51 protein-coding genes are annotated in these 57,671 nt (G+C 63.2%); 24 read left to right on the top strand and 27 right to left on the bottom strand.

Features of this window, described 5'->3' with window-relative positions:
• Positions 1–67: 67 nt before the first annotated feature.
• Positions 68–1,972 (bottom strand): heparinase II/III family protein, encoded by a 1,905-nt coding sequence (locus tag AC0L17_RS09085; protein ID WP_473515565.1) that lies wholly within the window; start codon positions 1,970–1,972, stop codon positions 68–70.
• 117 nt (positions 1,973–2,089) lie between these two features.
• On the opposite strand from AC0L17_RS09085, the gene AC0L17_RS09080 reads away from it, so the two are divergent.
• Positions 2,090–3,334: a glycoside hydrolase family 5 protein gene (locus AC0L17_RS09080; protein WP_473515564.1), complete on the top strand. Its 1,245-nt coding sequence runs from the start codon at positions 2,090–2,092 to the stop codon at positions 3,332–3,334.
• Here the strand turns inward: AC0L17_RS09080 and AC0L17_RS09075 are convergent.
• Together AC0L17_RS09075 and AC0L17_RS09070 are read right to left on the bottom strand one after the other, a co-directional pair.
• Positions 3,328–4,746, bottom strand: coding sequence for a phenylacetate--CoA ligase family protein (locus tag AC0L17_RS09075; RefSeq protein ID WP_473515563.1), 1,419 nt, complete (start codon positions 4,744–4,746; stop codon positions 3,328–3,330). The genes AC0L17_RS09080 and AC0L17_RS09075 overlap by 7 nt on opposite strands.
• On the bottom strand, positions 4,733–5,860 hold the full coding sequence (locus AC0L17_RS09070) for a glycosyltransferase family 4 protein (protein WP_473515562.1): 1,128 nt from the start codon (positions 5,858–5,860) through the stop codon (positions 4,733–4,735). The genes AC0L17_RS09075 and AC0L17_RS09070 overlap by 14 nt, the downstream gene beginning before the upstream one ends.
• A 166-nt stretch (positions 5,861–6,026) precedes the next feature.
• Here AC0L17_RS09070 and AC0L17_RS09065 point away from each other — a divergent pair, with 166 nt between their 5' ends.
• Positions 6,027–7,466: a lipopolysaccharide biosynthesis protein gene (locus AC0L17_RS09065; RefSeq protein ID WP_473515561.1), complete on the top strand. Its 1,440-nt coding sequence runs from the start codon at positions 6,027–6,029 to the stop codon at positions 7,464–7,466.
• 103 nt (positions 7,467–7,569) lie between these two features.
• On the opposite strand, the gene AC0L17_RS09060 is transcribed toward AC0L17_RS09065, so the two are convergent.
• Genes AC0L17_RS09060 through wecB form a run of 3 tightly spaced genes read right to left on the bottom strand, consistent with a single transcriptional unit; the run spans position 7,570 to position 10,848 of the window.
• Entirely contained in the window at positions 7,570–8,373 is an 804-nt protein-coding gene (locus AC0L17_RS09060) for a WecB/TagA/CpsF family glycosyltransferase (protein ID WP_473515560.1), read from the bottom strand.
• Positions 8,370–9,701, bottom strand: a complete 1,332-nt coding sequence (wecC, locus tag AC0L17_RS09055) for a UDP-N-acetyl-D-mannosamine dehydrogenase (protein ID WP_473515559.1) — start codon at positions 9,699–9,701, stop codon at positions 8,370–8,372. The genes AC0L17_RS09060 and wecC overlap by 4 nt, the downstream gene beginning before the upstream one ends.
• Positions 9,694–10,848, bottom strand: coding sequence for a non-hydrolyzing UDP-N-acetylglucosamine 2-epimerase (gene wecB, locus AC0L17_RS09050; RefSeq protein WP_473515558.1), 1,155 nt, complete (start codon positions 10,846–10,848; stop codon positions 9,694–9,696). The genes wecC and wecB overlap by 8 nt, the downstream gene beginning before the upstream one ends.
• 261 nt (positions 10,849–11,109) lie before the next feature.
• Here wecB and AC0L17_RS09045 point away from each other — a divergent pair, with 261 nt between their 5' ends.
• Positions 11,110–12,489, top strand: a complete 1,380-nt coding sequence (locus AC0L17_RS09045; RefSeq protein WP_473515557.1) for a glucosamine inositolphosphorylceramide transferase family protein — start codon at positions 11,110–11,112, stop codon at positions 12,487–12,489.
• Between the two features lie 17 nt (positions 12,490–12,506).
• Here the strand turns inward: AC0L17_RS09045 and AC0L17_RS09040 are convergent, their stop codons facing one another.
• Both AC0L17_RS09040 and AC0L17_RS09035 read right to left on the bottom strand, forming a co-directional pair.
• The gene (locus AC0L17_RS09040) at positions 12,507–13,814 is read right to left on the bottom strand and encodes a VpsF family polysaccharide biosynthesis protein (RefSeq protein WP_473515556.1); all 1,308 of its coding nucleotides are present in this window, start codon (positions 13,812–13,814) and stop codon (positions 12,507–12,509) included.
• Positions 13,811–14,107 carry a hypothetical protein gene (locus AC0L17_RS09035; protein ID WP_473515555.1) on the bottom strand — a complete coding sequence of 99 codons (297 nt, stop codon included), beginning with the start codon at positions 14,105–14,107 and terminating at the stop codon, positions 13,811–13,813. Before AC0L17_RS09035 ends, AC0L17_RS09040 begins: the two co-directional genes overlap by 4 nt.
• Between AC0L17_RS09035 and AC0L17_RS09030 the strand changes: the two genes are divergently transcribed.
• The 6 genes from AC0L17_RS09030 to AC0L17_RS09005 all read left to right on the top strand — a co-directional run bounded on the left by AC0L17_RS09030 (position 14,106) and on the right by AC0L17_RS09005 (position 21,283).
• A complete protein-coding gene (locus tag AC0L17_RS09030; protein ID WP_473515554.1) occupies positions 14,106–15,551 on the top strand; it encodes a GumC family protein in 1,446 nt (481 codons plus the stop codon). The two genes, AC0L17_RS09035 and AC0L17_RS09030, sit on opposite strands and share 2 nt — an antisense overlap.
• 9 nt (positions 15,552–15,560) lie before the next feature.
• On the top strand, positions 15,561–16,667 hold the full coding sequence (locus AC0L17_RS09025; RefSeq protein WP_473515553.1) for a glycosyltransferase: 1,107 nt from the start codon (positions 15,561–15,563) through the stop codon (positions 16,665–16,667).
• 71 nt (positions 16,668–16,738) lie between these two features.
• Positions 16,739–17,971 carry a mannonate dehydratase gene (gene uxuA / locus AC0L17_RS09020; RefSeq protein ID WP_473515552.1) on the top strand — a complete coding sequence of 411 codons (1,233 nt, stop codon included), beginning with the start codon at positions 16,739–16,741 and terminating at the stop codon, positions 17,969–17,971.
• 259 nt (positions 17,972–18,230) lie between these two features.
• The gene (locus AC0L17_RS09015; RefSeq protein WP_473515551.1) at positions 18,231–19,202 is read left to right on the top strand and encodes a tripartite tricarboxylate transporter substrate-binding protein; all 972 of its coding nucleotides are present in this window, start codon (positions 18,231–18,233) and stop codon (positions 19,200–19,202) included.
• Positions 19,203–19,302: 100 nt separating this feature from the next.
• Complete coding sequence (locus AC0L17_RS09010; protein ID WP_023797766.1) at positions 19,303–19,764, top strand: tripartite tricarboxylate transporter TctB family protein; 462 nt, start codon at positions 19,303–19,305, stop codon at positions 19,762–19,764.
• Positions 19,765–19,774: 10 nt separating this feature from the next.
• Positions 19,775–21,283: a tripartite tricarboxylate transporter permease gene (locus AC0L17_RS09005; RefSeq protein ID WP_027151366.1), complete on the top strand. Its 1,509-nt coding sequence runs from the start codon at positions 19,775–19,777 to the stop codon at positions 21,281–21,283.
• Between the two features lie 102 nt (positions 21,284–21,385).
• On the opposite strand, the gene AC0L17_RS09000 is transcribed toward AC0L17_RS09005, so the two are convergent.
• The 6 genes from AC0L17_RS09000 to AC0L17_RS08975 all read right to left on the bottom strand — a co-directional run bounded on the left by AC0L17_RS09000 (position 21,386) and on the right by AC0L17_RS08975 (position 27,651).
• Positions 21,386–22,462, bottom strand: coding sequence for an ABC transporter ATP-binding protein (locus AC0L17_RS09000; protein ID WP_473515550.1), 1,077 nt, complete (start codon positions 22,460–22,462; stop codon positions 21,386–21,388).
• 5 nt (positions 22,463–22,467) lie between these two features.
• Positions 22,468–23,514, bottom strand: a complete 1,047-nt coding sequence (locus AC0L17_RS08995; protein WP_473515549.1) for a carbohydrate ABC transporter permease — start codon at positions 23,512–23,514, stop codon at positions 22,468–22,470.
• A complete protein-coding gene (locus AC0L17_RS08990) occupies positions 23,511–24,647 on the bottom strand; it encodes a carbohydrate ABC transporter permease (protein ID WP_473490764.1) in 1,137 nt (378 codons plus the stop codon). Before AC0L17_RS08990 ends, AC0L17_RS08995 begins: the two co-directional genes overlap by 4 nt.
• 73 nt (positions 24,648–24,720) lie before the next feature.
• Positions 24,721–26,193 (bottom strand): ABC transporter substrate-binding protein, encoded by a 1,473-nt coding sequence (locus tag AC0L17_RS08985; RefSeq protein ID WP_473515548.1) that lies wholly within the window; start codon positions 26,191–26,193, stop codon positions 24,721–24,723.
• A 307-nt stretch (positions 26,194–26,500) separates the two neighbouring features.
• Positions 26,501–27,049: an SIS domain-containing protein gene (locus AC0L17_RS08980; RefSeq protein WP_473515547.1), complete on the bottom strand. Its 549-nt coding sequence runs from the start codon at positions 27,047–27,049 to the stop codon at positions 26,501–26,503.
• Positions 26,992–27,651 (bottom strand): orotidine 5'-phosphate decarboxylase / HUMPS family protein, encoded by a 660-nt coding sequence (locus AC0L17_RS08975; RefSeq protein ID WP_473515546.1) that lies wholly within the window; start codon positions 27,649–27,651, stop codon positions 26,992–26,994. The genes AC0L17_RS08980 and AC0L17_RS08975 overlap by 58 nt, the downstream gene beginning before the upstream one ends.
• A 218-nt stretch (positions 27,652–27,869) precedes the next feature.
• Here AC0L17_RS08975 and AC0L17_RS08970 point away from each other — a divergent pair, with 218 nt between their 5' ends.
• From AC0L17_RS08970 to AC0L17_RS08960, 3 genes are all read left to right on the top strand, one after another.
• On the top strand, positions 27,870–28,511 hold the full coding sequence (locus AC0L17_RS08970; protein WP_473515545.1) for a glucose-6-phosphate isomerase: 642 nt from the start codon (positions 27,870–27,872) through the stop codon (positions 28,509–28,511).
• Between the two features lie 73 nt (positions 28,512–28,584).
• Positions 28,585–29,553, top strand: a complete 969-nt coding sequence (locus AC0L17_RS08965; protein WP_473515544.1) for a shikimate dehydrogenase — start codon at positions 28,585–28,587, stop codon at positions 29,551–29,553.
• 81 nt (positions 29,554–29,634) lie between these two features.
• A complete protein-coding gene (locus tag AC0L17_RS08960; RefSeq protein ID WP_473515543.1) occupies positions 29,635–31,158 on the top strand; it encodes a xylulokinase in 1,524 nt (507 codons plus the stop codon).
• 154 nt (positions 31,159–31,312) lie between these two features.
• On the opposite strand, the gene AC0L17_RS08955 is transcribed toward AC0L17_RS08960, so the two are convergent.
• From AC0L17_RS08955 to AC0L17_RS08925, 7 genes are all read right to left on the bottom strand, one after another.
• A complete protein-coding gene (locus AC0L17_RS08955) occupies positions 31,313–33,775 on the bottom strand; it encodes an arsenate reductase (azurin) large subunit (protein ID WP_473515542.1) in 2,463 nt (820 codons plus the stop codon).
• Positions 33,776–33,789: 14 nt separating this feature from the next.
• Positions 33,790–34,317 (bottom strand): arsenate reductase (azurin) small subunit, encoded by a 528-nt coding sequence (locus AC0L17_RS08950; protein ID WP_473515541.1) that lies wholly within the window; start codon positions 34,315–34,317, stop codon positions 33,790–33,792.
• A gap of 254 nt (positions 34,318–34,571) precedes the next feature.
• Positions 34,572–35,915 (bottom strand): sigma-54-dependent transcriptional regulator, encoded by a 1,344-nt coding sequence (locus AC0L17_RS08945; RefSeq protein ID WP_473515540.1) that lies wholly within the window; start codon positions 35,913–35,915, stop codon positions 34,572–34,574.
• Entirely contained in the window at positions 35,905–37,362 is a 1,458-nt protein-coding gene (locus tag AC0L17_RS08940; protein WP_473515539.1) for a sensor histidine kinase, read from the bottom strand. The genes AC0L17_RS08945 and AC0L17_RS08940 overlap by 11 nt, the downstream gene beginning before the upstream one ends.
• Positions 37,359–38,255: a substrate-binding domain-containing protein gene (locus AC0L17_RS08935; RefSeq protein ID WP_473515538.1), complete on the bottom strand. Its 897-nt coding sequence runs from the start codon at positions 38,253–38,255 to the stop codon at positions 37,359–37,361. The genes AC0L17_RS08940 and AC0L17_RS08935 overlap by 4 nt, the downstream gene beginning before the upstream one ends.
• Positions 38,256–38,547: 292 nt before the next feature.
• A complete protein-coding gene (locus AC0L17_RS08930) occupies positions 38,548–39,141 on the bottom strand; it encodes a DJ-1/PfpI family protein (RefSeq protein ID WP_023797753.1) in 594 nt (197 codons plus the stop codon).
• Positions 39,142–39,204: 63 nt separating this feature from the next.
• Positions 39,205–39,906, bottom strand: coding sequence for a GntR family transcriptional regulator (locus AC0L17_RS08925; RefSeq protein WP_473515537.1), 702 nt, complete (start codon positions 39,904–39,906; stop codon positions 39,205–39,207).
• A gap of 142 nt (positions 39,907–40,048) precedes the next feature.
• Between AC0L17_RS08925 and AC0L17_RS08920 the strand changes: the two genes are divergently transcribed.
• Genes AC0L17_RS08920 through AC0L17_RS08910 form a run of 3 tightly spaced genes read left to right on the top strand, consistent with a single transcriptional unit; the run spans position 40,049 to position 43,617 of the window.
• On the top strand, positions 40,049–41,275 hold the full coding sequence (locus AC0L17_RS08920; protein WP_473515536.1) for an iron-containing alcohol dehydrogenase: 1,227 nt from the start codon (positions 40,049–40,051) through the stop codon (positions 41,273–41,275).
• Between the two features lie 18 nt (positions 41,276–41,293).
• A complete protein-coding gene (locus tag AC0L17_RS08915; RefSeq protein WP_473515535.1) occupies positions 41,294–42,781 on the top strand; it encodes an NAD-dependent succinate-semialdehyde dehydrogenase in 1,488 nt (495 codons plus the stop codon).
• A gap of 11 nt (positions 42,782–42,792) precedes the next feature.
• Positions 42,793–43,617, top strand: a complete 825-nt coding sequence (locus AC0L17_RS08910; protein WP_473515534.1) for an alpha/beta hydrolase — start codon at positions 42,793–42,795, stop codon at positions 43,615–43,617.
• A gap of 50 nt (positions 43,618–43,667) precedes the next feature.
• On the opposite strand, the gene AC0L17_RS08905 is transcribed toward AC0L17_RS08910, so the two are convergent.
• The 5 genes from AC0L17_RS08905 to AC0L17_RS08885 form a co-directional block, all read right to left on the bottom strand.
• Complete coding sequence (locus AC0L17_RS08905) at positions 43,668–44,477, bottom strand: formylmethanofuran dehydrogenase subunit C (RefSeq protein ID WP_473515533.1); 810 nt, start codon at positions 44,475–44,477, stop codon at positions 43,668–43,670.
• Positions 44,474–45,382, bottom strand: a complete 909-nt coding sequence (gene fhcD, locus AC0L17_RS08900) for a formylmethanofuran--tetrahydromethanopterin N-formyltransferase (RefSeq protein WP_029350418.1) — start codon at positions 45,380–45,382, stop codon at positions 44,474–44,476. Before fhcD ends, AC0L17_RS08905 begins: the two co-directional genes overlap by 4 nt.
• Positions 45,370–47,001 (bottom strand): formylmethanofuran dehydrogenase subunit A, encoded by a 1,632-nt coding sequence (locus AC0L17_RS08895; RefSeq protein WP_473515532.1) that lies wholly within the window; start codon positions 46,999–47,001, stop codon positions 45,370–45,372. The genes fhcD and AC0L17_RS08895 overlap by 13 nt, the downstream gene beginning before the upstream one ends.
• Positions 46,995–48,101: a tungsten formylmethanofuran dehydrogenase gene (locus AC0L17_RS08890; RefSeq protein ID WP_473515531.1), complete on the bottom strand. Its 1,107-nt coding sequence runs from the start codon at positions 48,099–48,101 to the stop codon at positions 46,995–46,997. Before AC0L17_RS08890 ends, AC0L17_RS08895 begins: the two co-directional genes overlap by 7 nt.
• A 118-nt stretch (positions 48,102–48,219) precedes the next feature.
• Positions 48,220–48,600, bottom strand: coding sequence for a 4a-hydroxytetrahydrobiopterin dehydratase (locus tag AC0L17_RS08885; protein ID WP_128173311.1), 381 nt, complete (start codon positions 48,598–48,600; stop codon positions 48,220–48,222).
• A 161-nt stretch (positions 48,601–48,761) separates the two neighbouring features.
• On the opposite strand from AC0L17_RS08885, the gene AC0L17_RS08880 reads away from it, so the two are divergent.
• The 7 genes from AC0L17_RS08880 (at position 48,762) to fae (ending at position 55,355) form a co-directional block, all read left to right on the top strand.
• Positions 48,762–49,730, top strand: a complete 969-nt coding sequence (locus AC0L17_RS08880; protein WP_473515530.1) for a beta-ribofuranosylaminobenzene 5'-phosphate synthase family protein — start codon at positions 48,762–48,764, stop codon at positions 49,728–49,730.
• 41 nt (positions 49,731–49,771) lie between these two features.
• On the top strand, positions 49,772–50,665 hold the full coding sequence (locus tag AC0L17_RS08875) for an NAD(P)-dependent methylenetetrahydromethanopterin dehydrogenase (RefSeq protein ID WP_473515529.1): 894 nt from the start codon (positions 49,772–49,774) through the stop codon (positions 50,663–50,665).
• A complete protein-coding gene (locus AC0L17_RS08870) occupies positions 50,655–51,791 on the top strand; it encodes an ATP-grasp domain-containing protein (RefSeq protein WP_473515528.1) in 1,137 nt (378 codons plus the stop codon). Before AC0L17_RS08875 ends, AC0L17_RS08870 begins: the two co-directional genes overlap by 11 nt.
• Positions 51,788–52,744: a methenyltetrahydromethanopterin cyclohydrolase gene (gene mch / locus AC0L17_RS08865; RefSeq protein WP_473515527.1), complete on the top strand. Its 957-nt coding sequence runs from the start codon at positions 51,788–51,790 to the stop codon at positions 52,742–52,744. Before AC0L17_RS08870 ends, mch begins: the two co-directional genes overlap by 4 nt.
• Before the next feature lie 86 nt (positions 52,745–52,830).
• Positions 52,831–53,799, top strand: coding sequence for an ATP-grasp domain-containing protein (locus AC0L17_RS08860; protein ID WP_473515675.1), 969 nt, complete (start codon positions 52,831–52,833; stop codon positions 53,797–53,799).
• Positions 53,800–53,858: 59 nt separating this feature from the next.
• Entirely contained in the window at positions 53,859–54,680 is an 822-nt protein-coding gene (locus tag AC0L17_RS08855) for a triphosphoribosyl-dephospho-CoA synthase (RefSeq protein ID WP_473515526.1), read from the top strand.
• Positions 54,681–54,848: 168 nt separating this feature from the next.
• On the top strand, positions 54,849–55,355 hold the full coding sequence (fae, locus tag AC0L17_RS08850; RefSeq protein ID WP_023797737.1) for a formaldehyde-activating enzyme: 507 nt from the start codon (positions 54,849–54,851) through the stop codon (positions 55,353–55,355).
• Positions 55,356–55,611: 256 nt separating this feature from the next.
• On the opposite strand, the gene AC0L17_RS08845 is transcribed toward fae, so the two are convergent.
• The gene (locus AC0L17_RS08845) at positions 55,612–56,310 is read right to left on the bottom strand and encodes a HisA/HisF-related TIM barrel protein (protein ID WP_473515525.1); all 699 of its coding nucleotides are present in this window, start codon (positions 56,308–56,310) and stop codon (positions 55,612–55,614) included.
• 56 nt (positions 56,311–56,366) lie between these two features.
• Between AC0L17_RS08845 and AC0L17_RS08840 the strand changes: the two genes are divergently transcribed.
• Both AC0L17_RS08840 and AC0L17_RS08835 read left to right on the top strand, forming a co-directional pair.
• Positions 56,367–56,633 (top strand): hypothetical protein, encoded by a 267-nt coding sequence (locus AC0L17_RS08840; protein ID WP_473515524.1) that lies wholly within the window; start codon positions 56,367–56,369, stop codon positions 56,631–56,633.
• A 6-nt stretch (positions 56,634–56,639) separates the two neighbouring features.
• Entirely contained in the window at positions 56,640–57,416 is a 777-nt protein-coding gene (locus AC0L17_RS08835) for a hydantoinase/oxoprolinase family protein (protein ID WP_473515523.1), read from the top strand.
• The last annotated feature ends 255 nt before the right edge of the window (positions 57,417–57,671 follow it).

The following is a 57,671-nucleotide window of genomic DNA, read 5'->3' as shown; positions in this document are numbered from 1 at the left end:
GAACGCAATTAGTCTCGTACATGGGCGGAACACCGGAGAGGCCGCTCTGCTGCAGCGCCGGTCGCTATCATAGCGGCCGGCGGATTGCCGCGATGTGTATCTCAATTCCGTCTTCGCCCACTTCGCCACGCCAGGCGATGCGTTCGGCCGGCTGCCTGACGCCAAAACGCGGTGAAACCCAGCCGCCCTGCCCCGGTGCGTCGCCGCCGGCACGGATGTCGACCGCAGCGTCCGGAAAGCGCATGGCTATCAGCGGCTCATCGCCGCGCAGTACCGTGACCGTGTTTTCGTCCCGGTCGGTGCCGAGGCCGGCTGCGAGTTGAAAGACGACCTCGGCCACACGCCTGCCGCCGAGCAGTTGGTCGCTCACGACGATGCCGTCGGCCTGGTGCGTCACGGTGCGCTGATGCACGACGCCGAAGCGGCTTTTATAGCCGTCATGGCGGGCGCGCAGCTTCCAGTGCGTTCCCGGCTCGCTCTCCACCAACTCCGCAATCGCCTTGTGCGACCAGTTGAACATCCCGGCGATGATACTTTGGCTTTTGCCCTCGATATTCAGCGTGTTATGCGCCGGTGTCGAGCGAAACCAGTTGCGCCAGACGCCTCCCGAACCGTAGAGCCAGGTGCCGGGATCGACCAGCACCGGCTCGCCATCGATGCACAAGGTGAGCGACAGCGCGTCGGCATGGCCGTGAGCCGCTATCGAGAGATAGCCGAGCGGGCCGTGGTCGAATGTCAGATCGATGCTGCGGCCGTTCATCTCGCCGCGCCAGACCGAGAGCCCGCCCTGCGTGAACGTTTGCAGCCCACGCGACACCGGTGCCGGCTCCAACGGCGTGCCAAAGACAAGCGCCCGAAAATCGTCGGGTCCCGCTGCCTTGCCCGGCATCTGTAGAAAGCCATGGATGGCGGCGGCGACGGATCGGACATAGTCCGGCTCGTCCCCGAGCGTCAGCACGCGACCTTCGTCATTGTCGCCAAAGCCGGCGGCTTGTGGCAGCCAGGCGACAAAATTGGCAAAAGCGGCCAGGCGCGCTTCAACGGGCGAGGCAAACGGCGTTCCGGCCTGGCGTGCCGCAGCGGCGCACAGCAAGATGAGTTCGGCGGTGAAGGCCGCGTATGTCGGGGTCTGCTCGGCACCGGCGCCATCGGCGAGAATCTGCTTGCGCGTCTCAGCCAGGAGGGCGCCGCGTGCAGCGTCGGGTGCGGCCCCCAACGCCAGGCCGACCAGATACTCGCCAGCCAGTTCAGCGACGAGATGATTGTTGGCGGAGGAAAACCGGGAGGGGAACCGCGGCAGCCAATAGGCGCTTGCCGCCAGTATTTCGCCCACTTGCTGCCGTGTCGCCGCACCCAGTTGGTCGCCGACGAGGTCCATGGTGACAATCAGGCTGATGGCGCGCAGCGCGACTTCGATGCCGGAGGCCCAGCCAACCCCCCGAAACGGCGGGTTGGCCGAATGCCAGCTGTCGATCGCCGCCTCTACGGCCCTCCGGGACTGGTCGTCGCCGGCGAGAAGCAGGTGGGCGGCCAGTGGCGGCAACTGCTGCAGCCGGTTGATCTCCCACACATATTTTACATCGCCGCGGCCGCCGCTGTGGCGAAAATCGATATCGAAAGTATGGGCCTCGGCACCCGGCCAAAGCCTGCCGGTCACCGGATCAAGGCGCCAAAGCTCGGGAGGAAACAGCCAATCGGGATCGCGCCGTGGCCATGTCCGCCCAAGTGCGGAAAACTCGCCGCCAAGCGCCTTTTGCGCCGCCGCCGCTATGGCTTGCCGTTGTGCCGGTGTCGCAGCCAGCACAGCATCGCGCAATCCGCGCAGCACCGGCTGCAACCGGGGCGAAGCATAACGCTGCCAACCGCCGTCGCGGCGGCGCGAAGCGATCCTTCGACGCTGCTCGCCCAGCCGGTGCAACACCTCAGCCGGCTCCATGCTGCGCAACCGGTTGATGTACCAGCCGATTCTCATACCGCCCCGCCAGGGTTTCGATTCTTGTATACCATGCTGTCGAAAAGCCGAGCGACCGCAATCCTCTTTTCCGATCCTGCGGTTAATATCTCCAACCATGAAACGGAAAGAGTGGCGATGAGAAGGACGGCGTTTGTTGCAGCGTGGATGCTCGGCATGGCGATAGCCGCCAGCGCTGCGCCGATCCCGCTGCAGCGCGGCGTTGGCGTGCATGAATGGCTCAACTGGTCGCCGGTGGAGGAGGATGGATCCTACCGTTGGCCGCCCTATCGCAGCGAGCAGGAGTGGCGCGCTGGACATAGGCCGCTCACCGATTGGCCCGGCGACGCGTTTACGCACATTCGGTCGATGGGCTTCGACTTCGTCCGGCTGAGCGTCGACCCCGGCCCTCTGCTTGCCAGCCGGGGCGCCAAACGCCAGCAGGCGCTCGACATACTTGCCGCCGCGGTCGAGCGGGTCACGTCGGCCGGCCTCAAGGTGGTTTTCGACCTGCACGGCGTCACCCAGGTTCCGGCCTACAGCATGGAGATGATCTATGACGGTGCCGACAGCGAAGGCGTCGCCAGCTATCGCGAAATGGTTGTGGCGGTCGCCGCCATGCTGGCCAGGGTTGGCACCGACAAGGTAGCCCTCGAGCCTTACAACGAGCCGGCATACTACCCCTGTGATTCGAGCGGCAGCGATGACTGGCAACGGATCATGGCAGACACGGTCCGCGATATTCGCGCAGTCAGCAGTGAACTCACCATCGTCGCAACAGGCGCCTGTGGCGGCAGCATTGCCGGACTGGTCAATCTCGCCCCCGGCTTTGACGATCCGAATGTCTACTACAGCTTCCATATGTACGAGCCGCACAGTTTCACGCACCAGCGGTCTGACGGGACAGGCGCTTTCGCCTCGGGGCTGCCCTGGCCGGCCGACAGCAGCACGCCCGAAAAGGTGACCGAAACCGTTAAGGCCCGGGTGGACGCCGCCGGCTTGAGCCCGGTCGAGCAGGTGATGAACATGGTCGCGGCGCGTCAAGCAATCGCCCGGTATTTCGAGCAGAATTGGGGGCCGAGCCAACTCGAGGCGAGCTTCCGTCAGGCGGTCGACTGGGCCGAGGCGCATGGCATTCCAGGCCGGCGACTGTTCATGGGCGAATTCGGCGTCATCCTCATGTCTGCGGACGGCCGCATGGGCGCGTTCGACGCTGACCGTCTGCGCTATCTCGAGGCGGTGCGCCAGCAGGCGGAACGCTTCGCGATACCCTGGTCTGTCTGGGAATTCGCCAATCCGCATGGGATGTCGCTGATCCTCCCCGATGGACCGCCCATAGCCGATGCTGGACTGGTGCGAGCGCTGGGTCTTGCGTCTCAGTAACGCGATATGTCGAGTTGCTGGTTGATGAGCGCCCGCTTGCCGCCCCGCCCGGCTGCAATGCGGTCCACGGCTTTCAGGCAAAACCGGATACGACCGTTTGTGCGGTTGACCAACGTCTCGACGAGTCGCGCGGCGCAGGCAGGTGCCGCCCCGGCGGTCGGGATATAGCGAATCAATGCCTCGCCGGGCTGGTCCTGGTAGAATTGCAGTTCCTCTATGCCGTCGAAGAATGCGGGGCCGTCGGGCACCAGGTGCGTCGTCACCACCCGGCCGCCGTCGGCGGTCACCAGATAGTCGACGTTTCGGCGCGGCATGACAGCCTCGACTCTAAGCCGCTGGCCGTTTGCCTCATTCGGCAATTCCACCAACCGGGCAGAGTCGCCGGTATCGTAGCGGATGAAAGGCATGCCGGTCGACAGGAAGCCAGTGCCGACGAGCCTTCCCTCCTTGCCTGTCTCCGTTACCGGCTCGCCTGCCGCATCGACCAATTCGGCGAGGCCGTAGAGAGGATTGAACTCGTAGCTGCCGGGGGTTCCGGGCGTTTCTTCGGCGAACAGCACCTTTTCGCTGAGTCCATAGAAGCAGGACAGCGGTACGTCGCCAAGAACGTTTCGGATGATCTCCCGTTGATGGGGATGGACTGGCTCCGAGATCATCATCATGCCCTTGACGGGCCGTTTTGGTACTCGATCAAGCACGCGCATATGCCGGCAAAACAGCTCTATGGCCGAGGGATAGCCATAAAAATACGTGATGCCCCGCGCGTCGATCAGGTCGAGATAGGCATCGGCGTCGTCGATGGTCATTGGAAAGACAGCGAGCCTCAGTTCACGGAGTGCCGGGTCCCATTCATGCCGTCGCTTGCCGGTGGCATCGAGGCTGAAGCCGCGGAAGCAGACGCGCGCCGTGCCTTCATCAAAACCGATCCGCGACCAGACGTGGTAGACGAACGCCATCTCGCGGGCGCTCCGATCCTTATCGAGATAGAAGCGAAATGGCTTGTCGGTGCTGGAGCCGTTGCCGAAGGCCTCATCCAGTTGGGCAATCGGCACCGCCAACGCTGCAGTTCCAGCCTTTCGCAGGATGTCCTTGGACAGAACCGGGAGGCGGCGCAGGTCGGCAAGTCCCAGCGTCGACAGATCGAAGCCAGGACCGAGGGCTTGGTCGATCGACTCGCGATAGAACGGACTGCCGGCATGGGCTTTCCGCAACAGCGCGCGCAGCGCGGCCAGATGAAATTGCCCGGCATAGACAGGATCCTCGGCGGCCATGGCGATCCGGCCCCGCCACGACCGATAGGTCGCACCAAATTTTACCCGAGTTGGCGCCAGCGCCAGCATGGGCGCCAGCAGCCGCCTGACCGCTGTCGGGCTTCGCACATAGGCACCGCGCGCTACGTCAAGAAAATTCATGGTTTTGCACCGGCCTGCCGTTTGCCGCCTCATGCCACACACGGCATATCGATGCCGCGAACGAAGAAAGCTCCAGCCGTTCCCGGTGCACCGCCATGGCAGCCGAGCCAAGACGGGCGCGCAACGCCGTGTCGTCAACCAGTTCTGTCAGTGCCTCGGTCAGCGCCGCCACATCGCCGGGCGGCACCAGCAACCCGGTTTTCCTGTCGATGATGATGTCCTCTACCGCGCCGACAGGCGTGGTGACCACCGCGAGGCCGGAGGCCATTCCCTCGATGACCGAGACCGGGAGGTTTTCGGCGAATGAGGGGAGCGCCAGAATGTCGGCCGAAGCGATCAGCGATGCAACCTCTTTTGGACCCACCCAGCCTGGAAAGGCGATACTTCCGGCAAGCCCCAGCCCGGCCGATCTTGCCCGTACGGCCTCGACGTCACCATCGCCGGCGATCGTGGCGCGCCACTGCCTGACAGGCTTCATGCGATGCAGTGCGTCCAACAATTGCGGCACGCCCTTGCGGTCGCCGATACGGCCCAGGAACAGGATGTGAACGCTGTCTCCACCACCGACATGGGCCAGGGACGGGACCTCGGTGGCATTGGGCACAATCACTATGTTCGCGGCCGCGCCTGGCGCCCGTGCAGTGACGAAGTCGCGCCAGATACGGCCCAGAACCACGATCCGATCGGCATGCTCGAACATATGCCGGATGCGGCGGCTCATGAAGCTGCGTTTTTCCTTCCAGAACGTCTGGTATTGAGCTCCATGCAAATGCAGCACATAGGGGATGCCGAGCAATCGCGCGCACCTCGCGATGACCATCTTGCGGTAGGTACTGCCAAAGCTCGATACGTTGATGTGAACGACGTCGGCACGGCCGGCAATACGCGCGACCAACATCCGAAGGCAAAAGCCAATCATGTAGAAGACCGACAGCGCGACCGAGCCCGAACCGCGACTGGGAAGGAAGCGCGCCTCGATCTTTCCGTCTCCCTGCCGTTGGAGTTCGCGGTCGAGCGCCGCCATGATGCGGTCGATGCCCCCCTGCCCCGACACACCCGACGGGGTCGCGACCAGGACATGTATTTTTCGATCGGGTAAGAGACTCTGCAGCATGGTATTCTCGATAGCACGGACCGCGTAACCACAAAGCAAACGTTCCCGGTAAGTTTACGGCAAATCTTTTAGTTCAAACTGAATCTGTTTCACCCTTCGCCGCTGTCGCGCTGGATTTTCCGCCGGTCGACGGTTAGTCGAGGGGGAATTTTCCGGGGACAACCTTTTGCTGCTGCGCTCCACGCTCATCTATGCCCCGGCGATCCTGCTGACGCGGATTTCCGCGCTGCTCCTGCTGGTCATCGTGACGCGGTTGATCGACCAGACCGAGTATGGGCTGCTGACCCTGGTGGTGACCGTCGGCGAAATGACCGACATTGCGGTCACCAACTGGCTGCGCATCGCTTTGCTCAGGCTTGGCGGCAAAGGCGACGTCAGCCGCGGCAGCCTGATGCTGGCCGGGCGGGTGTTGCTTGCCAGCACGGCGCTGGCGCTGATCATATCCGTGATCGCCTCTGCAGTGATCGTGCCGGAGCGCTGGGTCGAGTTCGCGATCGCCGTCTGCAGCTACCTGATCGCCGGTTCCATCGGCCGCTACGCGTTGACGGTGCTGCAGATGCAGCAGCGTCATTCGGTCTATTCGATGCTCGAGTTCCTGCGCGCCGTGCTGCAGCTGGCGCTGCCGATCGGCGCCATCGTCATGTTTCAAGATTCCTTTCTGACGGTATCGCTCGGCTCGAGCCTCGGTGTACTGATCGCCGGCATCGTGGCGGGCGTCATGGCATCCCGACGCGTCGTTGCCGGTCCGCCACGCTTCACCCAAAAGGAGTTCTTCGTCCTCGGCGTGCCCCTGGTCATCATGGCGCTGGTGGGCTTCGGCCTGCACAGCGCCGAGCGTGTGTTCCTCAAGATCTATTACGATGCCGGCGCAGTGGCGATCTTCGCTGCAGCCTATGCACTGGCCCGCCAGCCGATCGATATGGTCGCCAATTCCATCAACATGGGCGCCTTTCCCGAGGTGGTCAGCCGGTTCGACGACGACGGGCCCGCGGCATCGGGCCGGCTGCTGTCGCAATTGATGGCCTTGATGATGCGCCTTTGCCTGCCGGTTGCAGCGATGCTGGTCGCACTCAGCAGCGATATCACGCAGCTCCTGCTGCCCGCCGAGTATCACGGCCGTTTCGGCCTGCTCTTTCCGATCATCGCCTTCAGTGTGCTGTGTGCCAATCTCGCCAGCTTCGTCTATGGCACCGTGGTGCACGCACACAAGCGGCCGTGGCTGCTAATCATCGCCAATTCCTTCGGCTCGGTGGCGACAATCGCATTGTCCGTGCTGTTGATCCCGCCGATGGCGGAGGTCGGCGCTGCTTTGGCGCTGGCGGGCGGATCGCTGTCAGGCCTTTTAGCCTGCATCATCATCAGCGAACGGCTGACGCCGGTGCCGGTGCCATGGCGCGACATCGGCATGTCGGTCGTCATCTCGCTCAGCACCGGGCTGGCCGCCAGCCTTGCCAGCGCTCTGCTCGGCAATATGCCGGCCATCTTCTCGCTCATTGCCGGCGGTGCCGCTGGCGCAGTGGTTTTCTTCGGGCTGACCTGGCTGTTTTATCCCGCCGCCGCGATGCAATTCGTAGCCAAGCTGAGGGCGCGGCTGCGGCTCGCATAGGCCGCAACGGCATTTGCCGAATTGTCGTTCCATAGTCCTGGAAAAAGCGGCTCCGACTTCGGACTGATGCAGCAGCCCAGGGTCGTCGGTCTGGTAAAGCTATTTATGGATCGACCTTCCGGCGTCCCCGACGGCCCCACAACTCCCGGCACAGCAGCGCCGCGTAGGCGGTGTTGGTGTCATAGTAGCGGCGCCACAAGCGTTGCGGTTCCTGTGCCACGCGAAACAGCCATTCCAGACCGGCCGCTTGAACTAGTTTTGGCGCCCGGGCAACCTTGCCGCCATAGACATCGAAACTGCCGCCCACGCCCATGACGAAACTCGGGGTGAGTTCGTCACGATAGCGCTTGATAAAACGCTCCTTGCGCGGCGTCGGCATCGCCACCAACAGGCAGTTGGCCCCCGAGGCGTTGATCGCCTCGACGATGCCGGCCTCGTCTTCCGGCTTGAAATAGCCATTGCGCATGCCGGCGACAACGAGACCCGGATGATCCCTGGCAAGTCGCATTCCAACGGCATCAAGAACGGATTGTTCGGCGCCCAGGAGGAAGGGCCTGAAGCCACGCTTCGCGCAGAGGCTCAGCAGATTGATCATGATGTCGACGCCGGCCACCCGCTCCGGCAGTGCGACGCCGCAAAGACGCGCCCCCCAAAGCACGCCGATGCCGTCGACGTTGATCACATCCGCCGTCGCCACATCCTCCCGCAACTCGCTATTGTTGCGCATGTTCACAAGCTTGGCGACATTCACCACCACATGATGCAGCGGCCGCCGCAGGGTCATCGCCTCATCGGCGATGGCCAGCGTCTCGGCCATGGTCAGCGCATGGATCGGTGCGCCAAGGAATTCCCGGCGCCGCGACGCCAACAGGCGATGCTGCGCCCATGCCGGGTCGTGCGCGTTCATGCGGCCTCCTCTGCACTTGCAGGAAGCGCCTCGAGCGCTGATTTCTTGCCTTCGATGCGGGCGTCGGGCTTGCGTGCCTTGCGCCAGGTCCACAAACCCCTGGTGTCGATGAGCTTCTTGTCCTTGAGCGCTTCGGGATCGACCAGATTGAACTGGCGATGGTCGACCAGCAGAACGACGATATCGCACTGGTCGATCGCGGAAAGCGCATCGGTGAAGACGATGCCCTTGCCCTCGAGCTCATGTGGCAGCCTGTGTGCGTTGGGTTCAGCCGCAATGATCTTCAGGTTGGGAATATCCGACAAAAGCTTCACCACCTCGACGGCCGGACTCTCGCGCATATCGTCGATATTGGGTTTGAAGCTGAGGCCAAGACAAGCGATCGTCTGCTTACGGGACGGGTCGAGCAAGGCTTGTATATCCCTGACCACCGACAACGGACGCTCGGAATTGATCCGGCGTGCCGAAGCCATCAGCCGCGTGCTGTTGGGCGCGGCATCGATGATAAAGTACGGATCGACCGCAATGCAGTGGCCGCCGACCCCCGGGCTCGGCTGCAGGATGTTCACGCGGGGGTGCCGGTTGGCGAGATCGATCACCTCCCAGACGTTGAGCGACAGATCCTGGCACACTGCCGCAAGCTCGTTGGCAAAGGCGATGTTGACGTCGCGGAACGCGTTCTCGGTCAGCTTCACCAGTTCCGCGCTTTCGGCCTGGGTCGTGAACAGGTCGCCGGCAACAAAGGTTGAATAGAGTGCTGCGGTGCGTTCCGACGACTTGCGCGACAGTCCGCCGATCGAGCGATCGTTGTTGATCAACTCGGTAAGGACCTTTCCCGGCAACACCCGCTCGGGCGAATAGGCGACCAGGACATCGGCCTGTTCGCCATGCACGAGAGGAAATTTGAGGTCGGGCCGCAACTCGGCAAGCAGTCCGGTCATGATGCGCGTCGTGCCGACCGGCGATGTCGATTCCAGCACCACAAGGTCTCCCCGCTTCAGCACCGAGGCAATGCTGCGTGCCGCCGCGAGCACATAGCTCACGTCAGGCTTGTGGTCCTCGGTCATCGGGGTCGGCACGGCGATGACAAAGGCGTCCGCCGGCTGCGGCGTGCTGAAAGCCCTGAGCTTGCCGTTGGCGACAACCTTCTGGATCAGACCATCGAGGTCCGGCTCGACGATGTGGATCTCGCCGCGATTGACCTTCTCGACCACCGCTTCGTTGACGTCGACGCCGATGACGTCGAGCCCGCGACTGGCGAAGATGGCACAGGTCGGCAGGCCGATATAGCCCATGCCGATAACGGAAACGGTCTTGATCTCAGCCATGATGTAGCAGTTCCTCAACGATCCGGTTACTGGCCCGGCCATCGCCATATGGGTTGTGTCGTTCCGCCATGCCGCGATAGGCCGCCTGGTCGTCGAGCAGGCTGTTGGCATTCAACAGGATCTTTTGGATATCGGTGCCGACGAGACGGGCGGTGCCCGCCGCGATCCCCTCGGGCCGCTCGGTATTCTCACGCATCACCAGCACCGGCTTGCCGAGCGAAGGCGCTTCTTCCTGCACGCCGCCGCTATCGGTCAGCACCAGATAGCTCTGCTTCTGCAGGAACAGGAACGGCAGATAGTCCTGCGGGTCGACCAGATGAATGTTCGACACGCCGCCCAGTTCTGCGTTGACCACCGAACGAACATTGGGGTTGGGATGGACCGGATAGACGATCTGCACGTCCTCGCGCATTGCCAGCCCCTTCAGCGCCGTGCAGATACGATGGATGCCGCCGTCGAAATTCTCACGGCGATGACCGGTGACGAGGATCATTTTCTTGGCGGGATCGAGGAATGGGAAGCTGGCGGCGAGTTTTGCGCTCATCTGCCTGTCGGCGTCGATCGCGCCGGAAAAATGCAACAGCGTGTCGATCACCGTGTTGCCGGTCACGAAGATGGTGCTCGCAGCCTTTCCTTCGGCGATGAGATTGTCGCGCGCCTGGATGGTCGGCGCGAAGTGCCAGGTCGCGATATCGCCGGCAATCTTGCGGTTCAGTTCCTCTGGAAACGGAGAGTTGATGTCGTGGCTGCGCAATCCTGCCTCGATATGGGCGACCGGGATGCGCTTGTAGAAGGCAGCCAGAGCCGCAGTCATCGCCGTGGTCGTGTCGCCTTGCACGAGGACGATATCGGGCTTCGCCTGCTCCAGCACTTCGGCCATGCCCAGCAGCACGCGCGAGGTCACGTCGAACAATGTCTGGCCGGGCTGCATGATGTTGAGATCGTGATGCACCGGCAGGCCGGTCAGTTCGATGACCTGGTCGACCATCTCGCGATGCTGGCCGGTGATGCATGTCTCGGTGATGAAACCTGGATGGGCAAGCGCGGCACGCACCACCGGAAAGCATTTGAGCGCCTCAGGCCTGGTGCCGAACACGATCAGCAGTTTTTGCCTGGACGGCAGTTTTGGATGTGAAAGGATGTTCATTGCTGATCCTGGTCGCCAGAAGGCGTCGCGACCTGCCGATTATTCGCCACGAGCTATAATAGCGGCAGAAGCCGCCTCCGTGACCTTAAATCTTAATATATGATTAACAGCCAAGCCCACGTTCGCCCCGGTAACTCTTATGAAAGCCTGAACGGATAGGTATCCTGGCAGAGTAGTCTTGAAAAAGAATATATTCGATTGACTAATATTTTAATTATCGGCCACACGGTCGGATCTCGGCGCTGGGAAAATGAGCTGCTGGTGCGGTTGAGCGCAGCTGGTCACGTGGTTTCGAGCGGCCGCGCGCCGACGCCTGCGCCGATTGCACGCGGCCTGGATGTTGTGCTGGCGATCGAGAGCCGGCGCTTCGGTCCCTCATTGGCAAGCCGCTGCGAACCGTTGTCATCTGGCGGTTCTGGTCCGGCCGACCTCATAATCGATCTCACCGGCACTGCCGCACGACGTGGCACGCCGGTTCTGACGCTCGAATTTTGCGGCCGCAGCACGTTCCCCGCCGGTGTGGCCGAGATGCTGGCGAGCGGGCGATTGCCCGAACTTGCCGTTCGCCTCGACGGCGTCACAGTTGCCCGGGGCCGACCGATGCTCGGCGACCGGCTCTGGCTGTCTCGCAGCTGCAACGACCTGCTCGCTGGGACCATCTCGCTGGTCGCGCAAAGCGTCGCCCGTTTTGCCGCGGGCGAACTTGCGCCGATAGCCGATAGCCCGGCGCCGATCCCGAGGAACGGCAGATTTGTCCGGCACTATCTGCCTTTTTTCTGCAAGGGGTTGGTCGATCGCGCCGTGCAAAAACTCAGGCTTGGACGGCGTCCCTTCTATTGGCAGGTTGCCTATCGGCTGATCGACGGGCCAGGTGTCGCCGAAACCGGGCAGCTCGACGGTAAGCCGTTCACCGTCCTGCCGGACGATGGCCAGCGATTCTATGCCGATCCGTTCGTCCTCGAGCGGGATGGCCGCCACTATCTGTTTGTCGAGGAATTTCCCTACGCTACGGGTCGCGGCGTGATTTCTGTCGCCGAACTGGGTGACGACGGCAGCTTCGGCGTGCCGAGGGTGGTGCTGGAGGAAAAGCACCACCTGTCGTATCCGCAAGTGTTCGCACAGGCCGGCGAGATTTTCATGATTCCTGAAAGTGCGGCGGCGCGCGAGCTTGTGCTCTACCGCGCCGCGCAGTTTCCAGATCGCTGGGTACGCGATACCGTGCTGTTGACGGACAAGGATTTCAATGATGCCACGCTGCTCGAATCGGGCGGCCGCTTCTGGCTGTTGGGGACGGAGCGGTTCGGTTATGGCAGCGCGTCGGACACGATGGCGGTCTATTCCGCACCCTCGCTGCGCGGGCCGTGGGTTGCGCACGCGCTCAATCCCATCGCCGTCGATCACTCGGCCGCTCGCCCCGGCGGCGCCTTTATCGGCCACGGTGACGCCCTGGTGCTGCCGGTGCAAAACGGGTCGAGAGCCTATGGCGGCGGTCTCGGGTTGATGCGTCTGGAACGGCTTGACGATTTCGATGTCGGTTTTGCGCCGCCCCGCCCGATCGGCCCGGGGCCGGCATGGGCCCGCACGGGCATTCACACGCTCAACCGCGCAGGCAATGTCGAGGTTGTGGATAGCGCCGGCTGACGCGTCTGGAGCCTGCGCTATCCAGGCCGATTCAGTATTGGCTTGGAAGCAGCCGCGGCCGACAGTATGCTCGCCGGCCCGCTTCGAAACGAAGCGTTTCTATAGGCAAGCAGCAGCACCACGATAATGGTGATCTCCGGCGACTTTGACGAGAGCGCGTTGTTCGACAGCGCAGCAAGCAGGAACGTCATGGTGCCGATCCATGCCGGCAGCGGCGCCCCGCGCAGCAACCGGAAAATGAACCAGAATACCAGCACGATAAAGAGCGCGGCTATGGGCAAGCCGAAGAGCATGATGATGACCACCGGCGCGCTCTCGATGTAGGGCAGATGCAACTTCTCGTTGACGATTGCCAAGAGGTCGTCGACGTTCATGCCGAACAGGATGTCTTTCCAGCTGACAAGTCCGAACACCTGGTAGATCGTCACCCGCGCCATGAAGTTTTCGTCAAAGATCGTGTTGCCGAATCGGTTCAGCAGCCCGCCCGAAAACAGTATGGCCACCAGCACTGCGCCGCCCGCCACGGCGAACAGCAGCACGACAGACTTGGCCTGCCGCTGATGCTTGAGCGACAGGCGCGGCCAGGGCACGAACATCAGCAGGATGAGGGTTTCTGCGGCAGCGAGCAACAGGGCGGCGCGGGCGCCTGATGCAGCACAGCCGACGAGCAATACGAAGATCGCCAGCACCCGCACCCATATGCGCCAGTTCGTCAGCGGTACGAACCCGATGACTGTGGCGCAGAGCGCGCCCAGAGCCAGCGGGTGCGCCGATAGGCCGATCGGCCTGAACTGCAGTTCGTTGAGACCGTAGGGCAGAAATCGATGTTGAGTCACCGCTTCGATCGTGCCCATCACAGCGCTGAGGACCACCATCCCAAGCACGAGGTCGCCCAAGGCACGCCGCACTTGCGCGTTCAGGGCCAGCATCAACAGGCCTGCGGCGCCCGCCACCAGATAGGTATCGATGATAAACCCGGAGGAGCCGGCACGGCCGGTGATGAACAGATACGGCACCAGCGCGAAAATCACCGCAGAATAGAGCAGCAAAGCCTTGAAGATTCCAATTTCGTCGCCCTGCAGCAGAAACGGTCGGCTGAAAAGGACGACAGGAAGCAGCAGGAAGATAGCATAGGTGCCGACATGCAGTTTCTCGTAGAACGAACCGCCGTCGGCGGTATAGTCGACGACCATGTTCATGATCTGCGGTGAGACCGTGAAGCGGAGCAAGAACGCCAACGCAGCGCACAGGAAAAACAGAAGCGACAGCGCGTTCTGACGGCGCGCCTGGCTGGATCGTTCCGATACGGCAGCTGGATAGCTCATGGCCGATCCAAGTGAAGGTATTCAAACGCCATGCTGGCCAACGAGATCCATTCAAGGGACCGCTGAACGGACGCGGTGCGTGACTCGGCAAAATATGCCAACTTGGAAAATGACATGTTAACGATCTTTCTGTAGTGCTGGTCCGCGTAGCGAATAACCAGAGTTAGCACCATGTCCGCCGCTTCCGGCACAACCCCTCCCTCTGCAGCGGGTTCCGACGTCAGCGCGTTCGAGCGGATCGCCAATGCGCGGCGCGCCAGCAGGGCAAGGCTGCAACAGGATGCTCCGGTCATGGCACGCCCCCCTGCCCCTGTCACTCCGCCCACGCCCGAGCCTGTCCCAACGGTGACGCTCGACAAAATCGGCGATTTCCTCGAGCTCGATTTTCGACGCTTGTTTGTCTGGCTGCGTGCCGGGCTCGTCTGGGCACTGATGCTGGCAGTAGCCGGCGGCGTCATCGGCGCCGCCTACGGGTTGCTGAGCAAACAGCGTTACACCGTCACGACGGAAATCCTCATCAATCCCGCCAATTTGCAGGTAGTGGAAAACGATGTCTACTCGCAACCGGGCCAGGTCGACAGCCAAATACTGAACGCGCGCAGCAAGCAGCGCATCTTGACCTCCGGCAACGTGCTTGCACGTGTGGTGGACGAACTCGGTCTCGCCAACGATCCGGAGTTTTTCGATCCGGACCAGACCGCTTCCACCTCTGGTGCTGCAGCGAGTGGCGGCAAGTCCGATCCGAAGCTTATCGCCCAGAAAAGCCTGGCGCAGCGGGTCAGCGTCGCTGCAGATGAAACCTCGTTCGTCACAACCCTCGCGGTATCGGCAGAAACCACCGGCAAGGCGATCCTGATCTCGCAAGCCATGGTGAAGGCTTTCCAGGAAGAACTGGCCAAGTCCGAAGCTGCTGGCGCCGGCCGTGCCGCAGCTGCTCTTGAGGGCCGGCTCGGCCAACTCAAGCGCGACGTGCAGGCAGCCGAAGAGAAGGTCGAGAGCTACAGGCGCAGCCACAATTTGTCGGCCAGCAATGGCCAGCTTGTCAGTTCGCAGACGATGACGCAGCTCAATAGCGAAATTGGCGAGGCGCAATCGCGCGTCATCGCGGCGCAGGCAAGTTACGACGCCTTGGTTGCTTCCGGTGTCAATGGGGCCAATCCTGACCCCGCGGTTTCGGCAGCACTCTCAGTGTTGCGCGACAAGGCGAATGGCTTGCGGCAGCAGATCGATTCTCAGTCCATGACCTATGGTCCGCGCCACCCGACGATCGTCCGGCTCAGGACAGAATTCGAAACCGTCAGTTCTCAACTCAGGGCGGAGTTCTCGCGCACGGTCGGCACGGCAAAAGCCAACCTGGACAAGGCCAACGCCTCGTTGGCTTCTCTCACCGCCAGGATGAACGATCTGAAGAACAACGTTTTCACCGACAGCGAGTCCCAGGTCGCCCTGCGTGAGCTTGAACGCGACGCCGCCTCGAGAAGGGCGGTTTATGAAAGCTTCCTGTCTCGCGCGCGCCAAATCACCGAGCGCGAGCAGATCGACACCACAAATGTGCAGGTGATTTCCACCGCGGTGCCGCCACCGGGGCGCTCGTGGCCGCCCCGCACCCCTGTGACGGCAGGCCTGGGAGCTTTCGCCGGCTTTGCTCTGGGCATGCTGCTGGCCATTGCCATGGGTATCGTTCGCGACATGCGCCAGCCGCCGAACCGATCAGGCATCGGCGTCAGCCGAGCCTGAAATCCAGGCATGGCGAACCGCATTGTCTTTCACATCGCCAGTCTCAGGGGCGGCGGCGCCGAGCGTGTCTTCGTCCTCATGGCAAACGAATTGGCATCGCGTGGGCACGATGTCACCCTTTTTACCTGGAACGCGCAAGGACCCAACGCCGCGCTGCGCTCCCCCGCCGTGCATCTGGTCGATTTCGACCTTCCCATCCGGGGCGAGGGTTACGGCAAGTGGGAGACGCTGAAAGGCATCGTGCGAAGCGCAGGTTTGTTCAGCCGCCTTGCTCCGCATGCGGTCTACAGCGCCCCGGAATTTGCCAATCTGGTCGTGGCGCTGGCGCTTCTCCTGGCGCGAAGCCGGGCGCGGTTCTTTCCAAGCTTCCACGCAGCCGCCTCACTGCCTTCCAGCAGTCTCGGCGCGAGAATAGCGGTCTGGCTTTCCGCGCTGGTTGCAGCGCGCGCAACCAAAGCCATCGCCGTCTCAGCGGGTGTCGGCCGCGACATTGCGGCCCGCGGCTTTCCCAAATCCAAAATTGTCGTCATCAACAATCCGCTGCCGCCGGTTGCGACGCTCGAACAAGATTCCCATGCATGGCAGGCACAGCTGGCGACGATGAGCGATGGCCCGGTCATCGCCACCGCCGGGCGCCTGGTGCCGGTCAAGGACCATCGGACCCTGCTGCGGGCTTTCGCTATCCTGCGCGCCGGCCGCCGCGCTCGACTTGTCATCTTCGGCGAAGGTCCGCTGGCTGCCGAGTTGCGCGCCTATGCCGAGGAAACCGGTATCGGCGCGGACGTGCTCTTTGCTGGCTACGTCAACGACCCAGCCGCCTGTTATGCCGCAGCCGATCTGTTCGTGCTTTCCTCGACGAGCGAAGGCTTTGGCAATGTGCTGGTCGAGGCCATGGCTGCGGGAGTCCCGGTAGTCTCCACAGATGCGCCACATGGCCCGCGCGAGATTCTCGGTGACGGTCGTTTCGGCGCCCTGGTGCCGGTCGGCAATGCCGCGGCTATGGCAAAGGCGATTGCTGATATGCTGGACAACCCCACTTCTGCCACCACCCTGAAAAGCAGGGCAGCGGATTTCGAAGTTGAAAAGATCGGCGATCTGTACGAAGCACTGCTCTAATGCATGTCGCCCAAAAGCATGCCCCCGGGCCTGACCCGAGGGTGCGCAGCGGTTTTTAACGGAGTGCTTGAATGAGACATGTGTGGCGTTGGTTCGGCCCGGTCGACAAGGTGACCATCGCGGACGCGCGTCAAGCCGGGGCGCAAGGCATCGTCACGGCCCTTCACCACGTTCCTCACGGCGCCGTCTGGCTGCCCGCCGAAATCGAAAGGCGTCAGCGCGAAGTCGCATCCTTGCCGGATGGAAGCGCAAGCGAACTGAGCTGGGAGATTGTCGAAAGCCTGCCGGTTTCCGAAGCGATCAAGACGCAGGTCGGCGAATGGCGCAGCCATCTAGCCAACTACAGGACATCGCTGGAAAACCTGGCGCGAGCCGGCATTTCGGTCATCTGCTACAATTTCATGCCCGTGCTCGATTGGACCCGCACCGATCTTGCCTGGCGCCTGCCGCATGGCGGCACCACCATGCGCTTCGATCTGATCGACTTCGCCGCATTCGACATCCATATCCTGAAACGCCAGGCGGCGCTCGGCGACTACACACCGGAGATCGCCGCCGAGGCGGAGCGCCGATATGCGCAAATGGATGACCATGCACGCAAGGTTCTGGCAAAAAGCGTCAATTCCGGCCTGCCCGGCTCGACCGAAGACACGTCTCTCGACGGCCTCGCGGCTCAACTGTCAAACTATGACCGCATCGACGCAACAACCCTGCGCCGGCATTTCGTCGATTTCCTGGCGGAGGTCGTGCCCACGGCCGAACGCCTCGGCCTGCGACTCTGCTGCCACCCCGATGATCCGCCGTTTCCGCTGCTCGGCCTGCCGCGCATCATGTCGACTGAGGCCGACTACAGCTACGTTCTGGACGCAGTCGACAGCCCGGCCAACGGCGCGACGCTGTGCACCGGATCGCTCGGCGCAAGACCCGATAATGATCTGCCCGGCATGATCGAGCGGATGGGGCCAAAAATCCATTTCGCTCATCTGCGCAATGTGCGCAAGGAAGCGGCCGGCACCCCCTGCTCGTTCCACGAGGACGAGCACCTTGCCGGCGACACCGACATGGTGGCGGTGGTGGCGGCGCTGCTTCACGAGGAAGCGCGGCGCAAAGTGGAGGGCCGCCCGGACGCCATCATCCCGATGCGCCCCGACCATGGCCAGGATATCCTCGATGACCTGACGCGCGGGGCGCAGCCCGGCTATCCGGCCATCGGCCGGCTCAAGGGATTGGCCGAACTCCGCGGCGTCGAACATGCGATTCGCAGGTCGACATCAGGAGAGCCGATCTCCACTTACACCGCATAATCCAGAGGGAAATGCCACAGGCCGGTCCGCGACCTGTGCTCGTTAAACATGCCATCTTCGACCGCTGGGCGTCCGGCAGTCCGCCTCCGGCTTGATGCCAGCTTTTCACCCATTTTCGCGGACTTGTGTATAATAGCAACTTGCGGCTTGAGTCCGATTGCAATCCGCTGGGTTACGCTCGTTATTGGTCCATCCGCAGCCGGAGTTGAGAAGAACTCCAAGAGGCGGTTGGGAATTCATATCCTGGGAGGAAAACAAGATGAGAAAATTCGCCGCCGCTCTGGCCGCCGCCGCTACGCTGTATTCGTTCGCCGCGGGCGCGCAAACCTATCCCGAACGCACCATCACCGTGGTGGTGCCGTTTTCGGCCGGCGGCCCGACCGACACGGTCACGCGCCTCGTCGCGGAAGCCATGTCGAAGGATCTCGGCCAGCAGATCATCGTCGAGAATGTCGGCGGCGCCGGCGGCACGCTGGGCGCCGGTCGCGTCGCGAGCGCCGAGCCCGACGGCTATACGCTGCTCCTCCATCATATCGGCATGGCGACAAGCGCCACGCTTTACAGAAAGCTCGCATACGACACGCTGAACAGCTTCGAATATGTCGGCCTCGTCACCGAGGTGCCGATGACCGTCGTCGGCCGCAAGGACCTCGAGCCGACCGACCTGAAGGGGCTGGTCGACTACGCCAAGGCCAACAAGGATACCGTCACCGTCGCCAATGCCGGCATAGGCGCGGCCTCGCATCTGTGCGGCATGCTGTTCATGAGCGCGATCGGCACGCCGCTGGTCACCGTGCCCTACAAGGGCACCGGCCCGGCCATGACCGACCTTCTCGGCGGCCAGGTCGACATCATGTGTGATCAGTCGACCAACACCACCAAGCAGATCCAGGGCGGCACGATCAAGGTCTACGCCGTCACTTCGGCTGAACGCCTCGATGTTCTGCCGGACGTTCCGACGACGACGGAAGCCGGTCTCCCGGAAGTGCAGGTCGGCATCTGGCACGGCCTCTACGCGCCCAAGGGCACGCCGGCGGAGGTCACCGAACGCCTGTCGAAGTCGCTTCAGGTCGCGCTGAAGGACCCGAATGTCGTCGCCCGCTTCGCCGAACTCGGCACCAAGCCATCGCCTGAAGCTGATGCGACTCCGGCCGCGCTGAAGGCCAAGCTGGAGGGCGAGATCGCGCGCTGGAAGCCGATCATCGAAGCCGCCGGCCAGTACGCCGACTGAGATTTTGAACGGGGCGCCCACCAGCGCCCCGTTTTTTTCACACCGGCCCCATTTTCACACCGGCATCGGCGCGCCCGCGGCGCGGGCCTGGGAGGACGTCATGAAACCCTTCACAATCGACACGACCAACGGCATATGCGCCGCGCTGTTCATCTTTCTCGGCGGATTTTTCGCGCTGCAGTCGCTCGACCTCGAAATCGGCACCGCCTTCCGCATGGGACCGGGCTATTTCCCGCTGGTCCTGGCAATCGTTTTGATCCTGCTTGGCGCCGTCATCCTCGTCGAAGCGGTGCGCTTCGAGAGCGAGCCGATCGGCCATGTAGCCTGGCGCGGCATGCTGTTCATCCTGCCTGCCCCGATCTTCTTCGGCCTGACCGTGCGCGGCCTCGGCTTCCTCCCCTCGATCTTCCTGACGGCGCTGATTGCATCCTTTGCCAGCGGTCGCATGAGGCCGCTGACCGCGCTCGTGCTCTCCGCCGGCCTGACGCTGTTTGCGTTCCTCGTCTTCAGCTATGCGCTCGGCCTGCCGTTCCGGCGCTTCGGCCCGTGGCTGCAGTTTTGAGGAGATGAACATGGAACTCCTCGACAACCTCGCGCTCGGTTTTTCGACGGCCTCGTCGCTGGCAAATCTCGGCTTCTGCCTGATCGGCGTCCTTCTCGGCACACTGATCGGCGTTTTGCCCGGTATCGGCGCCACCGCCACCATCGCCATGCTGTTGCCGATCACCTTCCAGATCGGCGACCCGGTTTCCTCCCTTATCATGCTCGCCGGCATCTATTACGGCGCGCAATATGGCGGCTCGACCACCGCCATCCTCATCAACATGCCTGGCGAATCCTCGTCGGCCGTCACCGCCATCGACGGCTACCAGATGGCCAAGAACGGCCGCGCCGGGGCGGCACTCGCCATCGCGGCGATAGGCTCGTTCTTCGCCGGCACGGTGTCGACCTTCCTCGTCGCCGTCTTTGCCCCGCCGCTGACGGCGATCGCGCTGGAATTCGGCGCGGCCGAGTATTTTTCGCTGATGATCGTCGGCCTCGTCTCGTCCGTCGCGCTCGCCCACGGCTCGATCGTCAAGGCGCTGGCGATGGTCGTGCTTGGCCTGCTGCTCGGCATCGTCGGCACCGACATCTACACCGGCACGCCGCGCTTCACGCTCGGCATCCGCGAATATGCCGACGGTCTGAATTTCGTCGCGGTGGCGGTCGGCGTCTTCGGCGTCGCCGAGATCCTGCGCAACCTCGAAAACGAGCACGAGCGCTCGGTGATGATCCGAAGCGTCTCCGGCCTGATGCCGACCCGCGACGACTTTCGCCGCATGGCGGCGCCGATCGTGCGCGGAACCATCATCGGTTCGGCGCTCGGCATCCTGCCGGGAGGCGGCGCGATCCTTGCAGCCTTTGCCTCCTACACGGTCGAAAAACGCATCTCGAAAAACCCCGGGGAATTCGGCAAGGGCGCCGTCGAAGGCGTCGCCGGACCGGAATCGGCCAACAATGCCGGTGCGCAGACCTCCTTCATCCCGATGCTGACGCTCGGCATTCCGGCCAATCCGGTCATGGCGCTGATGATCGGCGCGATGATCATCCAGGGCATCGTGCCCGGCCCCAATGTCGCGATCGAACAGCCGGCGCTGTTTTGGGGCATCATCGCCTCGATGTGGATCGGCAATCTGATGCTGATCATCTTGAACCTGCCGCTGATCGGGCTTTGGGTGAAACTCCTGACGATCCCCTACTACGTGCTCTTCCCGATCATCATGGCGTTCTGCTCGATCGGCGTTTACAGCGTCAACACCAACATCTACGACCTCTACGCCGTCGCCTTCTTCGGCTTGCTCGGCTATCTCCTGACCAAGCTGCGCTGCGAACCGGCGCCGCTGCTGCTCGGCTTCGTGCTCGGCCCGCTGCTCGAGGAAAACCTGCGCCGCGCCATGATTCTCGCGCGCGGCGACCCGACCACCTTCGTGACGAGGCCGATCAGCGCCGGCCTGCTGTTCATCGCCTTCGCCGTGCTCGTCATCGTCTTCCTGCCGGCGGTCAAGAAGAAGCGCGAAGAGGTGTTCGTGGAGGAGAATTAATGTATGTCACGCAAAAGCATGCCCTTGGGCCTGACCCAGGGCCTGACCCGAGGGTGCGCAGCGGTTTTGCGACAACGACATCCATAAAAACAATAACTTAAGTCACGCGGCCGCCTGTCCAAGGCCGCGGCTGCCGATGCGGGCTCCGGTTTCCGCATCGAACAGAAAGACGGCAGTATCCTGGAAGGTGATGCCGATCGGCTCATCCATGTCGTAGTGCGCCGATTTATCGGCCTTGACGGTTACGGTGGCCCCACCGAACTGGCAGGTGATCAAGGTATGATCGCCGATCAGTTCCACGGCATAGACTCGCGCCGCAATCTTGCCCTCCGATGGCGCCGTGACCCGGCAATCCTCGGGCCGGAGGCCGGCAGTGACCTTCATACGACTTTCGGCAACGCTGGTCGCAAATCGCCCTTCCGCGCAGGCGAAGCTACCCTCGACCAGCTCGCCGTGGAGAAAATTCATCGGCGGCGAGCCGATGAAGCCGGCGACGAACAGGTTCGCCGGATCGTCGTAGATCTGGCGGGGCGTCGCGATCTGCTGCACGACGCCGCGGTTCATGATGGCAACACGGTGAGCCAGGGTCATGGCCTCGATCTGATCGTGAGTGACGTAGATCGTCGTCACGCCCAGATCGGCCTGCAAGCGTTTCAGTTCCGAGCGCATGTGGCCGCGCAGCTTGGCGTCGAGGTTGGAGAGCGGCTCGTCCATCAGGAACACGCTCGGCCGCCGCACCATGGCGCGGGCGAGCGCGATGCGTTGCCGCTGACCGCCGGAAAGCTGCCGCGGATAGCGGTCGAGGAACTCCTCGAGATGCACCTTGACGGCGGCACTGCGCACGGCGTCGTCGCGCTCAGTGCGCGGCACGCCACGAAGCTTCAGCGGATATGCGATGTTCTCGGCAACCGTCATGTGCGGATAGAGCGCGTAGGACTGGAACACCATCGCCACATCGCGATATTTGGGCAGCACGTGGGTGACGTCGCGGTCGCCGATGAGGACGCGGCCGGAACTCACCGATTCAAGCCCCGCCACCATGCGCAGCGCAGTCGTCTTGCCGCAGCCTGAAGGGCCGAGCAGCACCAGGAACTCGCCGTCCTCGATCTCCAGGTCGAGCCCTTTGACCACCTCGACCGCGCCGAAGGACTTGTAGATATCGGACAGGGTGACCCGCATATTGACTAGCCCTTCACTGCGCCGACCAGCAGCCCGCGCGCGATGTGCTTCTGCAGGATGCTGGAGATGATGATCACGGGGGCGATCATCACGGTGATCAACACCGACATGTTCCACCATTGCGGCCCGCGGGTCGTGTTCTGTGCCGATACCAGCACCGGCATGGTCTGCGCATCGGCATTGGAGAGGAAGAGGGCCAGCAGATACTCGTTCCAGGCAAGGATCAGCACCAGCAGGAAGGTCGCGACCAGGCCGGACCGCACCAGCGGCAGCGCGATGGTGAAGAAAACGCGGAACTTGGAGGCGCCGTCTATTTGTGCGCTCTCCTCGAGGTCGAGCGGGATGCCGGCGAAGAAATCGCGCGTCAGCCACACCACGATCGGCAGGTTGATGGCGGTGTAGGTGGCGATCAGCGCCACCTGCGTGTCAAGCAGGCGCATCTGCTGGAACATCACGTAGATCGGCAATACGGCGACGATCGGCGGCATGATGCGGTTCGAGATGATCCAGAACTCAATGTCGCTGTTGCCGACCGCAAGCTTCGTGCGTCCAGCGAGCGTGAACAGCGCAATGACGAAGAGGGCTGCCGCCACGACAATAGCGATCTCCCACCGCACGCCGAAAGTGGCCACCGCCATGATGATTGCGGTGAGCAGGATCAGGAAGATTGCAACGGCGGCGAGTTTCACCTGGAAGCGGATACGCACGAGCGCGTAGGCTGCCAGCGAGCCGATCAGGACTGCGAGCAGCGTGCTGGCGACGGCGACAACGACCGAATTCATGTAAGGGCGCAGCGTATAATTCTGCACCAGCATGAAGTCCCATGCCTGAAGCGAAGGGGCAAAGTCGACGAACGGAAGATAGAACGGCCCGTTGTCGACCTCCCCAGGCCCCTTGAAGGACGTGATGAACACCCAGTAGAGAGGAAGCACCACAACCAGCGTCCACAGGAACAGCAGCACATAGGTCACCACCCTGGCGACCGGCGCCTGGCTGTCGATCGAGGCCGGCTCGAACAGCCGGCGCGCCAGCGAGCGCGGCTCGGTGCTCATGCTTCGAACCGGCGCGCCGGCCGGACCACGAAGTTGAAGAACGAGACGCATACGATGGTCGAGATGAAGAGCAGCATGTAGCCGATAGCGGCCGAGCCGCCGAGATCCTGGGTGCGCCAGGAAATGAAGGAATGGAGCGTCATCGATTCCGTCGCCAGGCCGGGGCCGCCGCCGGTGAGCACGTTCGGCAGATCGATGATCTTGAAAGCCTCGATGAGCCGGATCAGCACGACGGTAGCGGCAATCGGCGCGATCGCTGGCCAGGTAATGTCGCGAAAAATCTGGAAGCCGTTGGCGCCGTCGAGCCGTGCCGCCTCGACCTGATCGCGCGGCTGGTTTTCGATGGCCGCCAGCAGCACGATGAACATGAACGGCGTCCACTGCCAGGTGTCGCCGACCAACACCATCAGCCGCGCCGACCAGGCCTCCGTGGCCCACGACCACTCGCTGATGCCGAAAGCGCGCACGAGCGGGGCGAAGGGCCCCTTCTGCATGTCGGCGAGCATGCGGAACGTGTAGGCGATGCCGACCGGGGTCACCATCAGCGGGATGAAGAAGAGGACGCGAAAGAAATTCCGGCCGCGGATCGGCTGGCCGCACAGCAGCGCGAGGCCCAGCCCCAGTGCGAACTGCACGGACACGCCGACGAACACGTAGAGAAGCGTGTTGACGACAGTCCCCGGCACGCCGCCCGGCGCCATGGTGGCCAGCGCAAGAACCGCCAGGCCCATCGCCATCGAGGTCGCCAGAAGCCGACCAACCGTGCCGACGACGGTCGGCCTGCCACGCAACAAGTAGCGGGCGAGGAGGAAAAACAGCCCTGCCGCGATCAAGGCCAGCAAAGCGAATTGGACAAAGCCGAACGTGCCAAACTTACCGAGCAGGTGATACTGCTGCGAGCCGACCAGCAGCTTGCGGAAGTTCAAAAGTCCGATGAATTTCAGCGTGAATCCGCCCGACGCGAGCGCAAAGCGCGAAAGCGCGAGATAGGCCGAGATGATGAGCGGAAAAATCGCGAAGCAGAGAAGCACGACGACGGCTGGCAGCACCATGATCCGGCCTGAGTGACCGTCCAGCCATTCGGCCCAGCTGCGGCGGTCGGCAGCGTCTGGCATCGTGTCGGTTGCGGTCATCATACCCTGAGAAAGTGGGGCAGGCATCAGACCCGGCGCGGACGATGCCACGCCGGGTTGTTTGCCTGGCTGCCTATTTGGCGCCGATGGTCGCCTTGTAAAGTTTGAGTTGCTCGTCTTTGCCAATCTCTTCGTTCAGCTCATTCCAGCCTTCCTCGACCGCCGCGACGGTCGCTTCCTTGTCGATTTCGCCGGCGAGGAAGCGCGAGACCGCCTCGTCGAGCACGACCTGCTGGTACTTCTGATTTTGTGGGATGCGCAGGTCGAGGATCATGTTCGGGCTGCTCATGCTGTCGTTGATCGCGCCCAGGTAGACTTTGGCCTCCTCCTCGCTCATGCCGGCCTTCTTCCAAAGGTCGCTGTAGCCGAGCTGCGAGGTGCGGTACGGGTTGAACCCGGTGCCGCCGACGGTAACGTCGGCATTCGACTGCGCCGGCTGCGTCATGAACGAGAAGTAGGCGTAGGCGGCGTCCTTCACCTTCGGATCGGCCGCCGCGTTGATGCCGCCGCCCCAGCCGCCAAAGGCGGCGAATGGTGCATGGTTCACGCCGTCGATCGCGTGCGGGCAGTTTTCTGCCGTGCAGGCCTCCAGCTTGCCGGTGTCCCAGTTCAGGACCTCCTTGGATCCGGGCATGATCGCAGCGCCCCATTTGCCCATCACCTTGGACTGCTTCGGATCGATCGAGATCGTGCCTACATCACCCCAGTCGAGGTTCAGCGCGCAGCGGCCGGAAGCGAAGAGCGGCCTTGTATCGCTGACGTCGAGGTTCAACTCGTCCGGCGGGCCGTACTTGGTCGATTCAGACAGGAAGTCGAGCGCCTTGCGGAAGGCGTCGTTGTTGACGAGCGGCGTCATGTCCTTGGTGTTGAAGAAGGTGCCCTGGCTGGTTCCCTTGGACTGGGTCATCGAGCCGACCACATCGGTGACGAACCAATAGCTCTGCGCGTTGCGCTTCTTGGCGATGCAGGAGCCGAAATCCGGCGTGCCATCGCCGCTCATGTCCTTGCCATGCGTGGCCTTGGCGACCTCGAGATACTCGTCCCAGGTTTTCGGCACCGCCAGGCCGGCCGCTTCCAGCACGTCCTTGCGGTAGTACATCATGTGGAAGTCGCCATCGAGCGTGATCATGTAGGTCTTGCCGCTGTACTTCTCGGAGAAGTCCCGGAAGAACGCGCCCACATCGTCCTGCTGGATGTCCTTGTCGGCCTCGACCCGCGGCGTCAGGTCCTCGAGGTAGCCGCCGGCAATGTAGTCGACCATCCATTGCGGGGCGAACACGCCGGCATCGACCGAGTTGGTGCCGCTCGCCCAGTCGGTGAGAATCTTCTGATAGAGATCCGAGAAGGGCACCGCGATGACATTGATCTTGGCGCCGGTGAGCGCTTCGAACTCGGGCGCGCGCCGCTGTAGCGGCTCCTGAATCGCACCGGTCTGCGTAATGACGTTCACGGTAACCCCCGCAAACGGCTTGTCCTGGGCAAAGGCAGGCGCGCCAACCAGCGCGGCAAAAGCCGAAAAGCCGGCCAGAAAGACCCCAATTCTCATCAGACTTCCTCCCGTGTTGACCGGGACATGTTCCTGCGAACCAAGCCGCCGGTATCTCCCCGTCGGTTGCCGTCGCCAGAGCACGGCACCAACGCTTGCCAAGCACAATATCGGCATCGCGCAGCGAGTCCAGTGCCTTGCCGCCACGGAAGGTGAGCTGCCCCGCGGGCTTCCCGGCTAATGCATGTCGCCCAAAAGGGCGCAGCGGTTTTAGCGCGGAGTCGCCAGAAAACCGCTCGATCTTGCCTGGGGAATATTCCACCGCATCGACAATCCCCGTGACCGATGCTCACCACCGTCGGCATGGTCACTGCAAGTTGGTGTGGCGGTGCAACATCAGTCTGTGCGCGTCGGGTATCTGCTGGGCCATGAAGTGCACAATGGAGTCGAGCAGGATGAGGCAGGATTGCTCGAACAGGCTGCCGCCAAACTGTTTCGATTTCTCGACAGGGACATGCAGGGTGACATCGGCAATGCCGGCCAGGGTCCCGGCCGGCTGATGCGTCAGCGTAACGACCTTGGCGCCCTCCGCCTTGGCGATGCGGGCAAAGCCTGTACTGACCGGCGTTTCCCCGGAGCCGGAGATGATCAGCAGCGCATCGCCCCTGCGGATCGATGGCGCCGATGCCTCACCGACGAAATGCACCGCTCGGCCAACATGCATGAAGCGCATCGCACCCATCTGCGCGACAAGGCCGGAGCGTCCCTGCCCGGAAAAGAACCATCGCTGATCGGGGTCATCGAACGCCTGCACCAGCCCTGCAAAGGCGTCGGCGTCGATCCGGCCAAGAAGGTCGGCTATCTCCTGTCCCACCGCCAGCCACGGCCTGGATTGGGCAATCTGTCGCGAATCCATCGTGCTACCTCTTTCGGGTTTGCGGATTCTGTGATGGCGCTGCCAACCACGAGGATTTCGGGCTCGACTGCGATCACCGCTTCCAGCGTGTCGGGGCCGATCCCGCCGGCGAGCGAAACCAGAAAGCCACGATCATGCATCTTTCTGACGGCGTCGATATGTGACGTGGAAATGTTGCCGGCCAGCCGCGCATCGGTTGGCGAGTGGACAGCGATGTAGCCGAAGCTTTCGGGGAAGACAGCATTCAAGGGAAGCAATTCTGCCTTGCCCGCCTCGGTGATGGTATCGACGACGACCGTCGCGCCGAAGGCTGCGGCACGTTTTCCGACCGCCTCATGCGTGGCGGGCGAAGCACACGACAGCACCGTCATGAATGCGGCGCCGGCGCCGAATACCATATCAGCCTCGAACCGGCCGCCGTCGACGGTTTTGGTATCGGCCAACACCATGACTTCAGGGCAGAGCTCGCGCGCTGTGGTGATGGCCGAGAGGCCGAGGCGTTTCAGCAATGGCGTGCCGATCTCGATAATGTCGGCAAAATCCTTCATTTGCGCGAGCAGGGCCAGGTGTTCAGGCTTGTCGAAGGCGACTTGGAGGAGCAAGGCGGCTCTCGAGGATTGCTTTTAAGACAGCGGATGCGGCATGCCGCCCAACCCATTGTCATGTGCTTCGTGGTCGAAACCTGCCATAATCCAGCAACCTCCAGGCTGGTCTGCATAGGGAGCAAATCGTACCCTGCAAAGCAAGTGGTCTTGTCGAAAGCAGGAGGTGCGGGCCAGATCAGCGCCGACGCGCCTGCAATGCAATATGAGGTAGTCCTTTGACGAGATTGTTTGAGCCCATTGCATGCAAGGTCGACCTGTCGACTGGTGCGATGGCAAATGCAACCGGCAGCTACCAAAAGCGCTTCCGCGATCTGGACGGGCTCTATGCTGACGCCGCGGCGTTCGAAGCCATGCGCGTGACATGGGGTGAGCGCATCGTCTACGAAGTCTCCGAGTTCCGACCGACCGAGCAGTCGGGCGATCTGATTTTCGGCGTCACGCACATGGCGCCAGGCAAGGTCGGCGACGAATATTTCATGACGCGCGGTCACATCCACAAGCAGGCCGACCGGCCCGAGATTTACTATGGCCAGAAAGGGCACGGTCTCATGCTGATGGAGTCGCCGGAGGGCGAGGTTCGCATCCTGCCGATCGACGCCCAGACCGTCTGTTATGTTCCGCCGTTCTGGATCCACCGCTCGATCAATGTCGGGGAAGGCGATCTGGTGATGCTGTTCTGCTACCCCGCCGATTCAGGGCAGGACTACGAGATCATCGCGAGATCGGGAGGAATGCGCTCGCGCGTGGTCGCCGGCGATGGAGGCTGGAGGCAAGTCGACAACCCGGATTGGCGACCGCGTGACGCAAAGCTGATCTCTGCCCTCTATGGGCAACAATCCGGCACGGCGCCGGCATGAAGGCTCGCTACGAGATCGCTGCTTCATTTAGCATTGCTGCACTGCGCGCGGAGGAAATCCGGGAGAATGGCAAATGAGCCGCTATCGGCCGGCCACCCAGCCGACATTCTATTTTATCGGCGTTACGACGACGAGCAGCTCGATCATGCGGGTTTTCCCGGCATGGGCGCGCCACCTCGGGCTGAAGGAAGCGGTTCTCAAGGATGCGGTTCTCAGGGGCATCGACTTTCCACTCCATGCCGATCCGGAGGCCTACCGTGAGGTCGTCTCCTTCATAAAATCCGACCCGCAGTCGCTTGGCGCGCTCGTCACCACGCACAAGATCGATCTTTTCAACGCAGCGCGCGACCTGTTCGATGTGGTCGATCCGCACGCCCGCCTGATGCACGAGACCAGTTGCCTGTCGAAGCGGGGCGGAAAACTCGTCTGCCATGCCAAGGATCCGATCTCTTCGGGCCTTGCGATAGACGGTTTCATTCCGGCGGGATATTTTGCGGACACCGGCGCGGAGGTCCTGTCGATGGGCGCCGGCGGATCGACGATAGCAATCACCTGGCACCTGATGGGCAAGGAGCGTGGCGCCGACTTGCCTTCGCGCATCATTGTCAGCGACCGTTGGCAGCCGCGTCTCGATGAAATCGAGCGCATCCACAAAGATATGATGTCGGCGGTCGAGATCGAATATGTCCTGGCAGACCGACCTGAGATCAATGACGAGACGTTGGCGGCGCTGAAACCAGGCTCGCTGGTGATCAACGCGACCGGACTTGGCAAGGACGCGCCCGGCTCGCCGATTACCGGTGACGGCGTGTTCCCCAAGCGCGGCATTGCCTGGGATCTCAACTATCGCGGCGACCTGATCTTCCTCGACCAGGCAAGGCGGCAGCAGGCCCGACAGCAGTTGCAGATCGAGGATGGTTGGACATATTTCCTGCATGGCTGGACGCAGGTGATCGCAGAGGTCTTCGACATCGCGATCCCGGTGTCCGGGCCGGATTTCGACGCGATGTCGCGCATCGCCATCGAAGCGGCGAAAGCCTGACGCCTGGGTCTCGTCACGCCGCGCTCGCTCTAACCGATAGACAGAGGATCACATGTTTGCCCATCTCAGGACTCTTCCGAAATGAGCGGCGAGCTTTTCCTCGCCATCGACGTCGGCACCGGCAGCGTCCGCGCCGCACTGATCGATGTCGCCGGCAAGATCCTCGAGCTTGCGTCGCGCGAGCACGACCAGATCGTGCCGGAATTCGGCTGGGCCGAACAGCGGCCGCTCGACTGGTGGGAGGGTGCGCGAGCGAGCGTCAAGACGGTGCTGGACCGCGTCGAAGGCGCCCGCGAAAACATCTCCGCCATCTGCGTCTGCGGGCAGATGCACGGGGTGGTCCTGCTCGACGCGCACGGAGCGCTGACGCGCGACACGGCACCGCTCTGGAACGACAAGCGCACCGTCGATCTCGTCCGTCGCTTCGAGCAAGCGAACCAGCCGGACAGCTACCTGCCCGAAAGCGGCAACACGCCGACCCCGGCATGGCCGGGCTTCAAACTGCAATGGGTCCGAGACAACGATCCCGCCGCATACGCCCGCAGCGCAGTCGCCATCATGCCGAAGGATTACATCAACTACCGGCTGACCGACGAGATCGCCATGGATACAGGCGACGCGTCCTGCAGCTTCCTGATGAACCCGGAGCGGCTCGACTGGTCGCCGGTGATGATCGAGCGCATGGGTCTCGACGCCGCCAAGCTACCGCCGATCCGCAACCCGCTGGATGTCGTCGGCCACGTCACCGAACAGGCGGCGCTCGACAGCGGCCTGCGCTCTGGAACCCCGGTGCTGGTCGGTGGCGCCGACTATCCGGTGGCACTGCTCGGCTCAGGCGCCTGTCGCCCGGGACTGGGTTCCGACAGCACCGGCACGGGCGCCATCATCACTGTTATCGCGGAGAAGCCGCTGCTTGACCCGGAAATCTCGAACGTTGCGACGGTCGAAGGCAACTGGGCGCAATTCGTGCTGCTGGAGACCGGCGGCGACGGCATGCGCTGGGCACGCCGTGCCTTCCACGGCAACGCGCTGTCCTACGACGAGATCGTCGCCCGCGCCGCCGAGGCGCCGGCCGGTTGCGACGCGCTGCTCTTCATGCCCTTTCTCACCGGCGAACGCCTGGGGCGCCATCGCAACGCCCGCGCACAGTTCTTCGGATTGGGCGCCGGGCATGGCATGGAGCATTTGCACCGCTCGATCCTGGAAGGCATCGCCTTTGCCATGACGCGCCACATCCGCATCATGGAACAGGCGTCGAACAGGCCGCTGGAGCGCGTCATCGCCGCCGGTGGCGGGGCGCGCACCGAACTCTGGCTGAAGATCAAGGCCAGTGCCTTCAACATTCCGATCCTGGTCCCGCGGGAGCCCGAATGCGGCATTGTCGGCTGTGCCGCGATGGCCGCGACGGCGACAGGCCGCTTCTCGCGCGTCGACCAGGCGGCCGAGCGCTTCGTGAGCTACGGCGCCGAAATCCTGCCGGACCCCGGATGGGCCGAGATCTACAGGCGCACCCAACCGGTTTTCGAGCAGCTCTACCGTCACAGCCAGGCGCTCTACGACGACATCGACGCACTGGCGGCCGCCACGCGGCCGACGCAGCCGTGACGTCTGCGATCGCCTGGCGATCGCACAGGGCTTTGCGCGCATCGGAGACTCAGATCCTGGCGCTCGGCAATTCCGAGGAGAAGCTCGAGGCCGCCGCTGCCTGATGGCTTTGGTCGGCGGCCTCGACAGCCAGATGGGGGTTGGGAGGGCCGCCTCAGACGGGTTGATACTCCTGCGACTTGAACGACAGGTGCTTCACACCTTCCGGCGCATCCGAGATTTTCCGGATGCTCGCCCAGGTCTGCTTGTAGTTGGGCAGGATCAGCTCATTGGTGCCGGCGTTGATGACGTTGCCCTGCACGCCGGTCGGGAATCCGAACAGCATGAAGGTCTCGCCCTTTCTGGCGCTCGGCGTCGGGTAGACCATCGCCTGGGTCGAGCCGCTCTCGTTGTAAACCTCGACGAGGTCGCCGTTCTTCACGCCGAGTTCGCTCATGTCGTCCGGGCTCATCTCGATGAACGGATAGGGCCAGCGGTCCATCACGAATTCGCTCTCCTGGTCCAAAAAGGCATTCTGCCAGACCTGGTTGGCGCGCCCGTTGTTGATGAGGTACTTGTTGTTCTTCTTCTGCTCCTCCTTGCCCGGCGCCTGCAGGCCGCGCCATTGCGCTTCCATGAAGGTCGCCTTGCCGTCCTTTGTCCCGAACTTGCCATCGGTATAAAGACGCTTGGTGCCGACGATCTTGCCGCCTTCGAAACCGGTGGCGGGCTCCTGGAAGCCGTTATTGCCCATCGCCTTCAGACGCTCATAGGTGACGAATTCGCCGCCTCCGGCATTCTTGTTGTAGCCGTCCATGAAGGCGTCTTCCTCGGTCTTCCAGTCAAAGCCCTTGAACTGGTCGGCATAGGCATTGTCGCCCATTTCGCGCAGCACCTTTTCCATGTGCTGGGCAAGCCCGGCGGCGATGAGACAGTCCGGCCTGGCGTTGCCGGGCGGGTCCATGTAGCGCTCGACCAGCCGCATGCGCCGCTCGCCGTTCATCGACGTCAAGTTCATCTCGCCCGACTCGGCCGCCGGCAGCCAGACATGGCTCGCGGCTCCGATCTTGGACGGGATGATGTCGACGTCGACCGAGAACAGGCCGCCGGCCTGAATAGCATCGGTGATCGCCTTGACCATGGCGTCGCGGTCGCCATACGCCACCTTGCTCATCGCATCCTTCACGATGTCGGTGCGCTTCTTGTAGACCATGTTGAACTGGTGGGCGTTCAGCGTGGTCTTGTAGTGGTCGCAGGCCCAGATGTGATGAACGCCGCCCTTGCCCTCGATCAGCAGCTTGTCGACATAGGCGGCCGGTCGGCCGACATGCGCGTCGGAGGGACGGACATAGCCCTCCTGGTGGCCGCCCATGCGCACGCAGCCGCCGCCCTCGCGGCCGACATTGCCGGTGGCGAGCGCGACGTTCACCAGCGCGGCATTGGTGCGATAATTGTCGTTGCCCCAGATCAGGCCCTTCTCATAGGCGAACATGGTGCGTCGACGCTTACCGTCCTTGGGCTCGGCGATCCATGCCGCCGACTGACGGATCTGGTCGACGGTCAGCCCGGTAATTTTCGCCGCATCCTCGAGCGTGGTTTTGTTGGCGGCGAGCGCCTTGTCGAAATCGGTGGTCGAGGCGTCGATGAACGCCTTGTCGACCCAGCCCTTGTCGGCAATCTCGGTCAGCCAGGCATTGAACAGCACCATGTCGGTGCCGGAATTGATGGCAAGGTGCATGACGTTTTCCTTGCCGGCTTCGGCCTCGGCCGCATTGACCGATACGGTGCGGCGCGGATCGACGAAGATGATGCGTGCCTTGGCATGCGGTTCGTCCGGAAGCTGCGCCTGTTTTTTCTGCATCGAGGTGCCGCGCAGGTTTGGGATCCAGTGGTTGAGGAAATAGTTGGTCTGCGTCTCCAGCGGATTGTTGCCGACCGAGACGAGCGTATCGGCGAGTTCGGCATCCTCGTAGCAGTTGTTCAGCTCACCGACGCCCATGTCGCGGGTCGCATGGACCTCTGAATTGTAGGCCGGCCTGTTGTGGATGCGGATGTTCTTCACCTTCATCGAGCCGAAATAGAGTTTTCCGGTGCCCCAGGTGTTTTCGTAGCCGCCGGCCGAACCGCCGTGATCGAAAACGGAGACGAACAGCCCATCCTCGCCCTGATCCTTGACGACGGCGGCGGTGACACGGGCAACGAGATCGAGGGCATCCTCCCACGAGGTCGGTTGCATCTGGCCGTACCGCCAGACCATTGGATCGGTGAGACGTTGCTGCTGCGAGCCGCGGGCGGTCGAGTAGCGCAGCTCGCCCATGCGGGCGCCGCGCACCGAGCCGAGGCCGGAATTCACTTCGCAGTCGTGGTCCGGCTTGATGACGATGTGGACGTCCTTGCCGTCCTGCTTGACGATGTTGTACATCGACGGCGCGTACCAGGCGTCGGTCTCGGCGGCCTGCTGCTCGGACAGTTCGACGCCGAACACGTTCGAAGCGGCATCGGTGCCGCCCTGCTTGTTGGTCGGCCAGGTGTAGGCGTGATAGCCGCAGCCGACGATGCAATAGTGGCAGGTGACGTTGTGTTTCTTCGCATCCGCCGGAATGATCGGCAGCCGGTCGATGTGACGTTTGTAGGCCATGATCCGATCCTCCCTTAAAGCACGTTGCTCAGACGGCCGTAGAGCAGCTCGTCCAGGCCCTCGGCATAGATGTCGCCCTTGTCGTCGATGCGGAGCGCATATTGCGGCAGGTTGGCGGTCGACTGCCCCCAGATCTGTTGCCCGCCGGCATCCGCATCGAAGCGCGAATAGTGGCCGGGGCAATTGAAGGAGTGGTCCTCGGCGTTGTAGTTGAGCGGGAAGCCCTTGTGCGGGCAGATGGTGGAAAAGCCGACGATGTCGCCGTCAGGGCCGGCGCCGCCTTCCACTTTCATGCCAAGTTTCAGCAGCACACCGGGCGCGTTCTCGTCGGGATAGCCGACATCGAAAGGCTCGTTCGGTTTCAAATCGGCTATATTGGCCAGCTTGTTCGACGGGTATTCGACCAGCGCCAGACCGGGTGCAGCCTTGGTCTCGGCTTGTGCCGGCAGCGCCACGGCGGTGGCCATGCCGGCGGCGGCGAACGCCCCTCCCCTCAAGAATTGACGGCGGCCGGCGTCGACCAGCCTGTTGCAGCGATCCATGCATTCCTCCCATTGGCGAAATCGTCGCAAGCGATCTTGCAACGCCTGTGCCAACCGGAGAGGCCGCCGATTTGATTGAAGCGCGTCGCATTGAACGGATTCATGCGACGCGCTTCAAGTTCTTGTTTTTATGCATATCGTTGCCGCAAAACCGCTGCGCACTTTTGCGCGACATGCATCGGAGAAACTGCTGGAAAGCCAGCACCAAGGAGCCTGCATGTTCGGAAATCCGGACATGCTGCACTGCCGAAGGTTCAGGAAGTCGAACGCGCCCGATCGGCAACGCCGAGCCGCGTCATCTTTTCCCAAAGCGTCGTTCGCGAGATCGCCAGCAACCCGGCTGCTTTTGCGATCTGACCGCCGGTTTCGTCCAGCGCCCGCTCGATCTGCCGCCGCTCCGCGGCGTCGCGAACATCGGCCAGCGGCACGAATGCAGCACTTGCGGGCTTTGTCGTCCGCTCCGGGAACAGGTCGCCGGGCATGATCCATTCACTGGTCGACAACGCCACCGCCCGCTCGACACGGTTTCTAAGCTCCCGCACATTTCCGGGCCAGGGATAGGCGAGTGCGGCCTCCTCGGCCAGCGCGCTGAAACCCCGGATTCGGGTATCGGATCGGGTCGCTGCGTTTTCAAGGAACCTGTCGAGCAGCCAGGTGATGTCTTCATGCCGCTCGCGCAGCGGTGGAATCGTCACCGGCAGGACCGCGAGTCGAAAATACAGATCTTCGCGGAAGCTCGACCGCCCATCGCGTTGGCCGAGGTCGCGATGCGTGGCGGAAACCACCCGTGCACCAAACGTGCAGGGCGTCTCGCCGCCAACGCGATTGAAACTGCCATCCTCTATGAGCCTGAGCAGTTTTGCCTGAAGCGGCATTGGCATGTCACCGATCTCGTCCAGGAACAACGTGCCTTTTCCGGCCCGTTCGGCGTATCCGAGATGCCGCTGCTGCGCCCCGGTAAACGCCCCTTTTTCGTGACCGAAAATCTCGCTTTCCAGCAGTTCGGCCGGGATCGCCGCACAGTTCACGGCGATGAACGGCTCCAGGCGCCGAGGTGAGACCTCATGCAGCAGGCGGGCCGCCACTTCTTTCCCGCATCCGGTCTCGCCGGTGATCAGCACCGGAAGATCGTGGCCGGCATAACGCCGCAGCAGGTCTTCGGCATGCTGGATGGCCGGGGACTCGCCGAGGAAATAGCCGTTGAGACGAAGCTGGCTATGCGTTGTCCGCCGCGCGGAATCGATCCTGCGCAGGAATTCATCCATCGCGAACGGCTTGGTCATGAAATCGACGGCGCCGGATCGCATCAACCGGACAGCCTGGTCAATCTCGCCATGGCCGGTCACGAAGACAAAGGGCGGCGAATTCGGCAGGTTGGCAAGCTCGCTGAAAACCACTTCCCCGGAAATATCCGGGAGACGGACGTCACAAATCACCAGGTCGAGGCAACCGCAGAGGCCTTCAATTCCGGAGATGGCATCCCGCCCTGACTGCCACCAATTCACCTGCCAGCCCTCGAGCTCGAGGCGCTGGACGATCGACCCGCCCATGACGGGATCGTCCTCAACGAGGCCTATCCGGGCGCGCTCAGGCGGCATGGGCTTTGGTGTCCTCCCTGTCGAATGGGATTGTCAGCGTGACCGCCGTCCCTCCGCCTCTTTTGGCTGCGATACTGGCACGTCCGCCGAGATCGTCAACCACGCGGCGGACCATCCAGAGGCCGAGGCCACGCCCCGCGCGTACCGCCGGACCGGAGTTCTGGTCGATGAGAATCCCTGCGATGTCGGCCGGCATTCCGCAGCCCTGGTCGCCGATCTCGATGTGCAACCGGTCTTTTGCGCTCATCGCCGTCAGCGAAACCGTCCCGTCTTCCGGAGTGACCGCGCTGGCATTGAGGAGGAGATTGAGGACTGCCTGACGGACCGGACCGCCTCGGATGGGCAATTCCCGCCCACCGCTCCATGCGACGCTCCAATCCAGCCGCTGCCGCTTGCGGCGCAATTCCGGCTTCAGCAGCAGGCGGACATCATCCAGATCGGCGGCCGTCATCGGGCGCTGCGATCGTTCTGGCCGATAAGTCGCAAGTGCGGCCTCGACCACGTCGCGAATGCCGGCAAGGCCGCGCTCGATCAGGCTGATCGATGTGTCGCGAACACCGGGGGTTTCGCCATGGGTCTTCAACGTATCCAGTGCGTTGAACAGGCCGCCAAGCGGATTGTTGATCTCGTGCGCCATGCCGGAAGCGAGACGCCCGAGGCTCGACAGCTTCTCTTCCTCGGCGAGTTGCATGGCGAGGTTCGCGCGCTCACGCTCGGCATGGACAAGGGCGTTGTAGCCGCGGAACAGGCCTGCGACTTCGGAGTCCCCGGCCGGGATTTCCCGCGGTGAGATCGGCTCGGCCGCGCCATGCGCTGCAGCGCGCATGTGATCCTCCAGCACCCGCATCGGCCCGATCATCTGCCTCACCAGCACGAAGCCGCCCAGCGCGAACAACGCCGCAAGGACGCCATTGGTAATGAGCAGGGTGACCAGGATCTCACGCCGCTCGGCAAAGAGATGCGAAACATCGAATGTCGCGTGGATGGTGCCGATCGGCTGGCCCTGGTAGACGAGCTCGCGGTGGGCGAACCCGGTCAACCTGGCCTCGTCGATGGTGACGACGTCCGGCCCATAGCGATTGCGGTAATCGGCCGACAATTCGGAATAGGTCGCGATCCGGTTCGGATCGCTCGCCGCGAGCACCTTGCCGTCTGAGCCGGTCACCACGGTCTCGATCGGAGCGAGCGATTTATACGACGCCGAGGACCTGTCAAGCGCGTCGAACACCTCCCAGACGTCGGCCCGCAACACAGCCGGCACGACCGCTGACGAAAGCCCGTCCAGATAGGTCTCGGCAAGACCGTTGAGGAAGCTTTCCTGTGTCCGCGACAGCCGGCTGAGCACGCGCTCGGAAATGGCCGCACTGATGACCACCATGAGCAAGGCGACAAGGACCGGCACGCGGTAGGAGACGGGAATCGATCGGAAACGCCAAAACAGTTTCATCCAAACTGCCTCACGGTTTCCACCTTGGCCGCAATTGCGTCGAAGTGCGACGGACCGGTTGCCACGAACCCGTCCAGACGAAGCAGGGCAAGGACCTTGCGACCCTCGGCATCATCCTGCATGGAAATCAAGGCCTGCTGCAACGCCTTGACGCGTCGATCGTTGGCGACGGACTTCGGCGACGCGATTGGCGGAAAGCCCAGCCATTCCGACTTGCGCACGATCCTGGTCTGCTTCACCAGATTCGGCTCGGTCTCACGCATGACCTCGTAGACATAGCCGTCGACGCTGCCCGACTGAGCGAGGCCGGAGGCGACGGCCCTGATGACGTTTCGGTGGCCATAGGTGAAAAAACTGCGCGCGAAAAAGCTGCCGGGAAGCCGGCGGTTCTCCGCAAGCAGCGCCCGCGTCACCAGAAAACCCGAATTCGAGTCAGGATCCGAGAACGCATGGACGTCGCCGTTCAGTCCGGCCCAGTCATCCACTTTACGGTCGGCCGAAGCGATCAGGTACGACTGGTAGAGCGGCTTGCCGTGCCAGACCGGGGCTGCGACAAGGTCGAGATCGGCCTTGAACTGCACGTAGGGATAGCCGCAGATCCATGCCGACTGGATCTGGCCGGAAACCAGCAGCGCGGTGATCTCCTGATAGGTGCGGCGCGTGACGAGCTCGATCCGGCCACCGATCCTGGCGCTGAGATAGCTGCGCAGATGGCCAAGCAGTTCGAGATCGTTCGAGAGGAAGACCGGCGTCAGGCCGAATTTGAAACTCTCTTCTTCGGCGCCAAGCGCAACGGGGGCGAAGACCGCACCCGAAACGGCGGCCGCAATCAGATCACGCCGTGTGATCGTAACGCCGTCGGTGGCCCTGTGCGGGTTGCCTAGGTTCCTCAAGAAGTGCCTCCCGACCGGAGCGACAGCGCGGCCGGTCGAGCCGATCATATCCGAAAATGTAGAAGTCCAGGAACTGCAAAAAAACGGAGCCGGATCTTGGAGCGAGCCGACGCATCGGTGCAGAACCTTTGATAGCGGAGCGAGGCGCCCCCCTCTGTCCTGCCGGACATCTCCCCACTTGGGGGGAGATCGGCAGCTTCGCTGACAGCGCCTGTTCATCAACGTTGGACAACGCCGCAAAGACGGCCAGGCTGGATGCCGACCCCGTCTGGGATGCATCGGACTATTGACTTTAGCTGTGGCGGATTTCCGTTCCCAGCACCTTCAGGCACTCGCGGATGAACGCGGCAAGTGCGGTCCAGCCCTTTGCCGAGACCATCGTCCCGTCGACATAGGCCTCGGTCGGCGACAGGTCGATATAGGTTCCGCCGGCCAGCGTCACTTCCGGCTCGCAGGCAGCCAGCGCACCGACCTTCTTGCCACGCACGACGCCGTCGACCGCGATCAGGATCTGGACGCCATGACAGATGGTAAAGATCGGTTTCCTGGTCTCGTGGAAATGGCGAACCATCGCCTGCACACGCTTGTCGGTGCGGATGTACTCGGGGCCACGGCCGCCGGCGCAATAGACGGCATGATACTGGTCGAGCTGTCTTTCCGCCTCCGAAAAGGTCTTGTTCAGCAACGCGTAGTGGCCGGGTTTTTCGGTGTAGGTCTGGTCACCCTCGAAATCGTGAAGCGACGTCTTGATCAGGTCGCCAGCGTTCTTGTCAGGACATACGACATGGACGATGTGGCCGACCGCCTCCATCGCCTGCTGATAGACGAAGATCTCGTATTCCTCGGTGAACTCACCGGTCAACATCAGTATTTTCTTGCCTGGCATGGTCGGTTCCTCGTTTTGTAAATGGAAGTCGGGCGGGCGTTGCACTCGCCGGCGGCGCGGGTCTCAATCGAACGCCGGCAGCAAACGATCACGGGAATGCTCGATATGACGGCGCATCGCCTGTTCCGCCGCCGCGGGGTCGGAGGCAGCGAAGGCGGCCAGGATGGCCTGATGCTCGTCGAGCGCTTCCTCGGTGACGCGCGAATGGAACATCAGGCGGAAGATGTGGAAGTGCGTATGCTGGAACGCCAGCGTCTCGCGCACCAGTTCATTGTTGGCAAATTCCATGATCCGGTCGTGGAAAATGGCATCCTGCCGCGCAAAATTGGAGTAACGCAGGCGTTCATCCTTGCCTTCGCGGCGCGCCATGCCGCCTGCGGACTCCTCAAGCACCGCAAGTTTCGTCTCATCCATCGATGCGGCTGCTTTGGCAGCCGCATGCGGCTCGAGCAGCAGGCGAAGCTCATAGAGTTCGTCAAATCTGCGCCTGGTTATCTGCGGCGCGGCGCGGTAGCCGATCAAATGTGTCTTCAGCACAAGGCCTTCGCCTTCGAGGCGGCCAAGCGCCTCACGGATTGGCGTGTGGGATACGTCGAGTTCCTTGACCAGGCTGTCGACGGTGATCCGTGAGCCAGGCGCGATCTTCAGGGACATGAGTTGCGCGAAGATCGCTTCATAGACGTCCTCCACCAGGCTGGTGGATCGCTGGATGCGCCCGCTGGCGGGGTCGACTTCTCGGGCATTGCTTGCGTTCGTGACCTGCATCTTTGCCTCTTGACAGGACCACTGGCTAACACGATGCTTCGCTCAATACAATCCTATATCCTATACGATTTAATAGAGGATACCTTTAGGACCGAGTTCGGCGAGCTTTCGCCTTTCCACCATCATCGAGGGACGCAAGACCATGAGCCTTTTTGCTGCCATAAGGCTGCCGCGTGAAATCCTCTTCGGGAAGGGTCAGCGCAATGTCATTGCAACCGTTGTGGCCAGGCTCGGCCGTCGCGCTCTCGTCTGCACGGACGAGCGCTTTGCCGCAACTGTCGCCTTCGCCGAGATCATCGCGGCGCTCGAGGGCGCATCGATCGCTGTGCTGGTGCACGACCGTGTGCAGCCCGATGTGCCGCGCGACACGGTTGCCGTCTGCGTCGAGGAGGCGCGGGATTTTGCGCCCGACATGGTGATCGGCATCGGCGGCGGCAGTTGTCTCGACATGGCCAAATGCGCCGCTTTGCTCATCAGTCACGGCGGCTTGCTCCAGGACTACTACGGCGAGTTCAAGGTGCCCGGACCGACGCTGCCGCTGATCGCGGTGCCAACGACAGCCGGTACCGGCTCGGAAGTGACCCCTGTCGCGGTGATTTCGGATCCGGATCGCACCATGAAGGTAGGCATCTCCAGCCCGCATCTGATCGCGGCAGCCGCCATCTGCGACCCGGAACTGACGATGACATGTCCCCCGGGGCTGACGGCGATCGCCGGCGCAGACGCGCTGACCCATGCGGTCGAGGCTTTTACCGCCGCCAGGCGCGGCACCGACCCCAGCCTGCCGCAACAGCATGTCTTCATCGGCAAGAGCGCGCTGACCGATCATTTTGCGCTGCTCGCGATCAAGTTGCTTGGCCGCAGTCTCGAGAAGGCCTGCCGCGACCCCGCCGACGAGGACGCTCGCGCCGATGTGATGATGGGCGCGCTTGCAGCCGGCTGTGCGTTCGGGACGGCCGGAACGGCGGCGGCGCACGCGGTGCAATATCCGGTCGGCGCCCTTACCCATACCGCTCACGGGCTGGGTGTCGCCACCATGCTGCCGTATGTCATGAAGTACAACCGGGCCGCCGCGGCCGCCGAGATGACCGAGATCGGCCTTGCCCTTGGTCTCGACGGCAGGGACCGGAGCACCGCTGAGATGGCCGACGCGACGATCGACGAGATCGGCCGGCTGTTTGCAGCGATCGGGATCACGCCTACGCTGGCCAGGCTCGGGCTTCCCGCCGACAGGCTCGACTGGACGGCCGAACAGGCGCTCGGCATCGACCGTCTCATCAAGAACAATCCGCGTCCATTCGATCTGGCAGCCATGCGGCGCCTGATCCAGGCCGCCTATGATGGCGACCTCGCCGCCTGTGTCATGTGAGCAACCGAGGAGCAGGCCATGAACATATCTCATCAGCTGCTGGAGGACGAGCAGGACACTGCCGGCTTCCATAGATTCTCGCACGGCTTGTATATTGGCGGCCAATGGCGGCAATCCGCCGACGGCAGGGAAATCGGGGTTGTCGACCCTTCCACGGAAGCGGTGATCGCTGCGGTTCCCGATGCGACGATCGAAGATGCCGCGGCGGCCGTCGAGGCTGCGGCCAAGGCCGCCGATGGCTGGCGCACGACGGCGCCCCGCAAGCGTTCCGAAATCCTCAGGCGTTGCTTCGAGCTGATGACGCAGCGTTGCGAGACGCTGGCCACCCTGATCTCGCTGGAAAACGGCAAGGCACTGCGGGACGCGCGTGGCGAGATCGCCTATGCCGCGGAATTCTTTCGCTGGAATGCCGAGGAAGCCGTTCGCATCACCGGCGAATTCGGGATGGCGCCTTCCGGCACCAACCGCATCGTCGTCGACTACGAGCCGATCGGCATCTGCGTCCTTGTCACACCCTGGAATTTTCCTGCCGCCATGGCGACGCGCAAGATCGCGCCCGCTTTGGCTGCCGGGTGCACGGTGATTTTGAAGCCGGCCAGCGAGACCCCGCTCACCGCCTACGCGCTCGCCGCCCTCTATGAAGAAGCGGGTGTCCCACCGGGGGTTGTCAACGTTCTGACAACCTCCAATCCCGGCCCGGTGACGGCCGCGATGCTGGCCGATCCGCGGGTGCGCAAACTCTCCTTCACCGGCTCGACTTCTGTCGGGCGCGTTCTGCTGGCCGAGGCCGCAAAGCACGTGGTTTCGTGTTCGATGGAGCTTGGCGGCAACGCGCCATTCCTTGTGTTCGATGACGCGGACCTCGACGCGGCGGTCGATGGGGCGATGGTGGCGAAGATGCGCAACGCCGGCGAGGCCTGCACGGCTGCAAACCGCATCTATGTCCAGTCCGGCGTTTACGATGCGTTTTGCAAAAACCTCGCCGGGCGGATGTCGGCACTCAAGATCGGCGCTGGCACGGACGCGGCCACGGAGTGCGGGCCGATGATCACCACGAAGGCCGTCGACAAGATCGACCGTCTGGTCAACGATGCCGTCGCCCGTGGCGCGCGGGTGCTGTGCGGAGGCAAGGCAGGCTCGGGAACGGGATACTATTATCCGCCGACCGTGCTCTGCGACGTCCCGGCCGAGGCGGAGATGGCGCACGAGGAAATTTTTGGGCCGGTGGCGCCGATCTCGAGCTTCGAAACGGAAGCCGAAATCATCGCGCGTGCCAACAACACCGAATACGGTCTTGCCGCCTACATCTACACGCGCGATCTTGCGCGTGGAATGCGGGTGGCATCCAGGATCGAAGCTGGGATGGTCGCTCTCAACCGCGGCTTGATGTCCGATCCGGCAGCACCGTTCGGCGGGGTCAAGCAGAGCGGCCTCGGCCGCGAGGGCGGCCAGCATCACGGCATTGCCGAGTTCATGGAGGCGAAATACCTCGCCATCAGCATCTGAGCGGAGGAAGAGTGCAAAACGATCCGTTCCGCATCCGCGACCATGTCGCCGATTTCGATCAAATCGTCCAGGACATCGTTCACCGCAGCGAGGTCGTTCGCGCAACCATCCCGATGACAGCGGACATTGCCTATGGGCCGGATCAGACCGATACTATCGACCTGTTCTTTCCCCCGGGCAAACGAAGCGGCCTGCCGGTGCACATGTTTATCCATGGCGGCTACTGGAGGATGTTCTCCAAGCGCGACTACTCATACGTCGCGGCGACGATTACCCGGGCCGGTGCGATTGCCGTCATCGTCGACTATGCTCTGATGCCCAAGGTCAGGATGGCGACGATCGTCGACCAGGTGCGCCGCGCCAAGCGGTGGGTTCTGGCCCATATCGCCGACCATGGCGGAGACCCGGCAAACCTGACCGTCAGCGGCCATTCGGCCGGAGCACATCTTTCAACGTTCCTGTTCAACAGCGACGATACCCCTTCGAATGTGCGGGCCGCCCTTCTGCTCGGCGGGCTCTACGATTTGAAACCGCTCCAAAATTCCTTTCTCGCCAACGAGATTGCAATCACCGATGAGGAAGTCGCCAGGTTTACACCGCTTGCCTATCGGCATGATCCTCAAACCAGGGCGATGGTTCTGGTCGGAGCCAACGAGACGCCGCCTTTCCATCAGCAGGCAGATCGATTCAAGGAGCACCTGCTGCAGCAGGGTTCGCCGGTAACGTCGCTTGTTCTAGCCAACCGCAACCACATGGACAGTGTCAGAGATCTCGGCATGCCCCGGAGCCAGGCGGGGGATTGCCTGACGAAACTGATTGCCAACGACGATCGTTGACCCTCCCCGCAGCCAAGCCGGCTTAACGGCAATGCCGTCAGCAGCACGCCTCAGCGCGGGAAAAGAACCTCACCCATGCCAAGCACCGCGTTGTCGCCGCCATATTTTTGCGGCGCGTTGCCCAGCAGCGGCCGTTTCAAGATAGCCTCGGCGATCAGATGGCGATCGATGACGGCGGCGAAGACGCTCTCCGGCGCGCCGCATTCGACGAAACTCGGCGACAGGCTTTTCGGCGCGCGATCGAGCAGGATCGAACCGCGACGCATCAGATAGCCAGGCATCTCGCCGGTGCCGCCGGCCACCACCAGCGTGCCGGCGATCATGCGGCTGCCGGCATTGTCGCCTGCGCCTTTCAGCACCGCGATCAGGCCACGCCGCATGCGGTCGGCGGCAAAAGCGCCGGCTTTGCCCCTGACGATCAGCACGCCGCCATTCATGCCGGCCAGTTCGCCGGCGAGCGGCGCACCAAGGTGGTCGCCGGCATTGCCGGTTATTTCAAGCCTGCCACCGCGCATGCCGGAGCCGGCATGTGGACCCACATTGCCTTCGATCGTCAGCGTGCCGCCGCGCATGGCGCGCCCGGCCTGGGCGCCGGCATTGCCGACGAGGCGAACCGAACCGCCCCGCATGCCTTCCGCGACGCGGTCGAGGCGCGCGCTGCCGCCTTCGAAGACGATGTCCAGCAGGTTGTTGCCGGCGACGCGAAAGATATCGCCGACCTTCGATCCATGCTTCGACATGCCGATCCGAATCTTTTCGAAATCGCGCCTTTCGATCCCGGCAAGCCGCTCCGCCGTCAACAGCGACAGATCAAGGCGCTCGGGCGGCTCGGCGACAAGGGTGAAGGTCAGCGCTTTCACGGCAGCATATCCTTCAGCGAATAGATGAACTTGCCGAGCTTGCCGCCGTAATTGCCGGCGCTGATGCGAACCGCGCCTCGCTTCGGCCCGAGCTCGATGACGGCCTTGATGCCGGCCTTCATCGCCGCGGCAACGGCATCGTTGGTCTCGCCGTCGATGACGATTTCCAGGACGGCGTTGATGTCGGCACCGAGTTCACTCCTGACGACACCGCGCAGTGTCGGTGCGTAGGCTTCATTGGCCGAGGCGATCATGCCCTTGTATTTTCCGCCGATCTTCGAACCCGAACGGGCGATGCCGCCCGGAAACGGCACGATCGCGCCCGGCACCAGGCCGATCGCGGCAACCGCGACCTCGGCGGCGAGCAAGGCCCTGGCGCTGGTTTCAGCCATGACGAAGAAATTGCCGCCGCCGACGGCAGCCTTGGTCAGCCCGGTCGTTGCTTCGCACAGGAATTCGCCGTCCATGACCGGAACGCGCCAAAAATGCCTGCCGCCGATTTTCTTGGAGATCTGCCAGCCGTCGCCGAAATAACGCAGCGCCGAACCGAGCTTCAACGCGGCGCTGCCCTCCAGTCCGGCGAAGCAGGCCGAACCCGGCGAGGTCAAGACGCACTGGCCGACGCGATTGAGCAGTTGTTTCTGCAGCTCGTCTGTTCCCATCGCAAAGATCATCACGCGGCAGCCGGGCCGGCCATCCGGTGTCGCCGATGGCGGCAGCTCGACATCGATTGCCGCTTCGCAGCCGCAGCCGATCACCGAGGTGGCAAAGCCGGTCATGGTGATCGCCGCCTGGCGCGCCCATTTCCGGTTCGGCGCGGTGATGATGATGGCGGTCGCGCGCATGCCGAAGGCCTCGGCAAAGGTATCGTCGATCACTATGCCATTTACGCTCACGTTCGGCATGCCACCTCGCCGAATGGCTGTTCGCGCGCGACCGCCGAATCCGGGAAATCGAACCAGTCCAGCGACAGGCCGTAGCGCTGCTGGTGATAGTCTTCCAGGCGCCTCAGCATCGCCTTGTCCGGCGACGGATTGAGCCTGAGCGCCTTGCCCCAGCGGTAGTGGGTGATCTCTCCGTCCTGCACGACGAGATCGCCGTCCTTGAAGACATACGCCGCCTGCCCCAGCATTTTCGCTATGCTCCCGCCCCTCCGGTAGACAGCGATGTCGGCTGTGGCGCCGGCGCCGAGATGGCCGCGGTCCGTCAGCCCGAGCAGCCTGGCCGGGGCCGCTCGCGTCATGATGGCAATTTCCTCGAATGTGTATTCGCGGTCGATTGCGGAAAGGGTTGAGAGCGCCATGGCGGAAGGTGAAAGTCCGGCGATCATTTCGGTGCGCGCTTCCCGGCTCATCAGCAACTCGAACAGGGCCGGATAGGCGGTAAAGGGCGCGCCGTTGGGATGATCGGTGGTGAAGAAGACACGCCACGGATCGTCGATCAGGAGAAAAAGCTCAAGCCCGATCGCCCACTGCATCGTGCCATAGAAATCCTTGCCATAGCGGTAGGGCACGATGCCGCCGCCATTGCCGTCGCCGTCATGAATGACGGATTTCTTCGGCTGCGCACTGCCACGCGCCGAAAACTGCCGCATGACGTCGGAGGAGATGGTGACCGTCTGGCCGAACATCACCTGGCCGATATCGATGGTGACTTCCGGCGTCGCGTTGACCAGTTCGGCAAGCCGCGCCGCGGCCGAGGAAAACCTGCGCTTGCCTTCCGTGCCGTAGCCATAGAACTGGAGATGGGCGAGGTGCAGCGGCAATCCTTCCGCCGCGGCGATCGTCGCGGCCGCCGTGTCCGCCGATCCGGGGCTGCCCAGATTGTTGCAATGGACATGCAGCGGATGCGGGACGCCGAGACTGGCGACGGCGGCCTGCAGCGTCTTGACGATCTTGCGCGAGCTGACGCCATAGGAAGGCACCACGTCGTCCAGCGAGAAGGTGCGGACGTTTTCCTTGAAGGCGGCCGCCGCGCCGGCATTGATCACCTTGACCCCGAGCGCCCGCGTCGAGGCGACCGTCCAGGCGACATAGTCCTCGATCATTTGCGAGGAGGCGTCGTCGCGGATCATCGACAGCAGGAAATCGTCGTTGCCGAGAATGGCGAGCGTCGCCTTGTCGATGATCGGGATGTCGGCCAGTTCGAGATGGGTGTGAAGCGCGGCTCCCGGCGACATCGCCGGCTCGACCACCGTGGTGAAACCCATCTTGGCGTAGAGGCAGCCGGTCTGGAAAGTCGACCAGCCGGCATTGGAGAGCGGCGTCGTCGCCGGCCGCGCCTGGTGCGCGGCGTGCTGCTCCGGCAACAGCAGCCGTGCCGTATTCACGTTGCCGCCGCCGATGTGGGAATGGATGTCGATGGCGCCCGCCATGACGATGCAGCCGTCAGCGTCGATGGTCCGGTCGGCAGCGCCCGCCGCCGGCGCCGCAGCGATCTTGTCGTCGCTGATCCACAGGTCGCCCTTGCCGAGACGGCCGTTGACCGGATCGATGATGTCGCCGCCGGCGATTTTCGTCAGCATGGCAACACCGCCTCGGCGGAGACATGACTGGCAACCAACCGGACAACGGTCGCAGCGGAGGGCAGTTCCGACGCCGATCGCGCCTCGACCGACCGCAGCGATCCGGTGCGGCTGGAATAGACCACCGCCTGATGATCGACGCCTGCTCCGCCGATGGCGATGGTGACCGCAGCACCCGCGACCGGCTCATGCGTTTTCGCCAGGGCGATCAGCGCCATGCGGTTCCTTTTCTTCTGCGGCTGGACAATCGAGGACGAGATCCGCAGGTGCAGGTCGGCTTCGCCGGCAGCGATCATGCGCGCGACATCGTAACGCCAGGGATCGAACTCCGGGAAGCCGCGCGCAAAGCCGGTGCGCAGCGGAAAACCGGTCATCCAGGTCGAGACGAGCGCGCTTCCCCATCCGTTCTCGCTCGCCGGCAGATGCAGGCCGGATGCGCGTGATTTGCGGTTGAGATCGGTGATCAGCCCTTGCAGCATCTCCAGCGCCAGCCCGTCTGTTGCGTCGCCTGAAAACAGGAAGACGGGAAAATGAGCAGCCTCCAGGGCTTTGGCGAAATCGTCGAAATTCGACACAGGCTGCGATGTCTGGCGCCCCCTGCACTGCGCCCTCAGTGCCGCCAGCGTCGCGCCGAGGCCTGCCTCGCCGCAGGACAGCAGCGTCGCCGTCCGCCCGTTGCTCAACCGCGGCGCAGACTTTTTATTAGACCCGACGAGAAAGATTTCGCGCTGATTCTTGGCCGAGAGATCGGGGGCCGAGAGATCGGGAACCGTCTCGGCAAGCTCGCCGACAAATTGATGATGGATCTGCGGGAGTTCGCCGACGATCACCACGACATCGGCGCGCCGGCGCGTCTCGCCGGGCGCGACGGTCATCGCGCCCTTGTCGGTAAAGAGCGCGGCCTCCCGGGAAACCGCCGCGCCATCGGCATGATCATATGCCGCGCCAACCCGCTCAGCCAGCGCGATCGCCGCCCTGGTGCCGTGTATATCCGTATCCAGGCTGAAAACCGGGCACCGGCTTGACCCCAACAGCGCGGCGGCATGTGCGGCCGCGCGCTCGACCAGCGTTTCCCGGTTGCCGATCCAAGCAACCGCCATTCACTACGCTACTTTCTGGTGCCGGCCCAATCCTAGACGAAACTGGATTGGCCGTGAACCCCGCCTGTCAGCAGATTAGCGAATGTTTTCCTACGCCATCAACAAATTCCGACCGCGCTTAATCATATTTGATGTAAGCGAAGCGCTGATCGGTCGGCGGAGTGCCTTCCAGCGCGCCGCCTTCCCGGGCCGGCTGCCACTGGACGACCTCCTCGATCTTTTTGGCCAGCTCGAAGTCTTTGTCAGTGATGCCCTTGGCTGCATGGTTCATCAGGCGCACCTCGACCCAGGCATAGGAAGCCGTGATGTCGGGGTGGTGCCATGCCGCCTCGGCGAGATGGCCGACCGTGTTGATGACCATCAGTGTCGATTTCCAGCTGTGGGTCTTGTATTTGCGCCGGATCCAGCCGTTCTCGTAATACCATTTCGGCAGTTCCTTCTCGAGCCGGTCGGCAATCTCGGCTTCCGAATAGACCTTTTCCTTGGGCGTCTCGTTCATCTCGACCTCCGCGAATTGCCCGGTCCGTTCTCGCGCCGGGGCCAAAAAGAAGATAAAACGAATGCACTCTCTGCGGCTTGCCCCTTCGATGAAAACAGCTATCATGGCGACGGGCACCTAAACTTCCATGATGCGTCTATGATGCACCCATCGGGGGGTAGATGTCGAATTCTGTTACCATACGAGTGCCCGCCCGCCTGCATCTTGGCTTCCTCGATCTCAACGGCGATACCGGGCGTCGCTTTGGCAGCGTCGGGCTGCCGCTGAGCGAACCCGAAACCATCGTCACCCTGTCACGGTCCAGCGAGACCATCGTCGAAGGCGCCGAGAGCCGTCGCGCCGGCGAACATCTGTCGACGCTCTGCAGCCATCTCGGCATTCGCGGTCAGCACCGTCTGGTGGTCGAACAGTCGATCCCCAGCCATGCCGGCCTGGGCTCCGGCACGCAGATCGCCCTTGCCGTCGCCGCGGCGCTGCGCACGCTCCACAAACTGCCTCTCGATACAGACAGCGATGCGACCCTGCTCGATCGCGGCGGACGATCCGGCATCGGCATCGCCAGCTTCGAAAGCGGTGGCGTCATTGTCGACGCCGGCAAGGACGACAGCGGCAGGCCGCCGCCGGTCGTGGCGCGACTGCCGTTCCCGGAAGAGTGGCGCGTCATCCTGATCCTCGACCATGGCGGGCATGGACTGCATGGCGATGCCGAGATCGCGGCGTTTCGTTCGCTGCCGCCCTTCCCGGCATCCGGCAGCGGTGAGATCTGCCGGAGGGTGCTGATGGGCATCATGCCGGCTCTTGTCGAGCACGACCTGCCAGCCTTCGGCGCCGCCGTCGCCGCGATCCAGATGCTGATCGGCACCCATTTCGCCCCGGCGCAAGGCGGCGTGTTCACCTCCAGGCGGGTCGAGAGCGTGGCCCACGCTCTCAACGAAGCAGGCGCCGTCGGCATCGGCCAGAGTTCGTGGGGGCCGACAGGGTTTGTCTTCGCCTCATCGCAAGACGCTGCAGTCAGCTTCGTCAATGCGGTTCAGCAGGCAGTTGAAGACGGCGTCGAGATCAGGATCGTCAAGGGCAGGAATTCCGGCGCGAAGATCAGTTCGACCAGACTGGATCTCGTCGGCAGCTGACGGCTGGGCAACACGATCAGGTTCAAAAAGAAAGGCGAGAAATGGCCCGCAAACATATCCTGCACATGCTGACGCCGTTGAAGCATATGAGCCCTTTCGACGTGAATATGGCTCTCGATGCAGGCTTCGACGCCGTCGTCCCCTATGTCGATGTAAGCCTGGGAGAGGTGACAGGCCTCGTGCAGGACGCGATCTTCTCGCGCCCGCCCGATGCGGGCGTCGATACCGGCATTTTTATCGCCGGCAAGGATGCCTCGCTGGCGCTCGACATGTTCGACGCAGCGCGAAAGGCGATGGTGCCGCCTTTCCAGGTTTCGGTATTCGCCGATCCGGCCGGCTCGTTCACCACGGCCGCGGCGATGGTGGCCAAAGTCGAAAAAGCGCTGGAGAAGAAATTCGAGCGCGGGCTGAAAGACACCAGGATCGCTGTTTTCGGCGCCACCGGCGTCGTCGGCTTCTGCACCGCCGTGATCGCCGCCAGGGAAGGCGCGAGGGTGACGCTGGTCGGCCATGACGGCATCGAAAGGGTCAAGCAGATCGCGGCCGAGATCAAAAGCCGGTTCAACGTCGCCGTCGATGCGGCCGACGGATCGAGCGACGCCCGCAAGACGAAGCTGGTAGAGGCGAGCCAGGTGATCCTGGCGTGCGCCAAGGCCGGCGTCCAGGTGGTCTCAAAAGCCCAATTGAAAGGCGACGGCCTGCTCATTGCCGCCGACGTCAATGCGGTCCCGCCAGCCGGCATCGAAGGCGTGGCCGTCAATGCCAATGGCGATCCGCTCGAAGCGGCAAAAGCTGTCGGCATTGGTCCGCTCGCCATCGGCAACGTGAAATACAAGGTCGAATTCGGCCTCTTCAAAAGAATGATCGAATCCGAAAAAACCATCACGCTCGATTTCCAGGAAGCATTTTCCCTTGCACGCGAGATTGCCAAATAACGCCGGATCTGTGCTGATCGCGGCGATTTCAGGCCGGGCGCTGGCTGCCGCTGCGCGCCGCGCCGGCTATCGTCCGCTGGTCGCCGATTTCTTTTGCGATACCGACACGGTCGCGCTTGCCGAGCGCGCGACGATGCTGCCGGGCGACCTGCAAGGCGGCATCGACGGCCTGCGCATCATCGAGACGCTTCGGCAACTGGCCGGAGACGACCAGCCGGTCGCCATTGTCCTGGGCTCGGGCTTCGAGCGGATGACCGAGACCGTCGACGAGATCGCGCGCCATTTTCCGGTCGCCGGCAACAGCGGCGCCGCAATCCGCAGGATCAAGGACCCGCAATTGCTGGCCGCCGATTGCGCCGAACTCGGCATTCCGCATCCGGAATTCCGATGGGACCCGCCGCCCGATCCGGAGAACTGGGTGGTCAAGACCGCAGGCGGCGCCGGCGGCGCGCATATCAGACGGGCCGCTGGAGAACCCCCGATATTACAGTGTCAGGCTCCTGGCGGCCGCTATTTTCAGCGTTTCGTTGCCGGTCGCAGCATCTCGGCCCTGTTCGTCGGCGACGGCCAAAGCGCTGACATCGTCGGCTTCAGCCAACAATGGGCGTCGCCTGCCCCGGCAGCGCCCTATCGCTATGGCGGCGCCGTGCGGTTGAGGCGCTTCGATCGCAGACGGGCGGCGACGATCCGCGGCTGGCTTTCAGGTCTGGCGCGTCGCGCCGGCCTGGTTGGATTGTGCAGCGCCGATCTCATTCGCGGGCCGGATGGCTACAAGCTCATCGAGATCAATCCGCGGCCCGGCGCCACGCTCGACATTTTCGACGATGCCGACGCGCCACTGATCGAAGCGCATCTGCGCGCCGCGGCGGGCAAGAAATACCGCCTGCCGCGCTTCGTCGATTCGATGGCGTCGATGGTGACCTATGCGGCGGCGCCGATCGCCCGCTTTCCATCGATTGCCTGGCCTGAATGGACTGCCGACCATCAGTCGCCCGGCACCCGGCTGATCGCCGGCGATCCGGTCTGCACCATCTTCGCGCGCGGTCCGAGCGCCGATCTGACCAGGCGGCTGATCAAGGGACAAGCCAGCCGATTGCAACACCAATGGGAAGGAGACCGGACATGAAAGACGGTTCGGCATTCCTCAACGACAATGCGCAGCGCATCATCGACGGCATGATCGGCGACGCCGAACGCCTGCGTATCGGCGTTTCCACCGGGCCTTTGGGCGAGCGCCTGATCGACGCCGGCGCCAAGGCCGCCGGCGGCGTCGAGGCCGGGCTGCGCATGGCGGAAGCCGCGATGGGCGGCCTCGGCAGCATTTCGGTGTGCATGGACCGTGCGTCGCCAAAATGGCCGTTCACCATCGAAGTGCGGTCGTCGCAGCCGGTGCTCGCCTGCCTGGGCAGCCAGTATGCGGGCTGGAACCTGTCGAGCCAGGATTATTTCGCCATGGGATCGGGACCGGCACGGGCGCTCGCCCGGGTCGAGCCGCTGTTCGAAACACTCTCCTATCGCGATACTGCGTCGTCCGCCGTGCTGATCCTGGAGACCGCCAAACCGCCGCCCCAGGCGATCGTCGAGAAGGTCGGCAGGGCAACGGGATTGCCAACCGAAAAGCTCACCTTCCTCTATGCGCCGACACAAAGCCTGGCGGGCGGCGTGCAGATCGTTGCGCGCGCGCTCGAGGTCGCCCTGCACAAGACCAACGATCTCAAGTTTCCGCTGGACAACGTTGTCGACGGCATCGGCACGGCGCCCATCCCCGCCCCGCATCCGGATTTCCTGACCGCGATGGGCAGGACCAACGACGCCATCATCTATGGCGGCAGCGTCCAGCTGTTCGTAAAAGGCTCGGCGAAAGACGCCAGCGAGCTCGCTGAGCGACTACCGAGCCGCGCCTCCCGCGACCACGGCCACCCCTTCGCCGAGGTCTTCAAGCGGTTCAAGGGAGATTTCTATGCCATCGATCCGCTGCTGTTCAGCCCGGCCGAAGTGATCGTCACGGCGATCGAGACCGGCGATACGTTCCGCGCCGGCGAGCGTGACCTGCAGATGCTCGAACGGAGCCTCGGCTAGACCATGACGCTGCAATGGATTGGTCTGTCATCCGCCTGCCGGGCCGCTCGTTCCGGCTTTCCGTATACCGGTATCCAAGGCCTGGCATGATCCCCCGCATCCTGATCGTCAGCGACGTCTCGGACGCCCGCTCCAAGGGCCTGGCGGCAAGGCTGGAGCGGCGCGGCGCCGTGGTCGCGACCGTGCCGCTGGCGGCAATCGCGTTCGACACCGGCAGCCCGAGCGGACTGTCGATCCCCGGCTTCGACGGCGCGCTGCCCGACGCCGTGCTTGTCCGTTCGATCGCCGCCGGATCGTTCGAAGCGGTCACCCGGCGTCTCGGCGTGCTGCACGCATTCGGCAAGCTTTCCATTCCGGTGTGGAATTCCGCGCAGGCGATAGAACGCTGCGTCGACAAGTCGATGACGACCTTCCTGCTGAAGAATGCCGGCCTGCCGACGCCGCCGACATTCGCGGTCGAGGGTCTTGCCATGGCCGAAACGGTCGCCAGACGCGAACTGCCGTTCACGCCTCTGGTGCTAAAACCGCTTTTCGGCGCCCAGGGCCGCGGCATCCGGCTGATCGAAACACTGTCCGACCTCCCCGCCGAGGACGAGGTGAACGGCGTCTACTATCTCCAGCATTACGTGCCGCGTCCTGGCCCTCCTTTCCGCGATTTTCGCGTTTTCGTCTGCGCCGGCGAGGTTTTGGCGATGATGAGCCGCCGTGGCGACGACTGGATCACCAACGTCAATCGCGGGGCCGTGCCCGAACAAGTCTCGGGGCAGCTTTCCCGGCATGGCGAAACCGAACTGGCGGCGCTGGCACGGGCCGCCGCCGCCGCTATCTCAGCGGATTTCGCCGGCGTCGATATCGTGCCGGCGGCAGACGGCAAGCTGTTGGTGCTGGAGGTCAACAGCATGCCCGCCTGGTCCGGGCTTCAATCGGTGGTCGCGGTCAACATCGCCGATGCGATTGCCGACGCCCTGCTGAAATTCCTGGCTGATCGCCCAGCTGATCACCCAGAGGCGGCGGCGGCGCGACCCTACCGCCTCACCGCGCCGGCGAATTCGTGACCGACGGCATGGCGCTTTCGCGAGAACACCTCCGGGCTGCCTACAAGGATGCCTGCCGGATGGAGATCGAGGCGCTGAAACCGGGCAACGTCCATCTGTTCGCCGACGGGCACGGCATGTCCGCTGCCCAGTTCATGACCAGCGCCGAGGTCTCGTCCGTCCCGCTGACCGATCCGCGCCTGCCGGTCGGACGGCGCATGCTGGAAGCGGTCCGCGCGACACGCCTGGCGGTCCAGACCAATACCAATCTCGGTATTATCCTTCTGGCAGGGCCCCTGCTATGCGCCGCCGAAAGGGCGGGCGCCCAACTGCCCGACAATCGACTGCCTGACAATCGACTCCGCGATAATCTCGACGCGGTGCTGCGCGCGATGAGCATCGACGATACCAGGGCGGTGTTCGAAGCAATCGTCGCCGCCGCCCCGGGCGGCCTCGGAGAGGCGGCGAACGATGTGCGGCAGGAGCCAAAAGTTCATCTGCTCGAAGCCATGCGCGAGGCGGCCGACCGCGACATGATCGCCCGCCAGTATGTTACCGGTTTCGGCGACGTGTTCGGCGCCGGGCTTGCGGCTCTGCAAGCCGCCTTGGCGCGCGGCGAAGTAGGCATGTGGCCGACGGTGTTCGCCTATATGGCGTTTCTCGCCGGCTTCCCGGACAGTCATGTGGTGCGCAACCATGGTGCTGAAGTTGCAAATCAGGCGCGGCAAGAAGCCCTTGCCGTTGAAGCGGCGCTGCATGCCAGCGACGACGAGACGTCACGCATTCGTCTGCTCATGGTGTTGGACCGCCGGCTGAAGGCGGACAAGGTCAATCCCGGCACCTCGGCCGACCTGACCGTGGCTACTCTTTTAGTCCACACCCTCGGCGTTCAGCTTGCATAATCGCAACGTTGGTGGTTGACTTTCAGGAGCGGAAGCTGGGCTTCCGCGGCTATCCAGCCAACCGGTCCGGGTCTCCGGGCGCTGCCAACAAGGATAGCTGTCCATCGAGCGCTCGCTCGGTTTGCGGCGTCTTTGGACACCATAACTGTGTCTTGGAGGAGAATTGGCATGGCAAAGATCTCGAAAGTAATGGTCGGTGAATCGCTGGTAGGAGACGGCAACGAAGTGGCGCATGTCGACCTGCTCATCGGCCCGCGGGGGAGCGCAGTCGAAACAGCATTTTGCAACGCGCTGACCAACAACAAGGACGGCTTTACCTCCCTTTTGGCGGTGATCGCGCCCAATCTTCAGTGCAAGCCCAACACCGTGATGTTCAACAAGGTCACGATCAAGGGCGCCAAGCAGGCGGTGCAGATGTTCGGCCCGGCCCAGCATGCAGTCGCCAAGGCCGTGCAGGACAGCGTCGCCGATGGGACCATTCCTGCCAATGAGGCGGACGACCTGTTCATCTGCGTCGGCGTTTTCATCCATTGGGACGCCGCCGACGACGCCAAGATCCAGAAGTACAATTACGAAGCGACGAAGGAAGCCATCCAACGCGCCGTTGCAGGAACGCCGACGGCCGCCGAAGCCACGGATAAGCGGGACCAAGTGAAGCATCCGTTCGCGGCTTAGACAAGAGACAGCCCCGCACAGGCAAAACCCTCCGCGGAGCCGGATGGTCTGTTGCGTCGCCTGAAAAAGCTTCTGGGCCTTTAGAGCATCGGACCCCAAAACCTGCCCTCGGAATTGACCCGAGGGTTGGGAACCGGTTTTGGGAAATCCGATGCTCCAGCAAAGAGATAGAGCGGCGAGACGATCGAGTTGAGAGTTCGCCGCTCTAGATCCAAGGCACGGTTTCCGAGACCGAAGTTCGAGGTTACCGCGAATGTCAGGTGCCAAGCGTTGCGAGGTGCCCCGACGTGAGCGTGCCGTCATGCAGCGAGGTCGCAACCAGCGCCGCGGCGATACCGAGCGATGAAAGGGCGCGAATGTCGGCCGCGTTGCGCACCCCGCCGGCCGCGATGACGGAGCGGCTTCCAGCCTTCGCCTTGATCGCCTCGAGCCGCGTGAAATCGGGACCGGAGGCGGAACCGACCTTGGCCAATGTCATGACGATCAATTTTTGCGGCCAAAGCGCCGGCGCGTCGAGAAATGATGCCGGACCGCGAAACCCGTCGTCGAAGAAATCCAGCGACAGGATAAGGTCCGGATGATCGCAAAAACGCCGCAACAGCGCGTCGTCCTGCTGCGATTCGGAACCCAGCACCGGGCAAAGCCAGGGTTCGGCAAGTGCTGCCGAAAGTGTTTTCTCGTCGGCGATGCCGGCATCGACCCAAAGCTCCGGCGGCTCCCCCATCGCCTCCAGCCGGGCAAGCGCGGCACTGTTTGGCGTTCCGCCTTCGATGGCATCGAGATCGGCGATATAAAAAGTCGGAAAAGGGTAAAGCCGGCGCAGGCCCTCAGCGACCGCAACGACATCGGAAGTTTGGCTGAGCGGCGTGACGATCGGCCTGTAGCGATCGCGTTTTCCTTGCTGGGCGCGCACCACCTCGCCGCCTTTCAGGTCGAGAACCGGAATGATACGCAACGCTCTTTTTCTCGCTGACCAACTGCCCCTGACCAACTCTAATGAAAGCTTGAAGCGTGGAAAAAAGAAAGAGCATCGTTGCCGGCTTCGATATTGGCGGCGCCCATCTGAAGGTGACGCGCGCGCAAGACGGCCGCATCGTCGAGGCTGTAACGATCGCCACGCCGCTTTGGCTAGGGCTCCATACCCTGACCTCGGCATTCGAGGAAACGGCTCCGGTCTATGCGGGCGCCGATCTCAACGCATTCACCATGACCGGCGAACTGGCTGATATCTTTCCGTCCCGCGCCGCCCGCGGCGCGGCCCGGCGGGATGAGATTTAAGCGCGGGTGGCAGGCGAAAACTTGATCTATGCCGGGCCGTCCGGCTTTGTCGGGGTCGAGCAGGCAGCGCGGCTGAGCGCCGATGTCGCCTCCGCCAACTGGCATGCGACAGCGTCGTTGGTGGCAAAGCTCGCCGGCGATGCCCTGTTCGTCGACATGGGCTCGACCACCACCGACATTATCGCCATTAGAAATGGCGCCGTCGCCAATGACGGCTATACCGATGCCGGGCGGCTGCTGAGCGGCGAACTGGTCTATACCGGCTTCACCAGGACGTTCCTGTTCGGTGTCGCCTCGTCGGCCCCCGTCCGCGGCAGGCTGACACCGCTGATGAACGAGTATTTCGCCTCGATCGCCGATGCGCACCGGATCCTGGGGGTGCTCGATGAAAAGGACGACAGGCACGCTTCCGCCGACGGCAAGGAAAAGACGATCGATGGCTCGATCGCGCGGTTGGCGCGCATGATCGGGCGCGACGCCACCGAGCTGACCCTGCCGGAATGGCATGAAATCGCACGCTGGTTCAGCGAACAGCAATTGCGCAAGATCCACGACGCAGCGTCCCTGGTTGCCGGGTCCCTGGTTGCCGGGTCCGTTGCACGGGATGCGCCGATCATCGGCGCCGGAACCGGCCGCTGGCAGATCAGGCGGCTGGCCAAACGCATGGAACGCCGCTTCGTCGATTTCGCCGAAATCATCCCCGCAGATGACACCGTTCGCAGCGAAGCCAGCAGCGTGGCGCCCGCGTCAGCGGTGGCGCTGCTGGCGGGATCGCAATTGTAGGTGCTCTATGATGGCCATCCGATCAATCGGGGAGATGAGATATTTCCCCCGGCTCGAAGATCCCGACCCGTACCAGCGCAGGTCGCAACAGGGTGGAAGGTTCGCGTTCGGCACCCGCTCGTTGCGCCAATACCAGTCAGCCAGATGCATACTCGCGGATGACCGCAATTGGGCCGACGAACGAACCCGCTGCGCGGGATGGGCGCCCGCGGATAAGGTAGAGATCAAGAACCGGTCGTTGCGCCTGCGTTGAGC

It is taken from the genome of Mesorhizobium sp. WSM4829 (assembly GCF_055811475.1).
Note: the sequence above shows the minus strand (reverse complement) of the source record. Positions and strands in the feature narration are given on the sequence as shown.

Coding starts and splice junctions, on each gene's coding strand:
- AC0L17_RS09085 (WP_473515565.1), bottom strand. CDS start 1,972: ATGAGAATCGGCTGGTACATCAACCGGTTGCGCAGCATGGAGCCGGCT.
- AC0L17_RS09080 (WP_473515564.1), top strand. CDS start 2,090: ATGAGAAGGACGGCGTTTGTTGCAGCGTGGATGCTCGGCATGGCGATA.
- AC0L17_RS09075 (WP_473515563.1), bottom strand. CDS start 4,746: ATGAATTTTCTTGACGTAGCGCGCGGTGCCTATGTGCGAAGCCCGACA.
- AC0L17_RS09070 (WP_473515562.1), bottom strand. CDS start 5,860: ATGCTGCAGAGTCTCTTACCCGATCGAAAAATACATGTCCTGGTCGCG.
- AC0L17_RS09060 (WP_473515560.1), bottom strand. CDS start 8,373: ATGAACGCGCACGACCCGGCATGGGCGCAGCATCGCCTGTTGGCGTCG.
- wecC (WP_473515559.1), bottom strand. CDS start 9,701: ATGGCTGAGATCAAGACCGTTTCCGTTATCGGCATGGGCTATATCGGC.
- wecB (WP_473515558.1), bottom strand. CDS start 10,848: ATGAACATCCTTTCACATCCAAAACTGCCGTCCAGGCAAAAACTGCTG.
- AC0L17_RS09040 (WP_473515556.1), bottom strand. CDS start 13,814: ATGAGCTATCCAGCTGCCGTATCGGAACGATCCAGCCAGGCGCGCCGT.
- AC0L17_RS09030 (WP_473515554.1), top strand. CDS start 14,106: ATGGCACGCCCCCCTGCCCCTGTCACTCCGCCCACGCCCGAGCCTGTC.
- AC0L17_RS09035 (WP_473515555.1), bottom strand. CDS start 14,107: ATGACCGGAGCATCCTGTTGCAGCCTTGCCCTGCTGGCGCGCCGCGCA.
- AC0L17_RS09025 (WP_473515553.1), top strand. CDS start 15,561: ATGGCGAACCGCATTGTCTTTCACATCGCCAGTCTCAGGGGCGGCGGC.
- uxuA (WP_473515552.1), top strand. CDS start 16,739: ATGAGACATGTGTGGCGTTGGTTCGGCCCGGTCGACAAGGTGACCATC.
- AC0L17_RS09015 (WP_473515551.1), top strand. CDS start 18,231: ATGAGAAAATTCGCCGCCGCTCTGGCCGCCGCCGCTACGCTGTATTCG.
- AC0L17_RS09010 (WP_023797766.1), top strand. CDS start 19,303: ATGAAACCCTTCACAATCGACACGACCAACGGCATATGCGCCGCGCTG.
- AC0L17_RS09005 (WP_027151366.1), top strand. CDS start 19,775: ATGGAACTCCTCGACAACCTCGCGCTCGGTTTTTCGACGGCCTCGTCG.
- AC0L17_RS09000 (WP_473515550.1), bottom strand. CDS start 22,462: ATGCGGGTCACCCTGTCCGATATCTACAAGTCCTTCGGCGCGGTCGAG.
- AC0L17_RS08995 (WP_473515549.1), bottom strand. CDS start 23,514: ATGAGCACCGAGCCGCGCTCGCTGGCGCGCCGGCTGTTCGAGCCGGCC.
- AC0L17_RS08990 (WP_473490764.1), bottom strand. CDS start 24,647: ATGACCGCAACCGACACGATGCCAGACGCTGCCGACCGCCGCAGCTGG.
- AC0L17_RS08985 (WP_473515548.1), bottom strand. CDS start 26,193: ATGAGAATTGGGGTCTTTCTGGCCGGCTTTTCGGCTTTTGCCGCGCTG.
- AC0L17_RS08980 (WP_473515547.1), bottom strand. CDS start 27,049: ATGGATTCGCGACAGATTGCCCAATCCAGGCCGTGGCTGGCGGTGGGA.
- AC0L17_RS08965 (WP_473515544.1), top strand. CDS start 28,585: ATGAGCCGCTATCGGCCGGCCACCCAGCCGACATTCTATTTTATCGGC.
- AC0L17_RS08960 (WP_473515543.1), top strand. CDS start 29,635: ATGAGCGGCGAGCTTTTCCTCGCCATCGACGTCGGCACCGGCAGCGTC.
- AC0L17_RS08955 (WP_473515542.1), bottom strand. CDS start 33,775: ATGGCCTACAAACGTCACATCGACCGGCTGCCGATCATTCCGGCGGAT.
- AC0L17_RS08950 (WP_473515541.1), bottom strand. CDS start 34,317: ATGGATCGCTGCAACAGGCTGGTCGACGCCGGCCGCCGTCAATTCTTG.
- AC0L17_RS08945 (WP_473515540.1), bottom strand. CDS start 35,915: ATGCCGCCTGAGCGCGCCCGGATAGGCCTCGTTGAGGACGATCCCGTC.
- AC0L17_RS08940 (WP_473515539.1), bottom strand. CDS start 37,362: ATGAAACTGTTTTGGCGTTTCCGATCGATTCCCGTCTCCTACCGCGTG.
- AC0L17_RS08930 (WP_023797753.1), bottom strand. CDS start 39,141: ATGCCAGGCAAGAAAATACTGATGTTGACCGGTGAGTTCACCGAGGAA.
- AC0L17_RS08925 (WP_473515537.1), bottom strand. CDS start 39,906: ATGCAGGTCACGAACGCAAGCAATGCCCGAGAAGTCGACCCCGCCAGC.
- AC0L17_RS08920 (WP_473515536.1), top strand. CDS start 40,049: ATGAGCCTTTTTGCTGCCATAAGGCTGCCGCGTGAAATCCTCTTCGGG.
- AC0L17_RS08915 (WP_473515535.1), top strand. CDS start 41,294: ATGAACATATCTCATCAGCTGCTGGAGGACGAGCAGGACACTGCCGGC.
- fhcD (WP_029350418.1), bottom strand. CDS start 45,382: ATGCCGAACGTGAGCGTAAATGGCATAGTGATCGACGATACCTTTGCC.
- AC0L17_RS08895 (WP_473515532.1), bottom strand. CDS start 47,001: ATGCTGACGAAAATCGCCGGCGGCGACATCATCGATCCGGTCAACGGC.
- AC0L17_RS08890 (WP_473515531.1), bottom strand. CDS start 48,101: ATGGCGGTTGCTTGGATCGGCAACCGGGAAACGCTGGTCGAGCGCGCG.
- AC0L17_RS08885 (WP_128173311.1), bottom strand. CDS start 48,600: ATGAACGAGACGCCCAAGGAAAAGGTCTATTCGGAAGCCGAGATTGCC.
- AC0L17_RS08880 (WP_473515530.1), top strand. CDS start 48,762: ATGTCGAATTCTGTTACCATACGAGTGCCCGCCCGCCTGCATCTTGGC.
- AC0L17_RS08875 (WP_473515529.1), top strand. CDS start 49,772: ATGGCCCGCAAACATATCCTGCACATGCTGACGCCGTTGAAGCATATG.
- mch (WP_473515527.1), top strand. CDS start 51,788: ATGAAAGACGGTTCGGCATTCCTCAACGACAATGCGCAGCGCATCATC.
- AC0L17_RS08860 (WP_473515675.1), top strand. CDS start 52,831: ATGATCCCCCGCATCCTGATCGTCAGCGACGTCTCGGACGCCCGCTCC.
- AC0L17_RS08855 (WP_473515526.1), top strand. CDS start 53,859: ATGGAGATCGAGGCGCTGAAACCGGGCAACGTCCATCTGTTCGCCGAC.
- fae (WP_023797737.1), top strand. CDS start 54,849: ATGGCAAAGATCTCGAAAGTAATGGTCGGTGAATCGCTGGTAGGAGAC.